Below are 57180 nucleotides of genomic sequence, written 5' to 3'. Positions count from 1 at the left end.
GAACCCGCGGTACCGCACGGCTCGCTGGGTTTCCGATTCGGCGAGGAAGGCCTCGGGAAGTGGAACCTCGACCTCGGTGCCCTGCAACCCGCGCTGACCGTTGCCGATGCGGGCGACGGGCAGTCCATGGTGGTGACGATGCCGCGCTTCGACACCGTCGACGGCCACGGCGAGACAGTCGATCGTGGTGTGCCGGTGCGGATGGTCGCGGGCCGCCCGGTCTGCACGGTCTTCGACCTCATGCTCGCTCAGTACGGCGTGGCACGGTCAGGGCTGCCGGGACAATGGCCGAGCGGTTACGACGATCCCGGTTCGCTCTACACCCCCGCCTGGCAGGAACCGATCACCGGCGTCTCGGGCAAGCAGGTGATCCGAATCGCGCACGAATTCGCCGACAACGCCGTCGATTCCGGCGGGCGCTCCATGATCATCATGGGCGCGGGTATCTGCCAGTGGTTCCACGGCGACGCCACCTACCGCGCGATTCTGGCGATGCTGCTGCTCACCGGTTCGATGGGCCGCAACGGCGGTGGCTGGGCACACTATGTCGGGCAGGAGAAGTGCAGGCCGGTGACCGGCTGGTCCACCGTCGCGATGGGCACCGACTGGTCGCGCCCGCCGCGTCTGATGGCGGGGACCTCCTACTGGTACGCGCACACCGACCAGTGGCGCTACGACGGTTACCGCGCCGATGTGCTCGCCGCGCCGACCGGTCGCGGGCTGTTCCGCGACAAACACACCATGGACGTGATGAGCTCGGCGGTGGCGATGGGATGGACGCCGTTCTACCCCCAGTTCGACCGTTCGTCGCTGGATCTGGCCGACGAGGCCGCGGCCGCGGGCATCGACCCAGTGGCCTACACCGTCGACCAATTGCACAGCGGCAAACTGCGATTCGCGGTCCAGGACCCGGACAGTCCGAGAAACTGGCCGCGGGTACTGAGCGTGTGGCGGTCGAATCTGCTCGGCTCGTCGTCCAAGGGCAACGAGTACTTCCTCAAACACCTGCTGGGCACCGGTTCCAATGTGCGCAACACCCTCGCGGGTCCCGGGCAGCGTCCGGTGGGCGTGGTTTCGCCCGATCCGGTGCCGGAGGGCAAGCTCGATCTGCTGATGTCGATCGACTTCCGGATGACCTCGACCACCCTGTTCTCCGATGTCGTGCTGCCCGCGGCCACCTGGTACGAGAAGGCCGACCTGTCCAGTACCGATATGCATCCCTTCATGAACGCCTTCACCCCGGCGATCGACCCACCGTGGGAAACGAGGTCCGATTTCGACGCGTTCGCCGCGATCGCCCGCGCGTTCTCGGCGATGGCGGCGGTGCACCTGGGCACCCGCACCGATGTCGTGCTCGGCACGTTGCAGCACGACACCCCCGGCGCGATGGCCTACCCCCATGGCACCCAGTCGAATTGGCAGGAGACCGGCGATGTTCCGGTGCCGGGTAAGACGATGGGGCCGCTGGTTGTCGTCGAGCGCGACTACGCCGCCATCGCGCAGAAGTGGGCGGCGCTCGGTCCACTGGTGGAGAAGGCCGGCATGACCACCAAGGGCATCACCGTGTTCCCCGATCAGGAAGTCGTGGAACTCGGCCGCCTACACGGCGTGATGAATTCCGGCGTGGCGGTGGGGCGTCCGGCGTTGGAGACCGCGGAGAAGATGGCTGAGACCATCCTCATGCTGTCGGGCACATCCAACGGCAGGCTCTCGGTGGCGGGGTTCGAGGAACTCGACCGGCGCACCGGCCGGCACATGGTGGAGCTGGCAGCGGGCAGCGAGGAACGCCGAATCACGTTCGCGGAGACACAATCCCGGCCGGTTCCGGTGATCACCAGCCCGGAGTGGTCGGGCAGTGAAACCGGTGGGCGCCGCTACGCGCCGTTCACGCAGAACATCGAATTCCTCAAGCCTTTCCACACGCTCACCGGGCGCATGCATTTCTACGTCGACCACGATTGGCTCGAGGAACTCGGCGAGGCGCTGCCGATCTACCGCCCGCCACTGGACATGGGGAAACTGTTCGGCGAACCCGGCATCGGGGAAACCCGCGACGGCGTCGGCCTGACTCTGCGCTATCTGACCCCGCATTCGAAGTGGTCGATCCACTCCGAATACCAGGACAACCTGCTGATGCTGTCGCTCTCGCGCGGCGGGCCGACCATGTGGATGAGCCCCGGCGACGCGCAGAAGATCGGGGTGCGCGACAACGAATGGGTCGAGGCGGTCAACCGCAACGGTGTGCTGGTGTGCCGGTCGATCGTGTCCCAGCGGATGCCCGAGGGTGTGGTGTACGTGTACCACGCACAGGAACGCACCATCGACGTTCCGCTCTCGGAAACCACCGGAACCCGTGGTGGTATTCACAATTCGATCACCCAGTTGCTGATCAAACCGACGCATCTGGCCGGCGGTTACGCCCAGACCTCGTTTGCGTTCAACTATCTCGGTCCGACCGGAAATCAGCGCGACGAAGTCACCGTGGTCCGTCGCCGCAGCCAGGAGGTGACGTACTGATGAAAGTCATGGCGCAGTTGGCGATGGTGATGAACCTGGACAAATGCATCGGCTGCCATACCTGTTCGGTGACCTGCAAACAGGCATGGACCAACCGCACCGGCACCGAATATGTGTGGTTCAACAATGTGGAAACCCGCCCGGGTCAAGGCTATCCGCGCAGGTATGAGGATCAGGAGAAGTGGCGCGGCGGCTGGACCATGAGGAAGGGCCGGTTGCGCTTGCTCGGCGGCGACCGTTTCAGCAAGCTCGCCAATATCTTCGCCAATCCGAAGATGCCCGCGATCGACGATTACTACGAGCCGTGGACCTACGACTACGAGAACTTGACCAATGCCCCACTGAGTGACCAGATTCCGGTGGCGGCGCCGCGCAGTCTGCTCACCGGTGAGCCGATGATGATCAAGGGCTCGGCCAACTGGGACGATGACCTGGCCGGGTCGCCCGAGATTCTCCCCGGTGATCCGGTGTTGGCGAAGGTGAGCGAGAAGGTCAAGACCGACCTCGAACAGACTTTCATGTTCTATCTGCCGCGCATCTGCGAGCACTGCCTCAACCCGGCGTGTGTCGCGTCCTGCCCCTCCGGCGCGATGTACAAGCGCACCGAGGACGGGATCGTGCTCGTGGACCAGGACAAGTGCCGCGGCTGGCGGATGTGTATCTCCGGATGTCCCTACAAGAAGGTGTATTTCAATCACAAGACCGGCAAGGCCGAGAAATGCACGTTCTGTTATCCACGGGTGGAGGTCGGCTTGCCGACAGTGTGCGCGGAGACCTGCGTCGGCCGGTTGCGCTACATCGGGCTGATCTTCTACGACGTGGACAAGGTGCTCGACGCGGCCTCGGTCGCCGACGAACGCGATCTGTACGAGGCGCAGGTGAATGTGTTGCTCGACCCCGCCGATCCGGAAGTTGTTGCCGGAGCACGGGCGTCCGGTATTCCGGACAGCTGGATCGAGGCCGCGCAACGGTCGCCGATTCACGCGCTGATCAAAGACTACCGGGTCGCGCTGCCGCTGCATCCGGAATATCGGACGATGCCGATGGTGTGGTACATCCCGCCGCTGTCGCCGGTCGTGGACGCGGTCAGCCGGGACGGGCACGACGGCGAAGATGTCGGCAATCTGTTCGGCGCGCTCGAGTCGTTGCGAATTCCCTTGGAGTACTTGGCCGGACTGTTCACCGCCGGGGACACCGAAGCGGTCGCGGTGGTGCTGCGCAAGCTTGCCGCGATGCGGTCGTACATGCGCGATATCAATCTCGGGCGAGAGCCGCGAGCCGATATTCCCGCGGCGGTCGGCATGACCGAGGAGAAGATGTACGAGATGTACCGGCTGTTGGCGCTGGCGAAAATCGAGGATCGTTATGTGATTCCCTCGGCCTATGCCGATCAGGGGCATCAACTCGAGGAATCGGTGGCGGACTGCGCCCTGGACTTCGACGGGGGACCCGGTATGTACGAACAGGTTTCGGGTCCGTTCGGCGAAACCAGCGGCAATCCGGTGCCGGTCGCGGTGGAAACTTTCCACGCGCTCAAACAGCGCCAGACCAGCGAATCCACCGGCGCGGGTACCGGCTCGCGGGTCAACCTGCTCAACTGGGACGGCAAGGGCGCGCCCGAAGGCATGTTCCCGGGTGGGCGCACATGATGCGCGGCCGCGCGGCCCGGCGCGCCGCCGAACACCGACTGGTCTGGCAGGCGGCGTCGCTGCTGCTGGCCTACCCCGACAGCGAACACCGCACGCGACTCGCTCTCGTCGAACAACTCTGCGCGCACCTACCGCGCGAGCAGGCCGCGCCGTTGCTCGACGTGGTCACCGAACTGGGCAACCTCTCCGAAGTGGCTGCGGCACAACAATTCACCGAGACTTTCGATCTACGTCGGCGCGCGACCCTGCTGCTGACCTACTGGACCGACGGCGATACCCGCAATCGCGGAATGGCCATGCTCGCCTTCACCGAGGCCTATCGCAGCGCGGGGGTGGAACCGCCGTCCGGTGAGGTCGCCGATCACCTGCCCGTCGTGTTGGAGTTCGCGGCGACCGTGCACCCCGTGGCCGGTGCCGCCCTGCTCACCGCGTATCGGCGTGCCATCCACGCGATCGGACTCGCGCTCTCGGACGAGGATTCGCCGTATGCCCCGGTGCTGGCCGCGGTCACCGCGACCCTGCCGCCCGCGACCGAACAGGATCTGGGCTGGGCCCGCAGGCTGGTCGACGCGGGACCGGCCACGGAATCGGTGGGACTGGCGCCGTTCACCCTCACCGTGCCGCCGCGCCGGGATGCGCGTGACCGGGAACCCGTTGTAGCGAAAGGACTTCGGTGATATGGCAGCCGACACTGTGTCAGCGGGCGAGCTCTACTGGGACATCGTGCCGTACGTGAGTCTGGCGATCCTGATCGTCGGCACCTGGTGGCGCTACCGATACGACAAATTCGGCTGGACCACCCGCTCCTCCCAGCTGTACGAGTCCAGACTGCTGCGGATCGGTAGTCCGCTGTTCCACTACGGGATGATGGTGGTGATCGTCGGCCACATCATCGGGCTGGTCATCCCGGAGTCCTGGACCGACGCCATCGGCATGAGCCAGCACATTTATCACGTCCAGGCCATCGCGCTCGGCAGCATCGCGGGCGTCGCCACCCTCACCGGGATCGTGCTGCTGATCTATCGTCGGCGCCGCAACGGTCCGGTCTTCACCGCGACGACGGTCAACGACAAGCTCATGTACCTGGTCCTGGTCTGCGCGCTGATCACCGGGCTGGCGACCACCCTGATCGGGTCCGGCGCCATCGGCCCGGAACACAACTACCGGGAAACGGTGTCGCCGTGGTTCCGGTCGATCTGGATTCTGCGGCCGCGCGGTGATCTGATGGCCGAAGCGCCGCTGTCGTTTCACATTCACGTGACGGTCGCCCTGATCCTGTTCGCGATCTGGCCGTTCACCCGGCTCGTACACGCGTTCAGCGCACCGTTCAGCTACTTCTACCGGCCCTACGTCGTCTACCGCTCCCGCGCGAGTGCCAAGCCCGATGAGCTGATCGGTTCGCGGCCCGAACGGCAGGGTTGGTAAGTCCGCTCTCGCTGGTCGCGGTCGATCGAACGCATCGGATTTGCGGCGAGCGCGATCCACCCCCATCCATGCCGGGGGCGTCAACGAATGGGTTGCAGGCGGGTCGGCACCGTTCAAACCGGTCCATTCACTCCCCTGAAGCCGGCCCGCCTCCCCCGAACATCACTTGCCGAAGTCAGTGATCCGAGCCCGGTCGATGTCGTGTCCGTCCGGCACCCACTGCGGTGCCACTACCACGGTGTTCATCGGGCGCTCCACCCTCCGTCCATCAGATAGGAGGAACCGGTGATCATGCCCGCGGTATCGGAGACGAGCCAACCGACCAGTGCCGCGACCTCTTCCGGCTCGATCAACCGTTTGATCGCACTCTCGGTGAGTAGCACCTTCTCGAGCACTTCCTGCTCCGGAATCCCGTGCGCGGCAGCCTGTTCGGCGATCTGCTTGTCCACCAGCGGTGTTCGCACATAGCCGGGGCTGACACAGTTGCTGGTAACCCCGTGCGGTCCACCTTCCAGCGCGGTGACTTTCGACAGCCCTTCCAGGCCGTGTTTGGCGGTCACGTACGCGACCTTGAACTGCGATGCGCGGATCCCATGCACCGACGAGATGTTCACGATCCGCCCGAAACCCTGCGCGTACATGTGCGGGAGGGCCGCGCGGGTCAGCAGGAACGGTGCCTCGACCATCAGCGTCTGCATCATCCGAAACCGGTGCGGCGCGAACTCCTCGATGGGACTGACGCTTTGCACGCCCGCGTTGTTGATCAGGATGTCGGTCTCGAGCCGCAGCTCGGCCAAGGTGTCGACCTCGAGCAGATCGATAATCCAGGCGTGCCCGTCGATCTCGTGCGCCACGGCCTTCGCCGCGACCCCGTCGAGATCGGCGACGGTGACCTCGGCGCCGCGGGCGGCGAGTTCGCGCGCACAGGCGGCGCCGATGCCGCTCGCTCCGCCGGTGACCAGCGCCTTACGTCCCATGAGATCACTCATGCGGCAACAGCTTTCGTGGCGGACGCGTCAGCCAGATCGACAGACTCCAGGTCGATCCCGCGCGTCTCCTTCGCGCACACCACCGCGATGACGGTGACGGCCGCCGCGAAGGCCAGGTACCAGGCGATCGGCACCGAGGAACCGAACTCGTCGAGCAGCTTGACCGCGATGATCGGCGCGAGCGAGCCAGCGACGATCGAGGTGACCTGATAGCCCATCGACACACCCGAGTAGCGCATCCGGGTCGGGAACATCTCGGCCATGATCGCCGGCTGCCCGGCATACATGAAGCCGTGGAACACGAGCCCGATGATGATGGCGGACAAGATGACCACGCTGTTGCCGCTGTCCATCATGGGGAACGCGAAGAAGCCCCAGGTCGCGGCGGCGACGGCACCGGCCAGGTAGACCGGGCGACGGCCGACACGGTCACCGAGCCTGCCCGCGACGGGAATCACCACCATGTGCACGGCGTGCGCGATGAGCAGCCACCACAGAATCGTCGTGGTGTCGGCGTGCACGTGGACCTTGAGGTAGGTGATCGAGAACGTGACGACCAGGTAGTACATGATGTTCTCGCCGAACCGCAGACCCATCGCGGTGAACACCCCACGCGGGTACTTGCGCAGCACCTCGAACGGACTGAACGACGCCGCCTTGGCCTGATCCATCGACTGCTGAGCGGCCACGAAGATCGGGGCGTCGGTGACCTTGGTTCGCACGTAGTAGCCGACCAGCACGACCACCGCCGACAGCCAGAACGCCACCCGCCAGCCCCAGCTCAGGAACGCCTCGTCCGACAGCGTGGAAGTGAGCACCAGCAGCACGACAGTGGCGAGCAGATTGCCCGCGGGCACACCGGCCTGTGGCCAGCTCGACCAGAACCCGCGACTCTTACTCGGGCTGTGCTCGGCGACCAGCAGCACCGCGCCGCCCCATTCCCCGCCGATCGCGAAGCCCTGGATGAAGCGCAGGGTCACCAGCATCGCCGGTGCCCAATAGCCGATCTGGGTGAAGGTCGGCAGACAGCCCATCAGGAACGTCGCCGCACCGACGAGCACCAGGCTCACCTGCAACAGCTGCTTGCGCCCGTAGCGGTCGCCGAAGTAGCCGAAGACGATGCCGCCGAGCGGGCGGGCCGCGAAACCGACGGCGTAGGTGACGAAGGCGGCCAGGATCGCGTCGAGGTCGCTGGTCTCCTTGGAGAAGAACACCTTGCTGAAGACCAGGGTCGCGGCGGTGCCGTAGAGGAAGAATTCGTACCATTCGACCACGGTGCCCGCCATCGAGGCGGCCACCACCCGCCGCAGTCCGGTGGGGGCTTCGTCCGGGTCGTCGCCGGTCGGTCGGGTCGCGCTGCGCACGCTCATCGCACTACTCCTTCGATGTTCCAGGTCACACCACGTGGTTTATGTGATGCAGCCCACAAGCTGTGAGGAGAGTATTCGTGCAGATCCATCTCGATGACAATGGCCAGTTTCGCAGCAGCAATCTGCGAAACTGCACACGTGAGTCATTCTCCGTCGACTTCGGGACGCAGGCCGAGCGCTGACGATTTGCTGGTGCTGCTCGCCGTCGGCCGGTCCGGGCGCTACATCACCGCCGCCGAGGAACTCGGCATCAATCACACAACGATCTCGCGGCGCATCGCCGCACTCGAACACGCCATGGGCGGGCGGGTGCTGACCCGAGTAACCGGCGGCTGGGAGCTCACCGACCTGGGCCGCGAGGCACTGACCGCCGCCGAGGCGGTGGAAGCGGCCGTCCGATCGCTGGGATCGACCGTGGGCGAACGCACCCTGGAGGGCGTGGTGCGTATTTCGGCCACCGACGGTTTCAGCGCCTACCTGGCCGCACCATCGGCCGCACGCGTGCAACGCAGACACCCCGGCGTCGCCGTCGACATCATCGCCGCGACCCGACGAGCATCCACCCAGCGAACCGGCCTCGATATCGAAGTGGTCGTCGGCAAACCGCAGGTCCACCGCGCCGAAGCGATCGAACTGGGCGACTACTGCCTGCGCCTCTACGCCTCCCGCGACTACCTCGCCGAACACGGCGCCCCCACCGCGATCTCCGATCTCGCCGGCTATCCCCTCGTCTATTTCATCGAATCCATCCTCCAGGTCGACGACCTCGACCTCGCCCTCGCGTTCGCCCCCGCGATGCACCGCTCGGTCTCCTCCACCAACGTCTTCGTCCACGTCGAAGCCACCCGCGCCGCCGCGGGCATCGGCCTACTCCCCTGCTTCATGGCCGACCGCCATCCTGATCTCATTCGGGTTCTCCCCGACGAGGTCCGCGTCCAACTCACCTACTGGCTCGTCATCCGTCGCGAGACCTTGCGCAGGCCCGAGGTGGCGGCGGTCGTCGAGGCGCTGCGCACCACCGTCCGCGACCGCCGCGAGGAACTGCTCGGCGACAACCCGATCCGCCCCGATACGGAGTAATCGCGCTACCGACGGCGTTGTAGCACTTGTCGTTGCAGCGATTGAAGGGGTGTGGGCGGCGGTCCATCCCATGAAGGAATGGGAGCCGATGAGCCTTCGCCAGTTCGAGTACGCCCTCGCCGTTGCCGAGGCAGGTTCTGTCACGGCGGCCGCGCAGATGTTGCATGTCGCGCAGCCGTCGATGTCCCAGCAGATCCGCAACCTCGAGCGCGAACTCGGCGTGACGCTGTTCGCCCGGACACCGACCGGGCTGGTGCCCACAGTGGTGGGTCGCGCGTTCCTACGGGAGGCGGCGGTCGCGGTGAGCGCGTCGCGGCGGGCGCGGGCGACGGCTCGCGCCGGTGCCGATGAGCTGGTGGGCGAGTTGGTGGTCGCCGCGCAGATGGGGTTCGGTACACGGCAGCTGCCAGTCGTGCTCGCCTCGTTGCGCCGTCGCTTTCCCCGGCTCGAGGTCACCGTCTTCGAGGAGCCGAGTTCGGCCGAACTCGAGCGACTGTGTCGTCAAGGCGTACTCGACCTCACCCTGATGGCGGCGTGCGAGCGCGGCCCCGCCGACGCCCACGATCTCGGCCACGAAGAGTTCGTCGTCATGCTGGGCGCCGGGCACCGGCTGCTCGCCGCGGACCGGGTCGCGTTGCACGAGCTGGAAGGGGAATCGTGGGTGCGGTTCGAACCGGGCAGTGCGCTCGACGGTGTGCTGACGGGCGTGCTGCGCGACAACGAGCTGACTCCGACGACGGCCGCTCGCGTGTCCCAGACCGTGACGGCCGCGCGCTGGGCCGCCAACGGACTTGGCGTGACCCTCGTCCCCGCCTCCGCGGTTCCCCACGGGTACGAGCATCTCGCCCGCCCCGTGGACCCGGTCGTGTCCCAGCCCGTCGTCGCCGTGCTCCGCCGGAACGCGGGCCCGGCGGAGACGGCCCTGCTGGAACTACTCCGTAACGAGAGTTGGCATCAGCCTTCTCCGAGCTGGGTGGCAGCTCCGTCCATGACGAATTCGACACCTGCCGTGTAAGTGGCGTCGATCGAATGTGCCGAACTCGGCCTTCAGCCGGTCTGCCGACGAATCCAGTTCGGACAATGCGGCCACAGCACCCGAAACACTCTTAGCCCCTGGGGAATTCGCCGCCATCGACCACGAGACTGCTCCCGGTCAGCCAACTCGCACGGTCGGACACCACGAACAGCACGGCGTTGGCGATGTCGTCAGGGTGACCATCACGTCCCAGTGGCGGACTGGTGTTGTCCTGGCCCGGCCCCTCGGTCAGGCGCGCCCACTGCTCCCGCGTCGCTTCGCCGCCGGGGGTGGCGGTTCGGCCGGGAGACACGGTGTTGACCCGAATCCCGAACGGTGCCAACTCCGCGGCCAGGCCCCGGCTGTAGTTCTCCAGTGCCGCCTTCGCCGTCGTGTAATGCAGAAACGGTGGCGCCACGGTGGGAACCGCGGCCGAGGAGATGTGCACGATCATCCCCGAGCCCCGTTCCCGCATCCCCGGCGCCAGCAGCGCGTCCAGCCGCACCGCGGCCAGGAAGTTCAGATCGAGCGCATCTTGCCACACCTCGTCCGGAATCGCCAGCGCGCCGAGGTACGGCGCCGCCCCGCCCGCATTGTGAACCAGGATGTCCACCCCACCGAGCACCTCCCGCGCGGCCGTCGAAAGCGCCTGTGCCCCAGCCTGTGTCCGTACGTCTGCCGCCACGAAGGTGGCGCCTTCCGGCGCCGTGCCGGTCGCCGATCGTGCGGTCGTGAGAACCTCGGCACCCGCATCCAGCAGCCCGCGCACCACAGCCGCGCCGATTCCGCGAGTACCACCCGTTACCAGCGCCCTTTTCCCGGCGAATTCTCCCGAATTGCTCTCGATCGCGCTCATGCCTGCCGTCCTCTCGATTGCGTGTTTGCCCGCTCGACGGAAACGAGATCTGTGAGCACCTCGTCGAGCTGTTTCACGGTATGTCCGCACGAGAACGACAGGCAAAGACGCATACTCAGCACCCGCCACAGGAAATTCCTATACCGCCTGGCAATACGAGAACAGGAGTCAGCCAACAGCTTTCGCGTGGTGCGCGGGAGTCGTTCCCCGCGCACCACGCCCGTTCGTCCGGCGATGCCGACCGCTACCCGCGAGCGGCGTTCGCAGCCGTGATGAACTCGATCTGCGCGGGTGACGGTCCGCAGAACTCGCTTTCGATGCGGTGGGACTCCTCGGCCTGCATTCGGTACATGCTGTCCCGCAGTCCTTCGTCGCCACCATGGAACCCTTCCAGCAGGGTCATCCATCGTGCCGCCATCTGCTGCGCCTCGGGTGCGGTCGGGTCCATTCCCGCCGCGATCGCGGCGTCGACCTCGGGGATCAGCACAGCCCAGTCCGCTTCGACCTGCCGAATGCGCTGTTCACCGAGCTTCTCCCGGCGCACCGCGAGCTGCGTCAACTGCTCCTCGGTGAAGTATTCCTTGATGGTGTCGTCGACCATGACGGTCCTCCTGATCAGTTCGAGGAAGTGATCCGTGGATGCGTCCGACCGGCTCTCCGCCGTGGCGGTGAGTGCCGCGACCAAGGCGTGCAGGTCCCGGGTCGCGGCGAGCTGCGCGGCCAGATAGTCGCGATGCGCAGCAAGTACCTGCGGCATCGCCACGGCACCTTCGAGCAGGTCCGCGATCTGGTCGAGGCCGAGGCCCAGCTGGCGCAGAGCCAGCACTTGGTAGAGCCGCTCGACATCGCGCTCGGTGTAGAGCCGGTGGCCGGTGCTGGTCCGCTCCGCGGGGTGCACCAACCCGATTCGGTCGTAATGATGCAGCGTCCGCACCGTGAGCCCGGCCTCGGCCGCGAGGTCACCGACCTTCCACACTCGCTCTGTTGCGCGCTGGTCCATCCGTTTCATCCCACTTCCACCGCCGCACTGTGCGCCGGTGTGATCGACGGTAGAACCTGACCTTACGTCAGGTGCAAGCCCGAAAATGCGCCCGCCTAGACGATGCTGCTGCTGCCCAGGAGTGACCTCGACGACCGCGTCGGATCCGGTGCGGCGCACCTACCGGCAAGGCCAGGTGATCATCGACCTCACCGAGGAGTGGGGCACTGGCCTCGATAGGTGCTCAAGCCCAGGCCGTTGGCCTTCTTGCTACGCCCGACCGGGCCGTTCTTCGCGGAGCGGACCCAGGTGCCGTTGGTGTCGAGGACGGGCATGCGTTCGCTGAAGGCGCGGCTGTAGTGGATGGTGCCGTCGACGGTGAGGATGCCGTCGCGGACGTCGATGTGGGCGACGGTCGCCCAGAAGGAACTCTTGCCGTTGCCGATGATGACCGTGATCTGGTCGGCGTCGTTGTCGGGGAGCCCGTCGGGGCCCGGGCGGCCGTAGCGGACGCGGACCCGGGGGTTGCCGAACTTGTCTATGGCGCCCGCGCCGTTGTCCACGGATTGGTAGACGTTGAGGAGGAGATCGCCGTTCTCGGTGGGGCGGACGGTGACCTGCTCGGTGGCGGGGAGATTGTTCGCGCCGGGGCCGCGGGTGTCGCCCTGGTGGTGGATGAACGGCCATTGCGCGATATCGCCCTGGTGGCCTTTTTCGCCGCTGAGCACGACATACTCGCCGGTGATCTCGTTGCGGCAGAAGAAGTACACGTCAAGGTCTCCGGTGCCGAACTCGGTGACGCGGCCGTTCGCGTCATACTTCGCGCCGCGACCATCCCATTCGAGGCCGACGGTCAGGACATAGCCGGGATCGCCCTTGCGCAGGTCGATGGTGGCGCGGCGGTCGGGCGAATCCTTGGTCAGGACCACGTCGACTTTGCGAAGGTCGACTGATGGCGTAACACGCTGTGGCGCAGGCACTTCGGCCGAACTCACCGGCGCCGCGGCCGGTTCTTCCTCCGCGTCGACAACGATGCCGTGATCGGTCGCGAACGCCGCCAGCCCGGCGCTGTACCCCTGGCCGATCGCATCGAGCCGCCATCCACTCCCCCGGCGATACAACGCGACGGCTTGCAGCACCGTCTCGGAGTCCAGACCCGGCGGCACAAAACTCACCGATTGACTCGCACCGACGGCAGTGACCCGCAATCCGGCGACCGCACCGAACCGAATCCCCTGCGCCTCGGTGCTTCCGGTGATCACGACACGATCGATCTCGGCAGGCAGTGCCGACAGATCCACCGCGACAACAGCATCCGACTCCAGGCGCACGCCCGCCACCGCCGGGTTGTTGAAGAACACGAAGTCGGCGTCGGAGCGGACCTTGCCGTCGGCGGTCAGCAACACGGCGGCGATATCCACCGCGCCCGCCGGGCCGTCGAGATCGAGCCGCACCGTGTACTGCCCGTCGACGAGATCGGTCTTGGAACCTTTGGACACCTCGACCATGGTTGCCGCACTCCCACTCATGAATCCGCCCCTCCGCCTGCCGACTGACCGCCCACGCTACCCGCATCGTCTGTGACCGGCCCCGCACTCGGCGACCCGGGGTGACCGTGTGGCACCCGCCGCGGCGAATACCGCGGTATCGCCCTGACACACGAAAACGCCGGCCCCCAGCGGGACCGGCGTTCACGCACTCACACCGCGACGAGACCGAGGTCGAGTTTCACCAACTGGTCGGCGCAGTCGAAGTACCGATCGTCGTGGGTGATCACGATGACCGTCTTCCCTCGCCGCTTCAGATCGGTGAGGATCTCGTGGTAGAACACGTCGCGGAAGCGCGGTTCCTGGTCGGCGGCCCATTCGTCGAAGACGTAGATCTGGCGGTCTTCGAGCAGGGCGGTGAGCAGGGCCAGGCGTTTGCGCTGGCCCTGTGACAGGTCCACGGTCGACAAGCGGCCGTCTTTGACTGTCACCTTGTGCGCGATCTGCAACTCGTCGAGGTAACGCTGGACTTCGGCGTCGATACCGGGGCGATCGAAGCCCAGGTAGTCCTCGAACAGGTGGAAATCGGTGAAAACCGCCGATGAATTCTGGCGGTACCACTCGATATTGTCGTGGTCGATCCTCTCCCCGTTGAGCGACAACGACCCCGAGCGTGGCACGTACAGACCGGTGATGAGCTTGGCCAGCGTGGACTTCCCGCTGCCGTTGCCACCGACGATGAAGGTGATCTGACCGGGTTCGAAAACCAGGTCGATCGGGCCGAGCCGGAAACCGGCGTCGTCGGATTCATCGAGTCCGGGCGGAGCCAGCGGACGCACATCGGTGCCACCGTGGTCCACCCACTTCTTGCCGTTGACGTCCACCGGCCCGCCACCCGGATGCGCACCGGGGTGCGCGGGATGGGGGTGTTTGCCGTTTCCCTCACGGGGCGGCATCCCGGGACGCGGCGGATGCCCACCGGGCCCGTGCGATCCCGGCGGTGGTGGCACCTGCGACGGCGCCTCCGAGCGATACACGTAGCTGACGTTCGTCAGTTCCAGCTTGGCCTCCCCTGCCGCTGGACGTTCCGTGTAAGGCAGTGACTCCTCATCGTGCAGCGTCGTCATCGACAGGTTCATCGTCCGGATCTTGGCCAGCGCCACATCACCACGCAGCAGATCGGGGATGCGGTGCATGAAGTTCTGCATCGGCATCGCGAGGAAGGTGGTGACCAGCACGTAGCTGACCATCGTCTCGCGCGGCAGATCCAGTGCGGCCGCGATGGCGAACAGGATCAGCGCCATCGTGCCCAATTGCAACGCCTGGCCGAAGCCCTGGGCGTAGGAGAACTTCGAGCCCGCGTCGGTGTTCTGATCGCGCAGCGTGCCCGCCGAACCGAGCAGGTGCCGGTCCATGAAGTCGCGGCGACGGCCGCGGTGCAGCTTCAGTTCCTTGATGCCGAGCGTGACGGCCTGGAACGATCGCAGCAGTGCGTCCTCGTTCTCCCGGGCTTCCCGGTAGATACCGCGGACCCGCTTGAGGACCATTTCGACACACGCGATACCGACCAGCGTGCCGCCGACCGTGACCGCGAAAATCGGTCCGGAGACCACGGCGAGGAACACGAAACACCCGACGATGGTCGCCACATCCACGCAGATCGACGGGATGGCGGTGACCGCCTGCGACAGCGAACGCACGTCCTCGGTGAGCGTCGCCATCAGTCGGTGCATGCCGAGCCGTTCGAGGTGTTCCAGTGGGGCAGAGACGATTCCGGAGCTCAGATCACTACGCAGCCGGTAGATGGCGTCCTGGGACAGCCGGATCAGCAGAACCTGCGACAGCACACCGCTGACGAGGATCACCAGGCCCGTCGCCCCGAAACGGAGCAGCAGGTTGTCCGGTTGCGGACGCGGTGAGACGACCGCGTTGATCAGCGTGACCAGGTAGGTGTTGGCGACACCGCAGATCAGGCCCGCGGCGACGACGGCCGCGATCCTGGCCGGCGACAGCGCGGCGAGAAAACGGAGCAGATGCATAACCTTCGGCTCTCAGCTTCGGATGACATCGAACACGATGCCCTCGAGGGTGACACCGGGTGCGAACGAGAACGCCACACCGGTAGAGATCGGCGCCGCCGTCTTCGCGTCGCGGATCATCCGCTCCAACACGAAGATCAGCGACACGCTCAGCATGTTGCCGTGCTCGGCGAGCACCTCCCAGCTGGGCGCCGCCAGCTCGGCCGGGATGCCGAGCGAGTGCGCCGACTCCTCGATGATGCGGGGGCCACCGGGGTGGATCGCCCACAACTCGATATCGGATTTGCCGAGTCCGTTGCGCGCCAGCACTTCCGAGACCACCGGGTCGACACCGCGGTAGATGTAGTCGGGCAGGCTGGTCGCCAGTTCGCAGGTGATGCCGGCGTCCTTCACACCGAGCACGATGCCGTCCTCGGCGTCGTCGAACAGGTGGCTGAAGCTGTCGCGGATCACGACGCTGCCCGCCGCGAGCGGCTTGTGCACCTGGTTGGCGCCGATCACCACCGCACCGCAGCCGTCACCGAAGAGGCTGTGGGTGATCACGTCGTTGACGTCATCGTCGAAAACGGCGTTGACCGAACTCAATTCGATGCACAGCACCATCGCCTTCTTGTCCGGATGGGCCCGGACGTAGTCGACGGCGGCGCGAATGCCGTTCATGGCCGCGGCGCAACCCATGAAGTTGATGACCATCCGGCCCACCTGTGGCGACAGACCCAGCTGCTTGACCACCGCGACGTCGACGCCGGGGGCGATGAAGCCGGTGCTGGTGACGAAGATCAGCTGGCCGATGTCGGAGGCCGGGTTCTCCATACCGGCGACGGCGCGCCGGGCCACGTCGACCGCCAGCGGCACGGCGTGTTCGAAGAACAGGTTCATCCGCTCCCGGATGGTGCCGGGCTTGCGGCTGAACTCGAGGAACTCGGGATCAAGGGGGTCGATGGCCAGGTGCCGGGTGTCGATCCTGGTCTTGGCGTAGATCCGCGGAATGCGCTGGCGCTGCGCGGGATCGGAGAACAGGTCGGCGACCCGACCCGCGTTCACGGCCTGATCGACGACCAGCGCGGGCGAACCGGTGGCGACCGCTTCGATCACGCCGACGGTCGTCGGCGGCGTGGGTGGTAGCAGGTCGTGCCCGCGCTCGACGTCGGGCGTGCGGAGCAGGTCAAAGGAAACAGACACGGGCACAAATCCTTTCGAGACAGATCAGAGGTGGCAACGGCCGGGTCAGACGGTTCCGATGCCGGAGAAGCCCTGCGCGGTGTAGACGACACAGGTCTTCAGTGCTGACGGTGCGCAGTGTTCGCGCACGAAACCCCACCGGTTCTCCTCGGCCTCACGAGAGGGCGCGAGCAGGTAGGTCCGGCACAGCTTGGGGAAACGATCTCCGAAGAAGCTCTTGGCGGGCAGCCACTCCACGCCGAACTTCGCGGCTTCCTCGCGCACCACGTTCTCCGACGCGATATTGGCAAAACCACTGCGCTGGAACGGAAGTACGTGATGAGCACGGTGCGAGCTCAGGCCGGCCGAGAGGAAGCAGTCGACGTACTTGTTGCCGACCACGGTCAGGTCGTAGGCCTGTTCGAGCTGGTTGACCGCCCAGTCCTCGGTCTCGGTGTGCAGCTCCTCGGTCGGGATCTCGAAGTCGTGGCTGGCCACCACCATGAAGGTGCTGATCCACAGCGTGATCACGAATTGCAAGCCCCAGGCGAGCAGGTCGCCCGCGATGGCGAAGGCCACGAATTCGGCCACCAGCAGGAACCGCATGCCGAACGAGCCGATGAAATGCGGCAGCGCACCACGCCAGGTCCCGTACATGTCCTTGATGCCCACCTTGCGGGTGAGCCGGCAGACGTCGAGGAGCCGAATGATCATGCCCGTCAACAGATGTCCGAACTTGTGCACCGTGTGCACCGGCACCCGATACAGGCGCGGGATCTGCATCATCATCGTGAAGACGTTCTTCTTGATGTCGACTTCACTCTGGGTGTGCGGGTGGTGCAGTAGCGCGTGACCGTCGGCGGTGACGAAAGACAGTGCGACATAGTTCATGTCGAACGCGTTGACCGCGTACTTGTTCAAGCCCTTCTGCGCGCGGTGGATCGCGTAGTGGCCGAAGCCTGCCAGCGAACTGCGCAGCAGCACCATCGCGATCACGAAGGCGGGCAACGGCATCCAGCTCGTGTCGTAGAGCCGCAGCGCCTGCACGGCGATGTAGGCGAAGATCAGCACACCGACGACGATGTTGAACGCTCGGTCCATCCGCTTCAGCCGCGCCGCCAGCTCGGGCTCCTTGAGCCGCGACTTCACCTGGTGCAGCAGGTCGGATTTGTTGTCGAACTTGTACTTCGGGGTGTCGTCCCAGCTGTTGAAGCCGTCCTTGAACAGGAAGTCGGGGGCGTTGTTCTTCGGATGGATGTCCTCGGGCGTGGCATCGCGACCGAGGCTGTAACGCTCGATCATCCGCGCGATTTTTTCCGGATCACGGTGGTAGGAACCGATGATCGACGTGATATCGCGATTTTTCGTGCGGCCGATGAAGAATTCACCGCCCGGATGCTTGGAGATCCAGTCACTCAGGTCGTAGGCTCTTCCGTTATAAACCCATACGTTGTTGACGGGAGGCCGACCCCCCGGACCGGGCGGTGGCGGGAGCTCGCGCTCCGCTTCATCAGGTCGATCATCGATCGTCATTAGTTCTTCCTTCGTGTCCGATCGGCGTCCGATGCGTGTTGCCTGCCGACCAGCGTCCCGACACGTATAGTCCTTGTGGCGCCTTGCATCTCGCTGAACATTCTCTTATTGGATGCGCATTCGTGCGTCCGTGATTCGCTTACCACTGGCGACACCCAGACGACACACCGGTCCGGGGCTGCGGAGGGGCACTGCGTGCCAGGCTCCACTGACCCCGGACCGGTGTGGGTTGGATCCGGTAGTACCGGTGAATATCAGCCGGCGGGCTTGACGATGTTGACCGGCTTGGCCCAGTTCGACAGGCCGACGGTGACCTCGCCCTGATCCTTCTTCACCACGGCGCGAACAAGATTCGGGCCGTCGCCGGTGGACGCGGCGTCCGAGGGCTTGGTGGAATCGGAGGCCGGCGGGGCGGTGTCCTGGATCCACACGGTGATCGGCATGGTGCCGGCGTTCTGACCGATACGCGGCACGATCGGGTCGATCACAGCGGCGTCGATGGTGCCCGAGACCTTGACGGTGTTGATGCCGTCGATCACCTCACGGCTCTCGGTCTTCGCGTTCTGGATATTGGCGATCACATTCGCGATGCCCTTGTCCTTGTCCAGGATGACGCCCGGATCGTAGACCTTCTCGGCCGGACCGGCGGGCACGTAGCGACCGCCTGCCTGGGTGTAGAGAACCTTGTCCACCACGAGGAATTTCGCCTCGGTGAAGGACGCTTCGGGGGTGAGCTTGACCTTCGCCTCACCCATCGCGGCGCCCGAGCCCTGGGTCTCGTTGGTGACGTCGGCGGAGACGGTTTCCACCGGCAGGTCGGGCAGATTCTTGACGTCGATGTTCAGGTGCACGTTGTGCAGGGTCTGCGTGGTCTTCGCCGACTCCTTCACGATCTGTGCGCCATCGGGCAGCGCGCCGGTGGGCGCCGGGCCCGCCGTGGTCGCCGAATCGTCCTTCGTGCAGCCGGATACGAGGGCCGCGCAGACCGCCGCAACCGCGACGACCGAAGTGATGCCGGAACGTCGGGTGAAGCGCCGACGCGAGGTGGGGTTCGGTGTCATGTCGATCAAGTTTCATCCCCTGGAGATGGTCGTATATCGGTATGAGGCAGCCGAAGACCATCGTTCATCTCGTGCTCCCCCATCGGCGATAGTACCTGAGGAATTCGATTTGCGAGTCCTCTGCTCGCACTGCCTTTTTCAGGTGACCGCGACCAGAGATTCGACCTCGTTTTCCCAGTTCAGCCGACCGGGTGGTAGCGCCGACGATGCTCGTCGACAGGCCGAAGCCGCACCTCGGCCTTCATCGCCAGCAGTTCGGCGAGCTTCGTCGCTTCGGTGTCGTCGACCGGGCTGAAGATCTGAATCCACTCGCCGTCGGTCGCGGGTAGCGACATCATCGTCAGGTGCATCGCGAGGTCCCCGACGGCGGGGTGCTGGACCACCTTGATCAGGTTCACCGGCACCGCCACATCGTTGCGAGCCCACATCCCGGCGAATTCGGTACTGGCCGCGCACAGCTCGGAGACCAGCGCCTGCCACGTCGGATCATCGAGGTGCCGGACGTAAGCGCCGCGCAGGTAAGCGACCATACGGCGCTTGTCGTCGACGTTGTGCTGGTATGGATTACAGCACTCCGGCGTCAGGAACACCGTGCGCAGGACATTGCTGTCGGCGTCGGCGAGGCCGGGAAACAACGCGCGATAGGCGTCGTTGTGCGCCAGGACGTAGTACTTGGAATCGAGCAGCACAGCGGGCAACGGCGACAGCTTGTCCAAGATCACCGGCAGACCCGGCGGCATCATCGCCTGCACCGGCGCGGCGGGCACCGACGGCACATCCGCGAGACGGTATAGGTGCACCTTCTCCGCGTGGTCGAGGCCGAGCGTGCGCGCCACGGCGTCGAGCACCTGCGCACTGGCATTGATCGGCCTGCCCTGTTCCAGCCACGTGTACCACGTGACACCGATACCCGACAGGTGCGCGACTTCTTCACGGCGCAGGCCGGGCGTGCGCCGCCGCGGGCCCGGCGGCAGGCCGACATCGATCGGCGCGATCTTGGCGCGACGCGATTTCAGGAACGCACCGAGTTGAGCCCGGCGTTCGACACGCACCGTTCGCCTGTCCCCCACGTCACTCATCCCACCATCGTCGTCCATGCCGATCCCGGTATCCAGGTGGTGCTGGTACCCGGATCGGCGCGACACGGGTGAACGCGGCGACTCGGTGATCAGCAGCTCCAGCACCTCGAGGAAGTAGTGCGGGCGGCTACGGCCCATGGATCCTGTGACCACGCCGTATAGGCGATTCCGAACGGTCCGACCGCAAGTTGCCGGTTGATCGGCCGGCGCAACTGGCGTGATATGTAGCACATGCCGATCGGTACATGGCGCAGCTTATACATTGTCGGGTTTCACATCACGGGTGCCGACATGTCAGCCAGGTAAGTAGCGCCGCCACCACGGCATAAATCATGTTGGGCACAGGGAAGCGCGAAATCCCACTTCCCACTGTGCGTATAGGCAATTCCGAACACTCCGAACGGGAGTTGCCCGTTGATCGCTAGCTATCGAAGATGTGGTATGAACCACACGCCGGTTCGATGGCGACCAGAATTCTCAGCCATCCGGCGCGTGGCAACTAGGAGTTACATCATGGCGAATTTCGACGTGCATACCCGCACGGCCGATCCTGAAGCCCCGAACAAGCGCCCCGCCGCATGGGGCATCGTCCTCTTTCTCTTCCTGTTCTTCACGTTGAACTTCGCTGACAAAGCCGCAGTAGGCTTGGCCAGCACCAGGATCCGCGCGGACCTGGACCTTTCAGCCACCCAGTACGGCCTGCTCAGCAGTGCGTTCTTCTGGCTGTTCGCGATCGGTGCCGTCGTTCTGTCCTCATTGCTACGCAAGATCTCCTATGTGTGGGGCGGCGCGCTGCTGATGTCGGCATGGGTACTGAGCATGTTGCCGCTCACCGTGCCCACCACGTTCGGCGTGCTCCTCGGTGCGCGGATGGTGCTCGGCTTCTTCGAAGGCCCTGCGCACGCCTATTGTCAATCGGTCATCGCCGACCGTTTTCCGCCACACCGGCGAGCGCTGGCAGGCGGTCTGGTCAACGCGGGCTCCTCGGTGGGTCCGCTGGTAGCAGCGCCGGTGCTGACGTGGATCATCCTGACGTGGACGTGGCACGCCGCGTTCATCGTCCTGGTAATCACGGGCATCGTGTGGACAGTGTGCTGGTTGGGATACACCGGCGCAGGCCCCTTCCGCACGTCCCGTAGCGCGGAAGCGACCGCCGTCGACGAGGATCCGAACGGCCGCATCGAAGTGCCGTTCCTTCGCCTGCTCACTCTGCGCAGCTTCTGGGGGCTGGTGCTGCTGTCGTTCGCCGGCTACCTCATCTCGTCGTTGAAGGTGTCCTGGCTGCCCGCCTACCTGACCGACGGGCTCGGCTATTCCGAACAACAGGTCGGCACGCTCGCGGCGATTCCCTACGTAGTTGCCGTTGTCGTGCTTTTGTCGGCGGGTTGGTTGTCCGGCTACCTGCTCCAGCGCGGTGCTCCCTCCCGTGTCGCGCGCGGAGTCGTCACCGGCGCCTATTTGCTGGTCGGCGGGTTGGCGATGATCCTGTTCACCAGGATGAGTCCTGGCACACCGCAATTGATTTTGGTGATCCTCGCTTTCGCAGTCAACAGCGTGCCGTTCTCGGTCGCATTCGCTGGAGCAGCCGATTTTCTCCCGGCCCGTTATCGAGTTGCCTTCTTCGGCTGCATTATCGCGGCATACAGCCTCGCCGGGATTACGGCGCCCTACGGACTGGGCCGAATCGTCGACCATTCCGCTACTGCGGCACAAGGATATTCGAGCGGATTCCTCGTCGTCGGAATCGCGGTCTGCGTCTTGGCCGTAATCGGCGCTTTCATGCTCGACCCGGCGAAGGCAAGAGCAGATCTCGAACGGATGAGTGCCGCCGCATCTACAAAGGAAGGCGATTGATCATGACGGGACCACTCGAAGGTATCCGAGTACTCGATTTCGGGCAGTACATCGCAGGCCCCAGTGCCGGTCAGACCCTGGCCGATCTCGGAGCCGAGGTGTTGAAGATCGAAAGCTTGCACGGTGACCAGGCCCGAAGTATCGGCACGTTCGGCCAGGCGATGGTGCAGGCCTACAACCGGGACAAGCGCAGTCTCGCCATCGACGCCACCGACCACGACGGTCTGGCGATCCTGCATCGGCTGTTGGCGCACACCGATGTCCTGATCCAGAACTTTCGCCCCGGCTCGGCGGAGCGGCTCGGTCTCGGCGCGGCCGAGCTGCGCGAGCGTTATCCCGAGCTGATCTACGCGAGCATCAGTGGGTTCAGCTCGCACGGGCCCTCCCGCGAACGTCCCGGTCTCGACATCGCCGCGCAGGCGGAGTTCGGGGTCATGCACGCGACCGGCGCGCTCGATGGCGAGCCCCAACGGGTCGGCTACGCCGCCGCCGACGTGGCCGCGGCGTCGGCGCTGACGGCCGGAATTCTGGCCGCGCTCTATCAACGTCGGTCCACAGGTCTCGGCGCGCAGGTCGAAACCTCATTGATGGAGGCAGTTCTGTCATTGCAGGCAGCGACCTGGGGCGAATACATGCTCAGCGGAACTCCGCCGCGGCGCAAGGGAAACGGGCAGGCGCACGCGGCTCCCGCCGCCGACATGATCGAGGTCGCCGACGGAACCATCGTGTTGTCGGCGTACACGACGGACAAGTGGGCCGCGCTGTGTGACCTACTCGATCGCCCGGACATGATCGACGATCCACTGTTCGCCGACAATCCAGCGCGGGTACGCCACCGGCCGCAGCTGCTGGCGGCGCTCGGTGCCGCGCTGTCGGATACTACTCGCGACCAGGCGGTCGGCCTGCTCACATCAGCCGGGATCGTCTGCGGCGCGGTCCGCGGGTTCGACGAGGTCGCGACGGACAAGGATGTGCTGGCCGCCGAGATACTCGTCGCGGTATCCGATGACGTGCAGCGCGAATTCACTGTTCCGGGAATACCTTTCACTATCAACGGGCAACGGCGCACCGCTTCGAACGCGGCGCCCGCCGTCGGTGCCGACACCGTCGCGGTCTTGCGTGATATCGGCGTGTCCGACGCCGAGATCGACACCCTGATCGAGCGACGTGTCGTCGCCGCACCGACTCACTGAACTTCGAGCAGATAGAGGATTGCCATGATCGACCCGCGTGTGTCGAGCCACGATTTCGACACCTACCTGAAGTTGATCGCCGACTTCACCACTGACGAACTGATCCCCGGCGAAAACGAGATGGTCGCCGCCGCGGCGGTTCCCGACCGGCTCGTGGCCTCGATGGCGGAGCTGGGATTGTTCGGCATCTCCATTCCCCGCCGCTACGGCGGACTGGAATGGTCTATGACACAACAAGTTCGGCTGACATTCGAGTTCACGCGAGCTTCTTGCGTATACCGGTCGCGGTTCTCCACGGTGATCGGATTGTGCTCGCAGGCCATCCTCGATCACGGCACCGACGAACAGCGCGACCGGATGCTGGCACCGATGGCCGCCGGTGAGCTGGTCACGGCATTCGCCCTCACCGAGGAGGCGGCCGGCTCAGATGCGGCGCACCTGATCACCCGGGCAACTCGCGACGGCGACGCTTACGTTATCGACGGCGACAAGCGCTACATCACCAACGCCGGCTGGGCCGACGCGTTTCTGGTCTTCGCCCGAACCAACGCGAACGAGCAGGGCGCCGCGGGTGTTTCGGCTTTCATCGTGGACGCACACGCACCCGGAGTGACGGCGACATCGGCGACGCGAATGAACGGGCACGCCGAAGCACCGGTCGGCGAGATCCGATTCGACAATGTGCGCACCTCCGAGCGAAATCTTCTCGGTGGCGTCGAGGGCCGTGGGCTGACGATGGCATTGCGCGGGATCAATCACGCTCGACTGCACGTCGCAGCGACCTGCGTGGGCCAGGCGACTCGCATGCTCGAGGAGACGACCGCCCACGTCACCGGCCGCAGCCAGTTCGGCGCCCCGCTGGCCGATCTCGGCGCTGTCCAGGCCGTACTCGGTGCGGGGTACGCCGAACTCGAGGCCGGGCGCGCACTGGTTCTCGACTGCGCGGCGGCCTTCGACGCTGGGTCGATACCACGGCATCGCATCGCGGCGGCGAAACTATACTGTTCGGAAATGGCAAGCAGGGTCGCCGACAATTGTCTGCAATTGCTCGGCGGAGCGGGCATCGTCGGCGACCACCCGGTCCCGCGTATGTGGCGAGACGTGCGGGCATTGCGGATCTATGAAGGCTCCTCGCCGGTGCATGAGCGCAATCTGGCGAAGGCGATGATCAAACAGGTCGCTACGGACGGGACGCTGCCCGACACATTCCGGGTGTGAGCCTGTGCGTAATGAATGCGAAGGAGCCGGGTGTGGAGATTCGCCAATTGGAGTATTTTCTCGCGGTCGTCGAACACGGGGGCGTGAACCGTGCCTCCCAGCATCTGCACCTTGCCCAGGCCTCGATCTCGCAGAGCATCCGGCAACTGGAACGGGAACTGAAGGTTTCGCTGTTCCATCGAACCGGCCGCAATCTCGTCCTGAGCGAGGCCGGTCACCTGCTGGTCGAACCCGCCCGCAAAGTACTCGAGGATGTGCTGGCCGCACAGGATGTCATGCGGTCGGCTCGCGAATTGAAGGTCGGGTCGATCACGATCGGCACCATGCCGGAGATGTCGAGCGAGGCCGTGGCCGCCTGGAGCGGTTCATTCACCCGACTGCATCCGGGAATCCGGATCGATTTACAGGAATACTCGAGTGCTGGGCAATTGTGTGATGAGGTGCTGGCCGGAAATTGCGAACTCGGCTTCACCACCTTCCCCGTGCCCAGTGACGCGGTCGAGACCATCGAGCTCGCAGTGCAGCGACTGCTGCTGGTGCTGCCACCGAACACGCCCGGTATCGATACCGACGCACCCTTCCGGCTCGGCCGACTCGGCGACATTCCACTGATAACCAGCAATTCAGCGGTGCGGGAACAAGATATCGTCGCTACTTTGCTGCGCCGGGAATCGGTGTTGCCGAGGATCGTCGCTCAGGTGCCGAATCGACACGCACAGATGACGTTGGTACTCAAGGGTGCCGGCGCCGCGTTTCTGCCGTTGCGGATGGCGATCTCCGCAGCGCGCGCCGGCGCGATCGTGCTGACGACGCAGCCAGAAGTGCTGACACCCTTCGGGGTGGTCCGCCGGGCGGGTCGTTTGGGACCGGCAGCCAGGAGTTTCGTCATCGAGAGCAAGGCGGCGCTGGATCGCTGGAACAATCGCATTGCGGCGCTGCGGGATTCGGGCCTGTCACTGCCGAACGCGGCCTTGCGCGCCGCCGAAGAATTGGATAACGATCAGAATGCCGAATGATGATTCCACGCAGACACTCGAAGTAGCCGAACAGACGATCGACCGGGAGCCCGACTATCGATTCACACTGGCCAATGAGCGAACCTTCCTGGCCTGGATCCGTACGGCCTTGGCACTGCTTGCCGGGGGCGTCGCCGCCGATCACCTCTTTCTCTCCGGAATCGATGCGACCGCACGCACAGCGCTCGGCCTGACCTGCGTCGTCCTCGCAACCGTCATTACGCTGGGTGCTTTCACGAGATGGCGGAGTGTGCAGGCGGCGATGCGCCGCGATGCGCCGCTACCGCGCTCATCCATGGTGATCGCGATCGTCCTCGGTGTCGCGGTCGCGGCGGGGGTCTGCGTGTACTCGATGGTGCGATGAGCCGCGACCCCGGCCTACAGCCGGAACGCACGATTTTGGCGTGGCAACGTACCGCGCTCAGCGCGACGGTACTCGCCGCCTGCCTTCTCCAGATGACCGTCGACACCGGTCCCCGGCCGATGGCCGTTGCGACTGTCGCCCTGTGCGGCGTGGTTCTCGTCCTGATGGTCGCAATGATGTTGCGGCACAACCGCTATCGGCGTGTGATAAGCCCATCGACAACCATGTCCAAGGCCTCGGCCTGCCTGATCACCGGTTCGATCGTACTCATCGCCTCAGCGCGCGGAATCGACATACTCACTCGGTAGTCGCCGCGCATCATCTCGGCACCGCGATGCGCCCCGCGAGTCACAGACATAGTTGCGTCTTCTGGACCTTGCCCATGGCGTTGCGGGGCAGGGCTTCGAGGAAGATGACGTTCCGGGGACGCTTGTGGCGAGACAGGGTCGCGGCAACGTGCTCGATCAGCGCCTTCTCGAAGTTCAGCGGCGAAGCCCCTTCTGCGACGATATAGGCGATGACGCGTTGACCGAGGTCAGGGTCGGGATGGCCGACGACCGCGGCTTCGCGCACGCCCGGATGGGCGAGCAACGCGGCTTCGACCTCACCCGCGCCGATCCGGTAGCCGCCGGACTTGATCAGGTCGACCGATTCACGGCCGACGATGCGGTGGCAGCCGTTCGCGCCACAGACCGCGATATCGCCGGTCCGGAACCACCCGTCGTCGGTCCACGATGCCGCAGTGGCGTCGGGGCGGTTGAGGTAAGCATCGAAGAGCATGGGACCGCGGACTTCCAGGCGGCCGATGCTGTCGCCATCGTGCGGAACCGTGTCGCCGGTATCGGCGCGCAGCCGAGTCCGCACACCGCGCAACGGATTACCGACCCAGCCCGGCCTGCGCTGGCCGTCGGCCCGGGTACTCAGCGTGATCATGGTTTCGCTCATGCCGTAACGCTCGATCGGAGCCTGTCCGGTGAGCGCGGCGAGCCCGTCGAACACCGGGACGGGCAGCGGTGCGCTGCCGGAGACCAATAGTCTTGCCCGGCTGAGAGTTCGGGCCGATGCGGGGTCGGCTGCGATACGCGACCACACGGTCGGGACGCCGAAGTACATCGACCCGGGGGTGGCTGCATATCGGTCAGGAAGCGACGTGACAGTGTGCGCGACTCGCGAGCCGATCCGCAGCGAGGCGAGCACTCCGAGGACGAGTCCATGCATGTGAAACAGCGGCAGGCCATGAACGACGGTGTCATCGGCGTTCCAGTTCCACGCCTCGGCGACCGCGTCGATACCGGCCGCAAGGGGCCCCGCGTCCGGCAGGGAGGCCGCGAATGCGGCTGCCGCGCGGGACAGATCTGCGCGTCCCATCATTTCCGTACCGATGGCGACCGTATCGGGCCGATCGGAGTTGTTCGCGTCGGCGGGGTCGAGGCTACTCAAAAGCATTGTGGGGCGATCCTTTCGATTCTGCTGGGCGGGTGCCACGCGGCATCGATGCACGGCCGTACGCGGCGGTGCGGGCGGTCATCTGTTCGGCGACGGCAACGGGCGCCGATCGACACTGGTCACAGCGCCATGCCGGGAGCAACCAGGACACCGACAAGCACGATCGGCCCCAGCACGACCATCGACATGCCCCAGCGCGTGAGCAGGCGCGTCATGCGGGGCCGCTGCCCTTCGTCGACGGTGGTGGCGACATAGGTCGCACCGACGGTCGAGAACGGTGAGACATCGACGATCGACGCACAGATACCGAGCGCGCAGATCAGCGCCCAGCCTGGTACATCGCCGGAGGCGACCAGCGGCAGTGCCAAAGGCACCAGGGCCGCAAGCATTCCGGTGGTGGAGGCGAAGGCGGAAACCAGGCCGCCGATCAGGCAGATGACCAGGGCGGCGAGCAGCGGGATCCCGACCTTTCCCGCGAAGTCACCGAGCAGGTCCACCGCGCCCATCTCGTCGAGGACCCCGGCGTAGGTGATGATGCCGCCGACCAGCAGCACAGTGGGCCAGTCGACTTTGGTGACGGCCTTGTTCCCGGAGACTGGATCGACGAGGGTCAGTACGGCGCCGAAGGCAAAGGCGAGCACGCCGATATCGGGGTCGCGGTCGGCCAGCGACAGCGCTATCACCGCGACGAGCAGGCCGACCATGCACCAGACCGTGATCAGTTGGACGCGGGAAAAGCGTTGCGCAGCTGAACCATCCGAGCCATCATCGCGGTCGGTCGCGGCGGCGGACGCACCCCGGGCGAACGCGCCTGCACCAGGCCCGCCGCCGACCGACACCAGGGTGTCGGACTCGGACATCGGCTCGACCACGGTGGACCGCTGCCGCGGCAACAACGCGAGCCCGCCGAAGATGCAGTACGCGCAGCCGAACAGCGCCACATTGACCAGACCCGCCACGGCGAACAGTAGGAGCGGACTCAGTTCGATACCCGCCGCGTGCGCGGTCCCATAGGTGACGATGCCGAAAAGACTGGTGGGCGCGAATGCGCCCGCACTCAACCCGGTGCCCATCGCCAATCCCATCAACATCGGATCGATGCCGCGCTTGTCGGCGACCGCCATTCCGATCGGCGCCATCACCAATCCGCCGAGCGGCGACCCCATCGCCGAGATACCCGCTGTCAACAGGAAGAATACGGGTGGCAGCAGCTCCGTCTTGCCGCCGACCGAGGCGAGCGCGGCTTCGATAATCCGGTCGATCGTCCCGTTGACCTGCGCGATGCCGAAGAAGTAGGTCACCCCGACCAGCAGCACCAGGATTTTCACCGGGAATTCGGCGATCACCTCGTCGAGCGGCAGGTGCGCCACCCCTATCCCGACTCCGCAGGCGGCGGCGAACATCAGCACACCGATATGCGCCTTTCGCAGTGTCGCGACTGCGAATATGCCGACGAACGCCGCAATCTGCCCTGTCATGATTCCTGCCCTTCCGCCGGGACGCGACACAGCTCTGCCGTTCCTCAACGAACTCCAGTTGCGGACAACCGAAACCGTTCACCTGTGCGCGCCCGATGGCGACGAACTGGTGCTGATCGAACGTCTCGACACCGCGCACCCCCTGCGGGCATTCCTGCCTCTGGGTCAGCGCATTCCCCTCCACGCCTCCGCGACCGGGCTTGCCTTCCTTGCCGCAAGCTCTGCTGAGTACGTCAACGACTACCTCGCGGGCGACCTCCAACCCCGAACGTCGCACACCATCACCGATCCCGATACCGTGCGCCGCACACTCGAGGCGATCCGCGCCCGCGGCTACTCGATCAACGACCAGGGCCTCAGCAGCGGCATCACCGCCATCGGCGCGGCCATTCTCGACGCACGAGAACAACCTGTCGGCTCGATATCGGTATCGGGACCCACCAGCCGGATCACCCCGGAAAAGTTTGAAACCTACGGCACAGCCGTCTACGAATCAGCGCGCAAGATCCACGCGACACTGTGAATCCATAGCCCGGCCCGAGGTCAGCACTGCTGATTCTCGGGTCGGCGCCGTTGCGCCACGCGGCAGAAGGGGGTGAACGTCGCCATCGCGTTCTGTCGCCGATGGGAGGACAATGGAGATCTGGTTGACAGGTTCGTACGCACCTCCAGGAGCAGGCGATGATGCACAGCCACCGAACGTTTTCGCACTTGCTGCACGAGATGGGTGAGCAGTCCTTCGACGACCACCGGGTGCGCCACGCGGCCTGGGTCGCGCGGTGGGTGGGCCGCGGCGCCGCCGCTCCCCTGCAGCCAGGGGACCTCGCGACCCTCGCCGATCGTCTCGAGCCCAGATCGCTGCCCGCCGGATCGGTGATGTTCTCGGCGGACCTACCGCCGGACGGGGTGTGGATCGTGCGGCGGGGCCAGGTCGAATTGTCCGTCGAGTCGGGCAAGCAGCGTGCGGTGGTCGGCATGCTCAGTCCCGGCGATGTCGACGGCGATATCGCACTCCTGCTGGTCATGCCCGTGGCCTACACCGCGCGCACACTCACCGACGTGGAGTGCCTGTACCTGTCGCAACGCGACTTCGACACGCTGCTCGCCACCCACCCCGAGCTGGCGCGACGCTGGCTCTCCAGTGTGGCGCAACGGGTTTCGACGGGTCAGGCCCGGCTGATCAATGTCCTCGGCCGTCCGCTCCCGGTTCAGGTGGCCCAATTGCTGCTCGACGAAGCCGTCGACGGGTCGGTGCGGCTGGACCAGCGCACGCTCGCCGCCATGCTCGGTGCGCGAAGCGCGTCGCTGCACAAGGTTGTCGAGGAATTCGAACGACACCGGCTGATCACTGTCGGCCCGGCGAGCGTCGACATCGACGATGCCGAGGGATTGCGGCAGCTCACAGCGAAGATTCTCAATCCCTGACCAGCCGACGATCAGCGATATCCGGTCATGCGGAAACCTTTCTTCGATTAACTATTAGGAGCAAATATCTAATAGCGGATAATGATATTTCCGCACCTTTGGAATAGCGATTTCAACCACGAAATGGTGAGAGCAAGCTATATTTTTTGAACATCACTTTGCGGTTCGACAACCCGTCACACCGCTGCTCTACATTTCCTGGAGATCGCCATGAGATCGACCTCGACCCTGTTTCGTGCCGGCTTTCTTACCCCGGTGGCCGTCGCTACCGTCTTTTGTCTGGCCGCACCGGTCAATGCCGCCCCCGTCAGCGTGAACTGGAGCTGCCGGGGCACAGTCCTCGGTATCGGCCAAACCTCCAACATGAACACCTCGGTCACCGGCACCGCGCCGAGCTCGGCAGCGTCGGGTTCCGCGGTGGCCATCACGATCACACCCGGAGCCTCGTCGGTTCCCAGTTCGGCGTCCGGTTTCACTGTGAACAACATCAGCAACCTCAAGATGACCATTCCGACCCCGGCGAATTCGACGCTGGTCTCGGCCACCGCCTCCGGGGGTACCGTGGCAGGAACCGTCGCCACGTCGGGTGGAAATGTCGTTCTGACCGTGCCTGGCCCGATCGCCGGCGGCACCAGCTTCACCCCGCCCGCGGTGACCGTCAACGTCACCGCGGGCGCCGCCGGAACGTCGATCACCAGCAAGTACGCGGGGACCAGCTACACCAGCCCCGGCATGACCATGACGACCAATGTCTCATTTGTCGGCAATGTCGCTACCTCGTGCTACCCGAACCTATCCCCGACCCTGACCACCACCACTGTCATCTGAGCCACTGACGGGTGCCACGGGGTGACCGGGTTCCGATCCGGCGGCCCGTGGTGAACGCACCCGGACCGGGTTGCCTCAGCAGCCCGGTCCGGTTCCACCCGAGCCGGGCCGGCAAACCGCCGTTTCCGATAGTGGTTGCGCTGCTTCATGTTTGGTGCCCTGAAACCACTTCGACCGAATAATCCGATGCGCACTTCACCGCGGCCGGTCTGTCGTACAGTGCATGTCCGGCACAGCCACGGCCGCTTCGACGGCCGGAGCGGCGCCGCTTTCGTGATGGTCGTCAGCCGCTTTCGGCTGCCGGTCGATCGATGGTGCAGGAGGTGACTTCTGCTGAGCGGTTTGATGTTTCAAGTGATCGATGGGAAAGCCCGTGTGCCCGACAACAAGCGAACCCGCCCGGATCTCGGTCGAGCTCAAAAGGGCACTGGAGTTCTATCACGGAACCGTCGAGGATCTGATCCGCGAATTGATCAGAGTGCTCGGCGTGAACGAGACCGATCGACGAGCACTGGAGATCGTCCTGCTCGAGGACGAGAAGTCCACGACGCCGGGAAGGCTGGCCGAACGGCTCGGCCTCACCGCGGCCGGCGTCACGATCATGCTCAACCGGCTGGAAAAGCAGGGCTACATCGCGCGCTCACTGCACCCGACCGATCGCCGCCGCGTAATTGTGATGGCCACCGAACTCGCGGCCCATCGCGTCCAGGAACTCGTCGTACCCATGATCGTCGAGAGCTACAAGATGCTGCTGAGCTATTACGACACCGCCGAACTCGAAATAATCGCCGATTTCCTCACCCGCGCGGGCGAACTGCAAAGAATTCATCGGCAACGGCTGCGCGACGTGGACCCCTACTCGAGACCATGAGAATCTCGATCACATAGCACCGCACTGCTCGCGATTCGATATTCGGCAGAACTGCTGGAATTCGACGCCCGAACCTCCGCCGCTGATTCCCCGCGGTCGGCACATCCCGAGGGAGAAAGCAGGAGTTTGATGCACACCGCCGGCAATAGCGACGACCCCATCGTGGGGCCGACCATCAATACTGGACCTGGGCCCCGGAATTCCAGGCGGCGCGGCGTGCAGGCCGCGGCGCCATCGCCCGATCGGCTTCGGCGGCGGATGTCGTGTGTGGGCGTGGCGGCTGCGTTGGTGACCACGGCGATCGGGATATCGATCATGGTGCGGACGGATTCGAGCCTGCCGGTGCGGGCGAACAATGCGGCGGCGTTCCCGGGCGAATCCACCACACAGCATTTCGGCAACAGCGCCGCCCGCGGCCGATCCAATGTGACGACTACCGGCACGACATATGACGCACCGAGCCAGATCCCCGCACCAGGTGACGTCTCGGCCGCCGACACGGCTACCAATACCGGGACGACCCGACCTTCCGCCGATTCCACCGACGACGCCCCGAACACGCCCACTCCGACGGAAACGACGACAGCCGTGCCGACGGATCCCTCGCCCACAACCCCGCCGGTCGCGTCGCTGAACGCGAGTTTCTCTGCCACGGCGAGTGTTTCGGTTCAGGACACGTCGAGTGCGCCGGACCCGGGTACGGTCACCCCCACTTCGATACCCATGGTGACCGTCACCATGACTCCGACGGACACATCGACGGTCACGGTGACAGCCGGTCCGCGCACGGTGACGGTATCGGCTGCTCCGTCGACCATCACCGTCACTGCCGACCCGACCACCACAGTGCCGATCACCACGACAACGGCACCGACCGAACCCACGACGACCACGATTCCGGCGAGTTCGACCACGGCATCGACGGTGTCCACGACGCCCTCGGCGCCGACAATCACATCGACGACCAAGCCCCCGCCGCCGACGAAGTCGGCGCGTCCGACTCCATCGATCGCGCACCCACCGGCTACATCTTCAAAGGTGGCGGCCGCGAAATAGGCACGCGTGCCGAAGAGGCACGGCATGGTTGCGCCGTAGGGCAGAGCCGGCCACCTACTCGGTAACGCTTGCGCCGGCCGGGGCCGTGGGGATGGCGTTGTCGACGAGGACGACGGCGATGGCGGCGGCCGTGGCGAAAGTGTCGGACTCGAGGACTTGGTTGCGTGCCGAGGCGCCGTCCAGGAGCAGTGCCAGTTGCTCGCTGAGCTGTTCGGGGTCGGTGCGCCGCCCTCGCGAGCAGTTTCGGTGAGCCGCGCGGCAAACGCCTTCTTGTAATCACGGGCGTGGACGCGAGCTTGCGGAACCACAGTGATCTGAGTGCGCCGGCCGGTGCCGTCATCTGCGGCCCGATCCGCAGCGGCACCCGGCCGCCGTCGAGGTCCGGCTTTCGGCGGGCTTCGCACGCGGAGTGCATCGACGTCGAGTATGCGAGGGTGGAGGGCATGACGGTAGAACGGTTCGAGGTCCAGCGGCATGTCACCGCGTCACCCGCAGAAATCTTCACGCTGCTGTGCTCGCCGGAAGGGCATGTGGCCATTGACAGTTCGGGCATGCTGCAATCGGCGGAAGGGAAACCCGTCACCGGTGTCGGCGACGAGTTCGTCGTGCACATGGACCGGGAGTCGCTCAACGACCTCCCGATGGGCAGATACGACGTGACCGTGATCATCACCGAATTCGAGCAGGACAAGCAGCTCGAGTGGACAATCTCGGGCACCATCAAGCCGCCGATCGAGCACCTGTACGGCTATCGCTTGGAGCCCACCGACACCGGGACACTGGTCACCTCGTACTACGACTGGAGCAAGATCGCGCCCCGCTACCGTGAAGCGGCCATCTTCCCGATCATCCCCGAGTCGGCACTGCGGGCCACCCTCGGCATCCTCGCCCGCACCATCCAGAAATAGTTCCGCATGGTCAGGCTGTGTCGAGCGGCTCGGGCGCCCGGTCAGCTCGCACAGCCGACCAGGCGTCCGAGCTCGGCGACGGTAACTCAGTACCCTCGGTGCCGGAAAAGGCCGACGAGCCATGGGTGCCCCCGCCTGGCCTGTCAGCGGGCGATGGCCAGGTACTGCATCTCCTGGTACTCCGCCAATCCGGTGCTACCACCCTCTCGTCCGAGCCCGGACGACTTCATCCCGCCGAAGGGTGCGGCGGGGTCGGAGATCACGCCGGTGTTCACCCCGACCATGCCGGTCCGCAAGTTCTCGGCGAATTCCAGGGTGTCACCGAGGTTCTCGCCGAACACATAGCCTGCCAGGCCCGCGTCGGTGTCGTTGGCCAGGTGCAGTGCCTGTGCCGGGTCGGTGAACGTGCGGATCGCAGCCACAGGGCCGAAGACCTCCGAACTCCAGAGGCGGCTTCGGGTGTCGACGTCGGTCAGCACCGCGGGCCGCACGAAATGACCTGGTCTGTCGATGTCGGGACCCACCGTGTGCAGGTGTGCGCCACCGTCGACCGCTTCGTCGATCAGGGCGGTGATCCGACGCACTGCCGCCCCGTCGATCACAGGTCCGAGGCGAGTGGATCGGTCGAGGCCATCGCCCAGCGGCAGCGCGGAAACGGCGGCGAGGAACCGTTCGGTGAACTCCGCCGCCAGCGCTTCGTGGACCAGGAAGCGGTCGGCGGCGACGCAGGCCTGCCCGGCGTTGCGCAATTTGGCGAGCACCGCGCCGCCGACGGCCTTGTCCAGGTCGGCGGACTCCAGGACGACGAAGGGTGCGTTGCCGCCGAGTTCCATCGAGACCCGCAGGACTCCTTGCGCCGCTTGGGTAAGCAGGGTGCGTCCGACCGCGGTCGAGCCGGTGAAGGTGAGCTTGCGCAGCCGCCGGTCGGCGATGATCGGCGCCGATACCAGTGGCGCGCGCGAGGTCGTCACACAGTTGACGACGCCTGGCGGCACGCCGGCTTCCACCAGGATCCGCATGAATTCCAGTGCGGTGAGCGGGGTTTGGGGTGCGGGCTTGAGCACGACGGTGCAGCCGGCGGCGAGTGCGGGGGCCACTTTGCGAGTGACCATGGCGAGGGGGAAATTCCACGGGGTGATCGCGAAAACCGGGCCGACCGGCTGTTTCCGGACCGCGATGCGGCCGCCGCCGCTCGGCGCGCGGAAGTAGGCGCCGCTGCCGCGGGTGGCTTCCTCGGCGAACCAGCGCAGGAATTCGGCGCCGTAGCCGACTTCGCCGCGCGCCTCGGCGAGCGGTTTGCCCATTTCCAGGGTGATCGTGCGGGCGATCCGGTCGGTTTCGGCATGCAGCAGGCCGAACGCGCGCAGGAGTATGTCGCTGCGGTGGCGCGGATCGGTGCCCGCCCAGTCCGCCTGCGCCGCGGCCGCGGCGTCCAGCGCGGCGATGGCTGTCGCCTCGTCGCCGTCGGCGACGGTCGCGATCTGGGCGCCGGTGGCGGGGTTGTGCACGGGCATCGTCGTGGCGCTGTCCACCCAGTCGCCACCGAGGAACTGGGCGACCGGCAGGTCGGTATGGGTGGATGTCATCGTGTCTCCATGTCCGGTGCGAAGACGATGACCTGACGCACGGCCGCACCGTCGGCGAGCTGATCCATGGCCTGGTTGAGGTCGTCCAGTCCGATGCGGGCGGAGATCAGTTTCTCGACCGGCAGCCTGCCTGCCCGCCACATCTGCTCGTAGCGGGGGATATCGCGTGCCGGTACAGCCGAGCCGAGGTAGCTACCGACCACGGTGCGGGCCTCGGCGGTGAACATCAGCGGTGACAGTGTCACGGTGGCCGACGGGGCGGGCAGGCCGACGGTGACGGTGGTGCCACCGGGGGCGGTGGCAAGGAAGGCGGTTTCGAACGCGGCCGGGTGGCCTGCGCACTCGATCACATAGCGCGACCGGATTCCTTGCGCGGCAACCTGTTCGGGTGTGTATGTTTCGGTGGCACCGAGGTCGCGAGCGGCCTCGAGCTTGGCGGGCAGGCGATCGACCGCCACGATGCGCCGCACCCCGATCGCGGTCGCGGTGAGCAGTGCGGCCATGCCGACACCACCCAGCCCGACCACCATCAGGTCGTCCTCGGGCCCCGGGTCGGCGACGTTGAGCACGGCACCGCCGCCGGTCAGAACCGCGCATCCCAGCAAGGCCGCCACCTCGGGCGGCACATCACGGCCGACCACGACGACCGACGCTTGGTCGATCACCGCGTGCGTGGCGAAGCCGGAGACGCCGAGATGGTGGCGCACGGGCTGTCCGGCCCTGGTCAGTCTGCCCGGATGGTGCAGCAGTTCGCCCGCCGTGTTGGCCCGTGTTCCTTCGGTGCAGGGCAGCGCTCCGCCGCGGGCGCACGCCGCACACCGCTCGCAGCGCGGCAGGAACGACATGACCACCCGGTCACCGACGGCCACATCGTCGACCTGTTCGCCGAGCGCCAGCACGATGCCCGCGGCTTCGTGCCCGAGCAGCATGGGCAGCGGCCGCGCCCGATTGCCGTCGACCACACTGAGATCGGAATGGCACACCCCGGCCGCTTCGATCCTGACCAGCACCTCGGTCGGGCCGGGTTCGTCGAGTTCGAGGTCGTATACCCCGATGGGGCGCGACGACGCGAAGGGCCTCGGCCGGTCGGGCTGGTCGAGGACCGCGCCACGGATGTGCATCAGATCTCCGCCTTCTCGTACTCACCCAGGAGTCCGGACAGGTAGCGCAGGTGATCGCCGGTGTCGCCGAGGGTGTGCTCGATGGTGGTGAGCCGGGCGGTGTAATGGCCGACCGGGTATTCGGCGGTCATCCCGATGCCGCCGTGCAGCTGGATCGCCTCTTGGCCGATGTGCTTGCCGGACAAGTCGATTCGCCGTTTCGCGCGGGAGGCTACCGTCGGATCGACGATTCCGTCGGCCAACGACATCGCCGCGTACAGGCTCATGCTGCGGGCCAGTTCCAGCGAGACATACATATCCGCCGCCCGATGGGTGAGCGTCTGGAAGGTGCGCAGGGCGACGCCGAACTGCTTGCGGGTCTTGAGATATTCGGTGGTCAGGCGCAACGCCTCGGCCATCGCACCGACCGCTTCGGCACCAAGCGCGGCTTGGGTGGTGATCACGGCTTCGTCGATGATCGCACCGGCGTCGAGGCTGCTGCCGAGCAGTTCGGCGGGCGCACCACGGAATTCGATGTCGGCGCCACGGCGGCCGTCGTAGGTGCGGTAGGCGGTGCGCACGACCGCCGCGTCGCGGGCATCGACGAGGAACAGGGCGGTCTCGCCGGTGGGTACCACGGCCGAGACGATCAGCCGGCCGGCCCGATCACCGGAGGACACAGGGCTTTTGCGACCGGTCAGGGTCCACCGGTCACCGCTGTCGACGGCCAGGGTCGCGCACCGCGCCTCCGGCCAACGGACGCCGGGTTCGGCGTGCGCGAAGGCGAACAGCTGCTCGCCGTCGACGATGCCGGGAAGCAGGGCCGCGCGCTGGTCCGGCGTGCCGGCCCCGCCGATCACGAGCGCGGGCAGCAGAGCGCAGTCGAAGACCGGTTCCGGCGCCAGCGTGCGGCCGAGTTCCTCCATGGCGAGCATGGTTTCGATCGGGCCGCCGCCGATGCCGCCGTCCTCGGCCGGCACGGTCAGCCCGAGCAGGCCGATCTCGGCGAAGGCCGCCCACACCTTCGAATCCCAACCGGGATCATCGGCGATCACTTCGGCGCGGCGTTCGTGGGTGTAGTGGCGGGTCAGCACGCTACGGACGGTGTCGCGCAGCAGGGTCTGCTCAGGGGTGAAGGTGAAATCCATGGTGGTTGCTCACAGTCCGAGAATCGTCGAGGCGATGATGGTGCGCTGGACTTCGCTCGATCCGCCGTAGATCGAAGTCTTGCGGTAGTTCAGGTATCCGGCGATGGTGCGGCGCGCCCAGTCGTCGGTCTCCCCCACCCTGGCGACGGCGGCAGGGCCTGCGATGTCGACGAGCAGTTCGGTGACGGCCTGCTGCAGTTCGGTGCCGCGCAGTTTGAGAATCGAGGAGACGGGGTTGGGGGCGCCGTCGCTCGAGCTCGCCGCGACCCGCAGCTGCACCAGCTCCAGTGCCAGCAACTCGTTGTCGAGGTCGGCGATCCGCGCCGCGAAGGCCGCGTCGTCGAGGAGGGTGCCGTTGCCGAGCCTGGTCCCCGCGGCGTATTCCTTCGCCAGTTCCAGCCGGACCTTGGTCTGTCCGACCGCGGCGATGCCGGTGCGTTCGTTGCCGAGCAGGAACTTGGCGTAGGTCCAGCCGTGGTTCTCCTGGCCGACCAGCTGATCGGCCGGGACGCGCACGTTCTCCAGGAACACTTCATTGACCTCGAAGCCGCCGTCGATCAGTTCGATCGGGCGCACTGTCACGCCGGGGCTGTCCATGGGGAACAGCAGCATCGAGATGCCCGCCTGCTTCTTCGGCGCGGCGGGGTCGGTGCGGACCAGGCAGAACATCCAGTCCGCGCTCTGGGCGGCGGTGGTCCAGATCTTCTGGCCGTTGACCACGTATTCGTCGCCGTCACGCACCGCGACGGTGCGCAGCGAGGCCAGGTCGGATCCGGCGTCGGGCTCGGAAAAGCCCTGGCACCACCAGATGTCGAGATTCGCCGTCGCGGGCAGGAACCTCGCCTTGAGCTCCGGCGAGCCGAACTCGGCCAGGACCGGGCCGATCATGTTGGTGTTGAAGGTGAGCGGCTCCGGCACCGAGGCGAGCTGCATTTCGTGATGCCAGATGTGGTGCTGCACCGCCGACCAGCCCCGGCCACCCCACTCGACGGGCCAGTGGGGTACTGCCAGCCCGGCGCCGTTGAGGATGCGCTGGTTGGCGACGTAGTCGTCCTTGCTCAGCTCGTGCATGTGCCGGTGCTGCTCGCGGATGTGTGCGGGGATCTCACGGCGGAAGAAGGCACGCAGCTCGTCGCGGAAGGCGAGCTCGTCCTCGGTGAAGGCCAGTTGCATGGTCCCGTATGTTACATAGAGTTCCTCGTGTATCAAATTAGAGGCAGGGATCCGGCACATGAGTACTTCCTTCGCGACGTCCCGATTCCGCACCGGCCACCGCGGCCAGCGCGGTCGGCTCCTCATGGCCGCACGGAAAGCCTTCACCGTGCACGGCTATCACGGCACCACCATGGACACGGTGACCGCCGTTCTCGATGTCACCAAACCCGTGCTCTACCGGCACTTCTCGACCAAGAGTGAGCTCTACCTCGCGGTGATTCTGGACTACCTCGACGAGCTCACGGACAGGTTGCGCATCATCGACGGCGCGGCGGGCTCGGACTTCGACCGGGTGCGCCGCACGGTGGGGGTCCTGTTCGATCTCGTCGGATCCGGACCACACTCCACCCTGGAGCTGGTTTTCGGAGCCGGTGCGGTCGGCGACACCGCGGTAGAGGCCCGGATCGCCACTGCCACTACCGAATTCGTCGCGAACCTGGCCGATCATCTGCACCCCGGCGACAGCGGTCAGCATCGAACCCGCCTGCTCGCCTACGGCCTCATCGGGGCGACCGTGGCGGCGGCCGGCGAATGGCACCGCATGCGGCGACCGATTCCGCGACAGTCGGCGCTGGACGCCATTGCCGGGTGGTACTGCGCGGGCGTGCGGGAGACGATGAGCGGCAACGCCGCGTAACAGGCGCGAACGCGTCGGCGTTCGTCAGAGACGCGCCGCCGCGGGTACGCCTACGCCCGCAACAGGGCGGCTTGGACGCGGCTCAGCCGTTCCACGTCACCTTGGAAACCAGCCACCGCGTCGTTGTACAGGAACGCTTCCCACAGCCGGACCAGGGCGTACGCGAGAGTGGCACGGTCGATGGGCGGCCGATACCCCTGGTCCTCGGCACGTTCGAGCAGACCTTCGACGATCGAGACCGCCGCCGGGTGCACCACCCCGTCGCTGCGGGTGATCACGCGCAATGCCGCCGTGGATTCCTGGTCGAAATAGGCGCGCAGCGAACCGTCCTCGACCAGCCAGTGAATGGCCTGGTCGAGGATCTCGGCAAGCCGTTCCCCGCCGGTCGCGGTGCTACGCCGTTCGGCGTAGGCGACCATCCGTTCCAGCTGGCGCGCCAAGGCCGCGCCGAGCAGCCCGTCCCGGGAGCCGAACCACCGGTAGATACTGGTGCGGCCCAGACCGAGTTGGGCGGCAATGGCATTCGCATCGACCCGTTTGCCTGCCAGGAATGCCGCGACCGCCGCGTCCAGCACGTCGTCACGGCTGGCCGCGGCCGGGCGCCCAGGCGCTCGAGTTCCTTCGGTGCGTGCCACGCCGACAGCATAGGGCGCGGTACGTGTGTGACCGCGCACGCGCCGCGGCTCGGCTAGCGTTTGCGGCCGACGCCGCCGACGATGCAGTTGCGGACGTCGTTGAGCGGAGTGAGGTGCGGGCCGTCGGACCACCAGTCGTCGCAGCGGACCAGGCCGGGCTCGACCATCTCGAGATTGCCGAACATGGCCTGGATTTCATCGCGGGTGCGGAAGCGGCCGCTGCCCATCGGGCTGTGAATGAACTTCTCTTCCATCTTCCTGGCGAGTTCGCTGTGTCCGGGGGTCTCCGGGTCGTGGAAGTGGGCGATCGCGACGAACGAACCCGAAGGCAGGGCGTCGATGTAGGTCTGCATCAGGGCGGGGCCGTCGTCACCCAGGTAGTGGTGCAGGGTGCCGATGTGGAACAGGGCAATGGGGCGGGTGAAGTCGAGTTCGCGGCGGACCGTCTCGTTGCCGAGGACTTCCAGCGGGCGGAAGATGTCGGCTTCGGCGATGCGGGTGCGGCTGTTGCTGGCCAACAGCGCCTGCGCGTGCACGAGGACCGAGGGGTCGTTGTCGACGTAGACGACCTTGGACTGGGGGTTCACCCGCTGGACCACCTGGTGGGTGTTCTCCGCGGTGGGCAGGCCCGATCCGAGGTCGAGGAACTGGTCGATGCCCGCCCTGGCCAGGAATCGGCAGGCGCGGATCAGGAAATCACGGTTGGCCCAGGCCAGATCGTTGACCTGCGGCGCGACCGTGCGCACCTGGTCGAGCACCTCGCGGTCCACGTCGAAGTTGTCTTTGCCGTTGAGTGCGGCGTCGTAGACCCGCGCGATACTCGCGCGGGTGGTGTCGACCCCGACCGGCACAGCGCTGGGGTAGGCAGCAGAAGAATGCGACATCGGTGACGCCTTTCGGGCAGGGAGCCGACTGGACGATTTCAGCCTAGAGCATCGGTTACGTTGGTAGACAACCTATTCCGACACCGTTCTCGCGCGGTTGCCGAACCGGGTAGCTGGAGTACCCGTATCGGTGGGCTCCTATTCACGCCGACCTTCCGGTCCCACGATCAGCGCATGATCCAGATGCTCAAACCTTCGGTGCCCGATGCGGGGACGGGCCGGCGTTCGATCGCCGTGCTCGTCGTGATCCTCACCGCCCAGTTCATGACGGTGCTCGACGGTTCCATCGTCAACGTGGCCATCCCGTCCATCCGCTCGAACCTCGATACCGGCGGGGCCGCACTGCAATTGATCGTCGCCGGGTACGTCATCGCGTACGCGGTTCTGCTGATCGGCGGCGCGCGGCTCGGTGATCGCCGCACGCAGCGACGCACGTTCATCGCGGGCCTGGCGGTGTTCACGCTGACCTCACTCGCCTGCGGGCTGGCGTGGAACGAGATGTCGCTCATCGTGTTCCGGTTCGGCCAGGGTGTCGGCGCGGCCGCGCTGGCGCCGCAGGTGATGACGCTGATCCAGCGCACCTTCGCCGGAGCGGCCCGGGCCAGGGCGCTTGGCGTCTACGCGGCGATCGTCTCCGGTGGCTTGCTGGCGGGCCAGATTCTCGGTGGGTTGATCGTCGACGCCGATCTGGGCGGAACCGGTTGGCGTGGGGTGTTCCTGGTGAATGTGCCGATCGGGCTCGCGCTGCTGGTGCTGGCGCCGCGCGTACTCCCGGTGGCCGTGGCGCGCACCGACCGGACGGTCGACGGGCTGGGCTTGATGACACTCACGACCACCGTGCTGTTGCTGGTCGTGCCGCTGGTACTCGGCCGTGAGCTCGGTTTTCCGCTGTGGTCGTGGTTGTGTCTCGGCGCGGGGGTGCTCGGACTCGTCGTGTTCGTCCAGGTCGAGCGCGCGGTCGCCGCACGCGGCCGTGATCCACTGTTCGCGCCGCAGGTCCTCGCGGCGCCCGGGCTGCTCGCCACTGCCGCGACGCTGTTCCTGGTGATGGGAACGTTCGGTGGGTGGCTGTTCGTGAGCGCGATCCACCTGCAGAGCGACCTCGGGTACGGCGCGCTGCGGGCGGGCCTGCAGTTCTTGCCGATGGGCGCCACATTCGCGGCGGCGGGACTGTCCTGGCAGCGAGTCCCGGCCCACCTGCACTCGAGGATGATCCCGCTCGGGCTGGTGGTGAGCGCGGTCTCGCTGGGTTGGCTCGCCTGGCTACTGGGCGAGGGCGCGGACATCGGACCTGCCGCGTCGGTCGCGTTCGCGCTGTTCGGTCTCGGCAACGGGTTGGCGTTCAGCCCGTTGATGACGCGGGCCCTCGCCGCGGTGCCCGTGACGGTCGCCGCCGATGCCAGCGGGATTCTCGCCACCAGTGTGCAGCTGGGAACGGTGGTCGGGATCGCCGGCATCGGGTCGGTGTTCTTCGAACTCGAGGCGACGAACGCCGTGGTGGTCGCCCACCTGCTCGGCATGGCGACGGCGCTGGTGGCCGCCGGGGCGGCCGCGGTTGCCGTGCACCGGATCCGCCGCTGAGCGCGGGCGATCGCGAGGTCATCGGTCCTGAGCTAGCGTGACACCATGCACGAGCTCAGGGCCGGTGACATCTTCGCCGGTTATCGAATCGAGCGGGTGCTCGGGGCGGGCGGGATGGGCAGTGTGTACGCGGCCCGGCACCCGCGCTTGCCGCGACTGGTCGCGGTGAAAGTGCTGCACTCCTCGTTTTCGGCTGATCCGGTGTTCCGTGGGCGGTTCGAGCGGGAAGCCGATCTCGCGGGGCGCCTCGACCACCCGAATATCGTGGCGATCCACGATCGCGGCAGCGAGGACGGGCGGCTGTGGATCGCGATGCAGTATGTCGCGGGCAGCGATGCGGAATCAGCCCTGCGGACAGGACCTTTGGCGCCGGATCTGGCACTGCACATCGCCCGATGCACGGCGGACGCGCTCGATTGCGCGCATGCGGCCGGGTTGCTGCACCGCGACGTCAAGCCGGCCAACATTCTGCTGAGCGAGCGCGCGAACGTCAGCGATCAGCGGGTGCTGCTCACCGATTTCGGGATCGCGAAGGCGATCGACGAGAGCACCGCGCTGACCGAGACCGGCACGTTGGTGGCAACGCTGCGGTACGCGGCGCCCGAGCAGCTCGACGGGCGCACCGCGGGCCCTCGGTCGGACCAGTATTCGCTGGCCTGCACACTGTTCCACCTGCTCGCCGGGCAACCGCCGTATACCGCGACCAACGCCGGCGCGCTGATCGGCGCCCATGTGATGCAGCCGGTGCCGCGGATCAGTGCGGTGATGCCGGGTCTGCCCAGCGCGGTGGACGCGGTCTTCGCGCGGGCGCTGGCCAAAGATCCGGGCCATCGATTCACCAGCTGCGCGGAAATGGTCGCGGCGACGACGACAGCGCTGGCAACCGGAGTCGCTCCGTTCGCCGACGCCCGTGCCGGGTCGTTCACCCGCCCCGCTCCCGACCCCACCGATCGAGCGTTCCCCTCTCCCGGCCCGTATCTCGATCACGGCGATGCGGCGGGCGAACAACCCTGGGCCACCGCGGGAGTCGCACACCCGGCGGGGCCCGAGAATCGTCAGCACTTCGACGGCACCGCGCGAGCTCATCGAGGTACAGCACGATGGTTGGCGGCGGGAGTGGCCGGGTCGGCCGCGATTGCCGCGGTGGCTACCGCGCTGGTCGTGAGCCGGGACTCGGGCGGCGCGGACGGTATCGCGACGACCATCACCAGTGCGACGACCACCAGGGTCGATCCGTGGGCGGCAGCGAGGCCGACGATGGCGTTGTTCCCTGGTCTACTCCCCGAGAATCCCGAGAGCGTCGGGTACCGGGCGATGCGGTGCAGTTTCGCGACGAAGAGCCCGGATGCGGTGTGGGACACGGGGTTCGACTGCACCGATCGCGAGGGAGCGCAGATGCAGATGCTGGCGCACCCCGACGCCGACACCGTCGGGCGGTTCGTCGCCACCCTGCCCACCGGGCCGACCCAGCAGCTGCGGTCGCGGTACGGCAGGCCGCTCACCGTGCACAGTTTCAACGGCTCCACCGGACCGTGGCTGCTCGTCCGATTCGATGCCGCGCCGTATTCGACTGTGCTGCTCCAGGTGTACTGGAAGGGCCACACCCATCAGGAGATGATCGACCAATGGCTGAGCACCGCACCCCTGTGACCGCGCGACTGGCGCTGGGCGCGCTCGCGGTTCTGCTCGTCGGCTGCGGCACCGTCGACGGTGCCGCGACGCCCGGCGAGATCGACGTGCGATCCCTCGACGTGGGCAGCTACACGACGGCGCCCGCCGACATCGAGGCGGGTCGAAAGTCCACCGACGGACCGATTCTGGAAGGTCTGAGGATGGCCGGTGCTGTGGTGTTTCCGCACGACGTCGATCCAGCGCTGATCCACAACTGGGGCACCGATGTCCTTGACACCCCACGGCGCGCCGCCGACACCTCGGCGATCTCCAGCGTCAATCTTGCTGTACTGGAACGGCATCGGATGATGGTGGCGTTCGACATCGCCGAAGGCTCCCTGGCCTTCGACAAGGCCAAGCCGGCGATCGAGACCGACGCGCGGATCACCAGGGTTGTGCTGTTGCGGTTTCCCGGCGCTCAGGTCGCCAAGGAGGCTGCGCGGGACCTCGAGGCGACCGACTTCGGCGTCAGTCCGGACAATCAGCCGGTACCGATCCCCGGCTACCCTGCCGCGCACGCACATTGGCGACCGGGCGTCAAGACGATCGGCGCGACCTTCGCCCACGGCGAGATCGTGGTGAGCCTGTTCCTGCAGCATCCGTCCCCGGATATCGATGCGCTCGCGACACGGGTTTCGGCTGTCCTCGACGCCCAGATCCCGCTGCTCGACGCGTTCACGCCGACGGCACCCGACAAGATCGCCCAACTCCCCCGCGATCCCGATGAGCTGTTGCGCCGCACGCTGATTCCCGGTCCGGCCAATCAGCAGATCGCCATCTCCTCACGCGAGTTCGCCGCGTGGCCGGGGCGCGCGAGCGCGCACTACCGCCCCACCGAACCCGCGGAGCTCGGTGCGGCGTGGGATCGCGGCGGCGTGGACAGCGTGTCGAATTCCTACAGCACCACGCTGTTCCGGTTCCGTGACGATGCCGCGGCGGTTGCTTTCGGCACCACCTGGCAGGACACCCTCAGCGCGGCCGCGCATCCCGTCTCCGCGCCCGCGGACGTGCCGCAGGCGCGCTGCGCGGAGCGCCGGGCGGGCAGCGCACCCGCGCTCACCCGCTGCTATGTGAACTACCGCCGCTACGGCGCGTTCGTCAGCGGCGCCGAACCGGCCGGCGTTCGCCAGCAGGCGGCGGCACAGTACGCGCTGCTGGCGAACGCCCAATAGCTCAGAGCTGGGCTTCGATCGCCTGCACGACCTCGGCGGCGTCGGGGGTGGTGCGCGGGCGGAACCGGCCCGCGACCGTGCCGTCGCGACCGACGAGGAACTTCTCGAAGTTCCACTGCACGTCGCCCGCCGCACCCTCGGCATCGGCGGTCTCGACCAGCGCGGCGTAGAGCGGGTGCCGGTCGTCGCCGTTCACATCGGCCTTGGCGAGCAGCGGGAAGTCGACACCGTAGGTGACCGAGCAGAATTCCTGGATCTCCTCGGCGCTGCCCGGCTCCTGACCCATGAACTGGTTGCTCGGGAAGCCGATCACGGTGAAACCGCGCTCGCCGTAGGCCTTCTGCAGCTCCACCAGGGCGCCGTACTGCGGGGTCAGGCCACACTTGGAGGCCACGTTGACGAGCAGCACGGCCCGCTCACCCGCCAGCTCACCCAGTGTGGTGTCCTCGCCTGCCAGGGTCTGCACCGCAATGTCTCGAATGTTCGCGCTCATCACATCACCACCAGATCTCGTCTATGTCGGTTCGATCGCCACCGTACCGGAGGCCGATCGGCACGCAACTGTCCCGCTGGACGGGAAATTCTGTAACACGTTCTTGTTTTGTCGCGCGGTTGGCGGCACCATTCCTGTGATGGGTAGTCATGCCCGCACCCCGAGCACCGGAGGAAGACCGTGAGCGAACAGCCACATCGGATCGACACCGTCCGCCCGCTGCGCGCGAGCGAGGTGACACAGTGGGATTTCGAGGCCGATGTGGTGGTGGCCGGTTACGGCATCGCCGGCGTGTGCGCGTCGATCGAAGCCGCGCGGGCCGGTGCGAAGGTGCTCATCCTGGAGCGGACCGGCGGCTGGGGCGGCGCCGCGGCGCTGGCGGGCGGATTCGTCTACCTCGGTGGCGGCACACCGCTGCAGAAAGCGCTCGGATTCGACGACACCCCGGAGAACATGGCGGCGTTCCTCACCGCGGCGCTCGGGCCCGGCGTCGACGCGGCGAAGATCAACGACTACTGCGCGGGCAGCGTCGAGCACTACAACTGGCTCGTCGATTGCGGTGTGCCGTTCAAGGAGTCGTTCTGGGGCGAGCCCGGCTGGGAGCCCCCGCACGACGAGGGCCTGATGTACTCCGGTGGCGAGAACGCCGCGCCGTTCCTCGACATCGCCGAACCCGCTCCGCGCGGCCATGTTCCGGAGCTGGCGGGCAAGAAGATCGGTGAGCGCAGCGGCGGCTACATGCTGATGAAGCCGCTGGCCGACACCGTCGCCGGACTCGACATCGACGTCGAGTACGACACCCGCATCCGTCGGCTCGTCGTCGACGAGCAGGACCGAGTGGTCGGCGTGCTGGCCACCACCTACGGCAAGCCCGTCCTCGTGCGCGCCGCGCGCGGTGTCGTGCTGGCGACCGGCAGTTTCGCCTATGACACCGAGATGATCGACCGCTACACCCCGCGTCTGAGCGGCAGGCCCGGCGCGGCCATCGAGGAACACGACGGCATCGGCATCCGGCTGGCTCAGGCGCTCGGCGCCGAGCTGGCGCACATGGACGCCAGCGAGGTGGCCATTTTCGGCGATCCGCAGATGATGGCGCGCGGCATCCTCGTCAACGGCCGCGGTCAGCGCTACGTCACCGAGGACACCTACCCCGGCCGGATCGGTCAGGCGACGCTGTTGCAGAACGACAACCAGGCGTTCCTGATCATCGACGAGGCCTCGCTGGAGGAGGCGCTCGCCACCGAGAGCGCCACCCCGTTCTTCCGCTTCCAGCCCAAGTGGGTCGCCGAGACGGTCGCCGAACTCGAGGCCGAAATGGGCCTGCCCGCACAGACATTGCAGACCACCGTCGCCACCTACAACCAGCACGCCGAGCACGGCACCGACCCGGTGCTCGGCAAGAAGCCCGAATGGGTGCGCCCGATCAAGGGCTCGCTCGCCTGCTTCGACCTGCGCGGATTCACCGCCGGATTCACCCTCGGCGGGCTGCGCACCGACCTGGATTCGCGGGTGCTGCACGTCAGCGGTGAGCCCATCGCGGGCCTGTTCGCGGCCGGGCGCTGCACCTCGGGACTGTGCGCGTACGGCTACGTCAGCGGGGCCTCGCTCGGCGACGGCAGCTTCTACGGCCGGCGCGCGGGCAAAGCCGCGGCGGCCGGCTGAGCCGCGCACGACCCACCACGCGCTCGCGGTCAGTACTCTGCTTGCAGCGCCACGCCCGGCGACGAGTCCGGCTGCGCTCGCGGTCTTTTCACGTCCGCGAGCAGGCGCGCCGAACATCAGACGCAGTGCAGATCGGAGTTGGACAGTGCAAGCAGGTGGGACGTCCGCGGATTACGTGATCGTCGGCTCCGGATCCGCGGGGGCGGTGCTCGCGAATCGGCTCAGTGCCGACCCGAGCACCACGGTCGTGCTGTTGGAGGCGGGCCCGGCCGACGACGACAAGCTCGCCCATATTCCGGCCGCGTTCTCGAAACTGTTCCGCAGCGAGCGTGATTGGGACTATCTGACCGAACCGCAGGCCGAGCTCGGCGACCGGCGGATCTACTGGCCGCGCGGCAAGACCTTCGGCGGCTCGTCGTCGATGAACGCGATGATGTGGGTGCGTGGCTTCCGCGCCGACTACGAGGAATGGGGGCTGCTGGCGGGCGAGAAGTGGAATTTCGCCGCCGCGGTGGAGCAGTTCCGCAAGATCGAGAACGTCCAGGACGCGCAGTTCCCCGACGAAGGTTCCAAGGGGCCCCAGCACGTGCAGCGCCAGCGCAGCCCGCGCGCGTCGACGCATGCGTTCCTCGAGGCCGCGAGCCAGGCGGGCCACGCCCTGGAATCAGCGAATCGTCCTGCGCCCGAGGGCTTTACTCAGACCATGGTGACTCAGCGCGACGGCAGGCGCTGGAGCACCGCCGACGGGTATCTGCGGCCCGCGATGAAGCGGTCGAACCTGACTGTGCTGGCCTCCTCGCTCGCTACCCGCGTGCTGTTCGAGGGCACCACGGCTACCGGCGTCGAGTACCGCAGCGGCGAGCAGACCTACACGGTGACCGCGAATCGTGAAGTCATCCTGTGTGGTGGCGCGGTGAACAGTCCGCAGCTGCTGCAACTCTCGGGCATCGGTGATCAGGACGAGCTGACGGCACACGGCATCGAGCCGGTCGCCCACTCCCCCGAGGTCGGCGCGAACCTGCAGGACCACTTGATCGCGGCGCTCGGCTACAGCGTGGACTCGGATTCGCTGTTCACCGCGGAGAAGCCACTCGAACTGATCAACTACCTGGTCCGCCACCGGGGCATGCTCACCTCCAATGTCGGTGAGGCATACGGTTTCGTGCGCAGCCGGCCCGACCTCGAGCATCCCGACCTCGAGCTGATCTACGCACCGGCGCCGTTCTACCACGAGGGTCTGGTCGAGGCCACCGACCATGGTGTCGTGCTCGGCGCGATCCTGCTCCGTCCGCGCAGCCGCGGCAAGATCAGCCTGGCGTCGGCCGATCCGACGGCCAAACCGGTGATCGATCCGCGCTATCTGTCCGACGCCGACGGCGCCGACCGGGCCGCGCTGACCGCCGGGCTGCGGGTGTGCGCCGGACTCGCCGGGCAGCCCGCGCTCAAGAGTGCGCTGGGCGCGGTGATCTATCCGCCCGAGGCACCCGACGATCTCGAGGCGGCTATCGCGCTGACCATCGAACAGTTCTCGCACACCCTGTACCACCCGGTCGGCACCTGCCGGATGGGCACCGACGCCGCCAGCGTCGTCACCCCCGATCTGAAGGTCCGCGGCGTTACGGGTCTGCGCGTCGCCGACGCTTCGGTGATGCCGCTGATCATCCGCGGACACACCAACGCCCCCGCCATTTTCATCGGTGAGCAGGCCGCGGACTTCATCCTGGCGCAGGCCTGACCTGGGCGAAGGTGGCGCGCGGGGGCGCGCCACCTTGTCCTCATGCTGCCGCGAGGCCCAGCGACGCGGCCGCGAGCAGCAGATACGGCAGCGGATAACCCAGATCCGCGTACTGGCGCGCCCGCAGCACAGTGAGTTCGGCGGTCAGGAAATACAGTACGAGCCCGCCGGCGGCGGCCACCGCCAGCGGCCGGTAGGCCAGGCCGACGAGCAGCCCGAGGCCACCCGCCGCCTTGATCAGTGCCAGGGGTGTGAGCGCCCACGGCGCGATGCCGTAGTTGCGCATGTTCTCGCGCACCCAGTCGGCACGAACGACGTCGGCCAGCGCGGCGGCCAGCGCGGCTATCGCGGCAAGTACGGTGACGACGAGATAGGTGGTGTGCATCGGGATCAGATCCTCCGTCTACAGGTGATCGGCGCCTCTGACATCGTGGAGACAGCCGTGATCGGACGGCGAAGTGCCGTCCGATCGATAGACGACCCGCGTGAGCGAAAGGTGACCGATGCGCGCAGAGCAGCCGCAAGCGTCGGCCCGCGCGTTCGAACAACGCCGCGATCGCCTACGTGGCATCGCCTATCGGATGGTGGGTTCCGCGGCCGAAGCCGAGGATGCAGTCCAGGAGGCCTGGTTACGGCTGGCAGGCACCGCGACCGACATCGCCGATCTCGACGGCTGGCTCACCACGGTGGTGTCGCGGATCTGCCTCGATATGCTGCGCGCCCGCACCCGTCGCGCCGAGGTCGCGACACCGGATACGCCGGCGCGGGCGGCGACCGGCGCCGGTGTGGATCCCGAAGCCGAAGCGTTGCGAGCAGATTCCGTCGGACGGGCGTTGCTCATCGTCCTCGGCACGCTCGGCCCCGAGGAACGGGTGGCCTTCGTGCTGCACGATCTGTTCGCCGTGCCGTTCGCCGAGATCGCGCCGATGCTGCGGCGCACGCCCGCCACCACCAAGAAGCTCGCCAGTCGCGCCCGGCTGCGCGTGCACGCGCCCGCGCGGATCGAGTCGACGGAACTGCTCGCGCACCGGGCCGCGGTGACGGCCTTCGCGCAGGCCGCCGGCGAGGGCGATCTGGGCGGACTGCTCGCGGTGCTCGCTCCGGACGTGGTGCGCACCGCGGATCCGGCGGCGCTGTCGCCCGGGATGGCGGTGGCCGTGCGGGGCGCGCGCGCCGTGGCCGAGGGCGCGCTCGCGCTGCGCCGGCGCTCGCGGGACGCGGTGCTGGTACTCGTCGACGGCAGGCCGGGTCTGGTGGTGGCGGGTGCCGGCGGCGTGGACTTCGTGGTGACGTTCCGCGTGCGCGGCGAGCAGATCGCGGCTTACGACGTCGCGGCCGCACCGGAACGCGTGGCCGCGCTCACGCTGTCATTGCTGCCGGAACAGCCTTGATCGGGCCGCGAAATGACCCGATGCCGAGATTCTGGCAGTCGATGCACCTTCGCACCTGATGCCTGCTCACGAAGGGCGAACCAGCGGTCGAGCCTGGTCAGAGGGCTGGGACGCGCGCAAACCCCAACGGCGGCGTAGGTACGCGGCCGGAACGCAGGTCGTGCCGGAAATCGGGGAGCAACGGCAGCATCTCGACATTGCGCGCGGCATAACAGCGCACCATCGGCAATGCGCGCGAGACCTCCGCGCGTTCGACCGGCTCGGCGTCGAGAAACGCGAGTGCGTCCAAGCCGAGGCCGAGAGTCCCCGCGATGCGGACGATCGAGGCCGATTTGCGGCCCCAACCGACCTCGACCGCCGAGAACATCTCGTACAGACCGTGGCGGTACAACGTGCGCATGGTTCTTGCTCGATCACCGCGCGCGGCCACGGCGTGCAGCACACCGCGCTCGCTCAGTTTCGTCAGCGTGCGCAGTGCCGGTGGGCGCAGCATGGTGCCGGTCTCGTCGTGGACGACACCCTCCCAGAGGGTCTCGTCCAGTTCCCAGACCAGACAACGGACGGCAGGTCGCATGGCGCTGAACTCTACAACCACTGATAGCGAAGAACCAGACTTGTGACCTGTCACTACCCGGGCTTTCCAGCGTGGGCCCCGCACCCAGAACCTGACAATCCATTCCGGTTTCGTTTGCAGTTCGTTAGGGTGGGGTTCGCTGGACAGCGGGGGGTACAGCCGAAACTGGCGAAGGGAACACAGATGTCCGTCCACAATCCACCCCGGCCGTCGCTGACCGTCTCGGGCAAGCCGATGTCGTTGCCACTCAAGGACGTTCGCGCACTGTCGCGGCAGATGGTCGGCCATTTCGTCGCCAACGTCGCCCCCTGCGGCACGCTACCCGGTGACGCCATCTCCGGCGATGTCACCACGATCACCCGGATCTGTCTGGAATTCGCGGTCGGCATGCTCGATGGGCGTGATATCCCCAGCCAATTGATGCGCCTGCAGGACGCGGCCAGCGCGTGGGCTCGTGAGGGCGTGCCGATCGACACGATCCACCACTCGATCGCCGAGGGCTTCAAGATCGGCCTCGACCTGGTCGTCTCGAGCGCGTCGGGCAATGACTTCGACAGCCTCGTCGGTGGCGTCAAGGTCGTGATGGAACTGCTCGACACGATCACCGCCCAGATCTCCCTCGCGTATGTGCGCGAGCTCCGCGGCGTGGTCAGCGAACACCACACGGCCGTCCACACCCTCACCTCCGCCCTGCTCGGCGGCCACAGCACCTCGACGATGGCCCGCGAATGCGGCATCACCATCGCCGAGACCTACACGGTCTTCGCCCTGGCGATCCCGCAGCACCGCGAGGAAGCCAATCCGGCGTTGGATTCGAAGGTCGTCGCCCGCCGCAAGCTGCGCCGGGTGCAGGCCGAACTGGCCAAGCGTTGCGGTGACTCGGCGCTGTCGCTGCTCAGTGTCGACGGCGGGACCGTACTCATTCCGGCCGACGCCTTCGACCGCGAGGGGCTGGCCGCGCTGGTCGCCCAGCTGTCCCAGGCCGCGCAGGTCGGGATCACCGCGGCGATGGTGGAAACGAGCACCACCGGGGTGCCCGACGCCGCCGATCAGGCCCACGAACTCCTCGACATGGTGCAGCGGCTCGACGTGACCTCGGGCCTGTACCGCTTCGACGAGCTCGCCCTGGAATACCAGCTGACCCGCCCCGGCCCCGGCCGCGAATTCCTCGGCTCGCTGCTCGATCCGCTGGATCAGTACCCCGAGCTGCTCGAAACCCTGCAGCGCCATATCGCCAACAATCTCAACCGCCAGCGCACCGCGCGGGTGCTGCACGTGCACACCAATACCGTCGACTACCGGCTCAAACGGATCGGCCAGCTCACCGGTTTCGATCCCACTCAGCCTTCGGGGCTGTGGTACCTGCGTTCCGCGCTGGTCGCGCGCAGCTACCGCTCGGTCCCAGCCTGATCCCGCACACGACGAAGGCGCTGCCCACGCGACGTGGCAGCGCCTTTGTCGTGCCGCGAACATGAGCGAAGGCGCTGCCCACCGTGGTGAGCAGCGCCTTCGTGTCGTTCTCAGCGGGAGCGGGTCACAAGGATCCGCCGCCACCGACAAGCCACGGGTTGAACGCGCAGGTCAACTGCGGGTTCTGCACCGGGTCGAGCGCCCGCAGCGCGATCGACAGCGCACGCGGTGAGTACATCATCGTCAGATGATCCGAGATGTCCTGCTCGCAGCCGTCCTGCAGGGTGATGTTGTTGACGGTCGCGCCCGGACCCGCCTTCAGGAACGTCAGCTCGTAGGGGTTGGTGACCTCGTCATAACGGGTACCGACGACGGTGTAATCGACACCGGCGACAGTGTCACCCCCCGCGTTGAGGTTGTTGACGAAATCCGAGCCGATCGTCTGCTGGATACCGGCGTGCCCGACGAAGATCTCGATCGGACCCAGGATGTCGATACCCAGGTTGTTGATCATGCGCCCCAGCGCACCGATGCCGTCGAGACTGGTGCCGTGGTGGGTGGCGCCGAAGGTGATCAGCTTGTTCACCTTGGCGGCGCCGCCCTCGAACTTGGTGTAGTGATTCGCCATCGACCCACCTTGCGAGTGCGCGATGATGTCGACCTCGTCCGAGCCGGTGGCCGCGAGAACCCGGTCGACGAACGCCGCGGTCTGCTTGGCCGAATCCTGGATGTAGCCGGTGCCCATGACACCGGGCAGGAACGAACCGAGCCCGCCACCTTCCATCATGTTCGAGCGGCCGTAGTTGAACGTGAACGTGCAGTAGCCGGCGTCCTTGATCGGCTGTCCCATGTAGGCGTAGCCGTTGTAGGCGTTCATCCAGGTGCCGTGCAGCAGCACGACCGGACGAGGATGCTCGGCGGTCGGCTTGCAGTTCCAGTCGTTCGTCCCTGGTGCGGCGGCATCGGGGTTGCCGAGACCGTAGGCGAACGCGGCGAGGAACGCCGTCGACTCCGGTCCGTAAGCACCGGGATCCGACGAATAGCCGCCCGAGGAGCCCGAACTGGACCCCGAACCGCCGTAGCAATCACCGGAGCCGTTACCCGACCCGGCACCGCTGCCGGAGGTGCACGCCGACCCCGACCCGGCGACCTGGCGGCCTTCGGAGACGATGCCGGCGAGATCCTGCTCGGTCGGCGCCGCAGCGGGAGCCGCGCTCGCCCCCGGCCCGGTGAGCACCATGGAGAGGGCACCGACACCGGCGAAGACCGCCGTGTGCAGCGTGCGTCTGCGACTGGGAGATTTCATGTGTTGACTTGTCTTCCTGTGCGATTCGAATATTCGTCGCCCCTTTTCAGCCGGGAGAACGAATGGCTTGTCGAAACCGCCCAAAACATAAGCCGCAGAAATCATTACACGACGATTGTCACGCGCTGTCTGGGTAGGTCACCACGTCCCGTCGAAAACCGCCATGACAGGGCACAGGAAAATATTCAGCATTCGCTGCGCGCGGGAACCCCGAGAAGTCGCTCGTCGAGCCACAGCATCGCCTCCGGATATCCGGTCGCCGCGCCGATGATGTGTTCACCGAGCACGCCGCGATACACCGCGCTGGCGCCGAGTTCGCACTGCTCGGCATAGAGATTGCGCGCACCCTCGGCGGGGATCCACCACTCTTGGTCACCGTTGTAGATATAGAGCGGAGCCGACGAGCGCATTCCTCGCATCCGGGTGATCTCGTAGATGTCGGTGGCCAGTTCCGAACGCAGCGGGTCGGCGATGTTGGCGCCGACATCGATCGGCAGGTGCAGGATTCCCGGCACCGCGAACACGCTGGCACACGTATCTTTCATGATCGACGTCGTGACCCAGCGCCCGAGATTGTTCATCGCGGCGAGAATTTCGGGGCGTTCCCGGCCGATCGCGAAGGTCGCGGCCATAAATATTCCGGAGGCGAGATTGGCATTCATACTGCGCGAAAGGATTTCGAAGTCGGCGGGCACGCCGCCCAATGCCGCGCCGACGATCGAATCGGCCAGTTCCGGTGCGTAGGAATCGATCAGCTTCGCCGCGCCGTGGGTGGCGATCGCGCCGCCGGAATAGCCGGTCATCGCGAAGCGGCTCTCGCCATAAGCCACCGGATCGATGCCGCGCACCGCCCGGATCGAGTCGAGCACAGCGTGCCCAGCGACGTACGGTTCGGCGTAGGCCATCCACGGACCCTGGTGGTCGGGCACCAGCACCGCGTACCCGCGCAACACCGCCAGTTGGGTGGTCGGCGGGATGAACTCGGTCGCACTGGATTGCGTGGTCAGACCGTGCGCCAGTGAGTAGCCCGGAGTGCACTTGCGCCCCAGCGCGTCGATCGGCAGGTTGTTCACCAGCACGGGGCGGTCGCCGGGACCGGTCCACTCGGTGGCGGGCACGATGAGGGTCGCCGTCGCGTAGGACGGTCTGCCGTGCGCGTCGTCGGTGCGGAATTTCAGCAGCGTCGCCGACCGGATGGGTACCAGGGTCAACCAGGCGGCGGTGCCGGTGACGTCGCGGGATTCGATCAGCTCGCCGGGCGACAACTCCGCGAGACCGACCGGCCACTGATCGAAGATCGGATCCCCGACCGCCGACGGGAGCACCGCCGCGTGCAGCGCCGCGAGCTCGGCGGCCGGATCGGCGGCGTTCGGCGGGATCGGTGAGGGAAGCACCTGGTCGATCCAGCGCTGCAGATCGGGCAGGAAACCCGGTGTCCCCACCTGTGGCACCGGGAATTCCTGGGTCGGCGGCGGATCGGCGGCGGCCGTGCCCGCCGTGAACGCGAACGCCAGCATCATCGAACAGACAAGTACTCGAACAGATCTCATGGCACACACGCCTTCGGGTGGCAACGGATTCGTCGATGACGTGCCACTATGCGGTGCTTCGACCCCGCCGAAACTCCCCCACCGCGCCGTCGTCAGAGCATTCACGCTACGGGCAGCGGCGAACTGACTTCGGCGTTGTGCCCGAGTCGTGTGCGCAATGCCGCTGTATCGCAACAAGAATCGCCCGGCACGGCACGAATCGACCCGGATCCGCGTCGGGGCGAACGGATCCGGGCCGAAACGAAACCGGACTCAGCAGGTGCTGGGCGCCGGTTCCCCCTGCAGCCGGGCATCGAGCCAACTCAGCGCGGAAGGCAGTCCGAGCACAGCTGCGGTCAGGTGGTCGGGTGTCGGTGTCTGCTGGCTGACAACCTTGGCGCCCGCAGCACACCAGCGCTGCGTGGTGGCGGTGATCGCGTCGACCGGGATGAGCCCGTCGATCGGCGAATGCCATTCGAAGACAGGCATAGTCGGCGCGCCGGGATACAGCTCGAGGCTGTTCTCCTCCACCACGGCGCGCGCTTCGGGGTCCTCCACCAGCGAAGTCGTCGCCGCGAAGTCGAGAATCCCGCGCCCTGCGCCCGCACCGAGGATGTCGTTGGTGCAGGCATCGCGAATCGACGCACGGGCGGCCAGACCGCTGGCGTTCATCTGATCGCTGATCGGAAACCGTTGGGGGTATTCCCGTTCCAGGCCGATCCCGGCGGCCAGCGCGAGCCCGAAGACCGGGTGCGACCCGAAGCCGAGACCCTCGAGCATCGACACCAGATTCATCGGCACCCCGCCCATCGCCGCCCCCGCGATCTGCAACTCGGGCGCGTACTCGGGCTGCAGCGCCGCCGCCCAAGCCGTCGCCATGCCGCCACCGGAATACCCGGCCATCGCGACCCGGCTGCCACTGATCCGCAACTGCTCGACCTGGCGCACCGCGCGGATGCCGTCGAGGGTCACCTGACCACCCAATTTCGCTGCGCCATACGCGAAATTGGGTCCGAGGTGGTCGGGCACGGCCATCGTCCACCCGCGCTTCAGTGCGTAGTTCCAGGCCACCGCCTCGCGCACCATCAGGTCCGGATCGTCGGTATAGAGGACTTTGGAGACCGAGCAGCGCGTGCCGAGCCCGTTGATGATGTGCTGGTAGGACAGCACGGGGGCATCGGTGCGGTGATTGTTCGGCTGGAGCACGGTTGTCGTCGCGGCGATCGGGTCGCCCGCGGAATTGGTGGAACGGAACTGGATCAGGGTGATCGTGGTGTCGGGGAACATCGCCAGCGGCGGCATCGGCCGCACACCGAGAACGTCACCGGGCTCGCTGTCGGCGATATCGGCCGGCTGGCTGTAGAAGGGATCGGGGTCGGCACTCGGGTACAGCGGTGCGGTGTGGCCCGCCGCGGCCGGCACCACGGTGAGCACCGCCGCCACCACACAGGCCAACAGTGTCCGGCCCGGCCGAGTGTGTCGTGCCGCGGTAACCCAGATCATGCGGCTGTCCCTCCCGTGTCGCTGCTGTCGAGAGCGATCTTCGCCGGTACC

50 protein-coding genes and 1 pseudogene (1 of these 51 running past the window's edge) are annotated in these 57180 nt (G+C 66.6%); 26 read left to right on the top strand and 25 right to left on the bottom strand.

Annotation, left to right across the window (positions count from 1 at the left end; translation table 11 throughout):
• The 4 genes in view from ACQHI0_RS10525 to narI are tightly spaced (at most 16 nt apart) and all read left to right on the top strand, a layout consistent with a single transcriptional unit that may run on beyond the window.
• Nucleotides 1–2517, top strand: the 3' portion of a protein-coding gene (locus ACQHI0_RS10525; protein WP_427907750.1) for a nitrate reductase subunit alpha. It extends 1170 nt beyond the left edge of the window; only the last 2517 of its 3687 coding nucleotides appear in the window; its start codon lies off the left edge, out of view; its stop codon occupies nucleotides 2515–2517.
• Nucleotides 2517–4166 (top strand): nitrate reductase subunit beta, encoded by a 1650-nt coding sequence (narH, locus tag ACQHI0_RS10520; RefSeq protein WP_427907749.1) that lies wholly within the window; start codon nucleotides 2517–2519, stop codon nucleotides 4164–4166. Before ACQHI0_RS10525 ends, narH begins: the two co-directional genes overlap by 1 nt.
• A complete protein-coding gene (narJ, locus tag ACQHI0_RS10515; protein ID WP_427907748.1) occupies nucleotides 4163–4843 on the top strand; it encodes a nitrate reductase molybdenum cofactor assembly chaperone in 681 nt (226 codons plus the stop codon). Before narH ends, narJ begins: the two co-directional genes overlap by 4 nt.
• Before the next feature lie 16 nt (nucleotides 4844–4859).
• Nucleotides 4860–5591, top strand: a complete 732-nt coding sequence (gene narI / locus ACQHI0_RS10510) for a respiratory nitrate reductase subunit gamma (protein WP_427909129.1) — start codon at nucleotides 4860–4862, stop codon at nucleotides 5589–5591.
• Nucleotides 5592–5833: 242 nt separating this feature from the next.
• Here narI and ACQHI0_RS10505 read toward each other — a convergent pair whose 3' ends face one another.
• Both ACQHI0_RS10505 and ACQHI0_RS10500 read right to left on the bottom strand, forming a co-directional pair.
• Entirely contained in the window at nucleotides 5834–6580 is a 747-nt protein-coding gene (locus ACQHI0_RS10505; RefSeq protein WP_427907747.1) for a 3-hydroxybutyrate dehydrogenase, read from the bottom strand.
• Nucleotides 6577–7950 (bottom strand): MFS transporter, encoded by a 1374-nt coding sequence (locus ACQHI0_RS10500; RefSeq protein ID WP_427907746.1) that lies wholly within the window; start codon nucleotides 7948–7950, stop codon nucleotides 6577–6579. The genes ACQHI0_RS10505 and ACQHI0_RS10500 overlap by 4 nt, the downstream gene beginning before the upstream one ends.
• 99 nt (nucleotides 7951–8049) lie before the next feature.
• Between ACQHI0_RS10500 and ACQHI0_RS10495 the strand changes: the two genes are divergently transcribed.
• On the top strand, nucleotides 8050–9030 hold the full coding sequence (locus tag ACQHI0_RS10495; protein WP_427907745.1) for a LysR family transcriptional regulator: 981 nt from the start codon (nucleotides 8050–8052) through the stop codon (nucleotides 9028–9030).
• Between the two features lie 88 nt (nucleotides 9031–9118).
• Entirely contained in the window at nucleotides 9119–10045 is a 927-nt protein-coding gene (locus ACQHI0_RS10490) for a LysR family transcriptional regulator (protein ID WP_427907744.1), read from the top strand.
• Between the two features lie 91 nt (nucleotides 10046–10136).
• Here the strand turns inward: ACQHI0_RS10490 and ACQHI0_RS10485 are convergent, their stop codons facing one another.
• The 8 genes from ACQHI0_RS10485 to ACQHI0_RS10450 all read right to left on the bottom strand — a co-directional run bounded on the left by ACQHI0_RS10485 (nucleotide 10137) and on the right by ACQHI0_RS10450 (nucleotide 20393).
• A complete protein-coding gene (locus ACQHI0_RS10485) occupies nucleotides 10137–10901 on the bottom strand; it encodes an SDR family oxidoreductase (RefSeq protein ID WP_427907743.1) in 765 nt (254 codons plus the stop codon).
• Nucleotides 10902–11145: 244 nt separating this feature from the next.
• A complete protein-coding gene (locus ACQHI0_RS10480) occupies nucleotides 11146–11910 on the bottom strand; it encodes a MerR family transcriptional regulator (protein WP_427907742.1) in 765 nt (254 codons plus the stop codon).
• Between the two features lie 179 nt (nucleotides 11911–12089).
• Nucleotides 12090–13409, bottom strand: coding sequence for a TerD family protein (locus ACQHI0_RS10475; RefSeq protein WP_427907741.1), 1320 nt, complete (start codon nucleotides 13407–13409; stop codon nucleotides 12090–12092).
• 170 nt (nucleotides 13410–13579) lie between these two features.
• A complete protein-coding gene (locus ACQHI0_RS10470; protein WP_427907740.1) occupies nucleotides 13580–15406 on the bottom strand; it encodes an ATP-binding cassette domain-containing protein in 1827 nt (608 codons plus the stop codon).
• A gap of 12 nt (nucleotides 15407–15418) precedes the next feature.
• The gene (locus ACQHI0_RS10465; RefSeq protein ID WP_427907739.1) at nucleotides 15419–16588 is read right to left on the bottom strand and encodes a type III polyketide synthase; all 1170 of its coding nucleotides are present in this window, start codon (nucleotides 16586–16588) and stop codon (nucleotides 15419–15421) included.
• A 45-nt stretch (nucleotides 16589–16633) separates the two neighbouring features.
• The gene (locus ACQHI0_RS10460; RefSeq protein WP_427907738.1) at nucleotides 16634–18100 is read right to left on the bottom strand and encodes a fatty acid desaturase; all 1467 of its coding nucleotides are present in this window, start codon (nucleotides 18098–18100) and stop codon (nucleotides 16634–16636) included.
• 254 nt (nucleotides 18101–18354) lie between these two features.
• Complete coding sequence (locus tag ACQHI0_RS10455) at nucleotides 18355–19161, bottom strand: LppX_LprAFG lipoprotein (RefSeq protein ID WP_427907737.1); 807 nt, start codon at nucleotides 19159–19161, stop codon at nucleotides 18355–18357.
• Nucleotides 19162–19340: 179 nt separating this feature from the next.
• Entirely contained in the window at nucleotides 19341–20393 is a 1053-nt protein-coding gene (locus ACQHI0_RS10450) for a helix-turn-helix transcriptional regulator (protein ID WP_427907736.1), read from the bottom strand.
• Between the two features lie 360 nt (nucleotides 20394–20753).
• Between ACQHI0_RS10450 and ACQHI0_RS10445 the strand changes: the two genes are divergently transcribed.
• The 7 genes and pseudogenes from ACQHI0_RS10445 to ACQHI0_RS10415 all read left to right on the top strand — a co-directional run bounded on the left by ACQHI0_RS10445 (nucleotide 20754) and on the right by ACQHI0_RS10415 (nucleotide 26193).
• On the top strand, nucleotides 20754–22094 hold the full coding sequence (locus tag ACQHI0_RS10445; protein WP_427907735.1) for an MFS transporter: 1341 nt from the start codon (nucleotides 20754–20756) through the stop codon (nucleotides 22092–22094).
• Nucleotides 22095–22096: 2 nt separating this feature from the next.
• On the top strand, nucleotides 22097–23287 hold the full coding sequence (locus ACQHI0_RS10440) for a CaiB/BaiF CoA transferase family protein (RefSeq protein ID WP_427907734.1): 1191 nt from the start codon (nucleotides 22097–22099) through the stop codon (nucleotides 23285–23287).
• A 24-nt stretch (nucleotides 23288–23311) separates the two neighbouring features.
• Nucleotides 23312–24505, top strand: coding sequence for an acyl-CoA dehydrogenase family protein (locus ACQHI0_RS10435; RefSeq protein WP_427907733.1), 1194 nt, complete (start codon nucleotides 23312–23314; stop codon nucleotides 24503–24505).
• Between the two features lie 11 nt (nucleotides 24506–24516).
• Nucleotides 24517–24711, top strand: a pseudogene (locus tag ACQHI0_RS10430) (LysR family transcriptional regulator); the annotation flags it as partial.
• 48 nt (nucleotides 24712–24759) lie between these two features.
• Complete coding sequence (locus ACQHI0_RS10425; RefSeq protein WP_427909128.1) at nucleotides 24760–25521, top strand: LysR family transcriptional regulator substrate-binding protein; 762 nt, start codon at nucleotides 24760–24762, stop codon at nucleotides 25519–25521.
• Entirely contained in the window at nucleotides 25511–25885 is a 375-nt protein-coding gene (locus tag ACQHI0_RS10420; RefSeq protein ID WP_427907732.1) for a YidH family protein, read from the top strand. The genes ACQHI0_RS10425 and ACQHI0_RS10420 overlap by 11 nt, the downstream gene beginning before the upstream one ends.
• Nucleotides 25882–26193 carry a DUF202 domain-containing protein gene (locus tag ACQHI0_RS10415; RefSeq protein WP_427907731.1) on the top strand — a complete coding sequence of 104 codons (312 nt, stop codon included), beginning with the start codon at nucleotides 25882–25884 and terminating at the stop codon, nucleotides 26191–26193. Before ACQHI0_RS10420 ends, ACQHI0_RS10415 begins: the two co-directional genes overlap by 4 nt.
• A gap of 40 nt (nucleotides 26194–26233) precedes the next feature.
• Here the strand turns inward: ACQHI0_RS10415 and ACQHI0_RS10410 are convergent, their stop codons facing one another.
• The gene (locus tag ACQHI0_RS10410) at nucleotides 26234–27331 is read right to left on the bottom strand and encodes an AMP-binding protein (protein WP_427907730.1); all 1098 of its coding nucleotides are present in this window, start codon (nucleotides 27329–27331) and stop codon (nucleotides 26234–26236) included.
• A gap of 119 nt (nucleotides 27332–27450) precedes the next feature.
• On the bottom strand, nucleotides 27451–28809 hold the full coding sequence (locus ACQHI0_RS10405) for an SLC13 family permease (RefSeq protein WP_427907729.1): 1359 nt from the start codon (nucleotides 28807–28809) through the stop codon (nucleotides 27451–27453).
• On the opposite strand from ACQHI0_RS10405, the gene ACQHI0_RS10400 reads away from it, so the two are divergent.
• The 4 genes from ACQHI0_RS10400 to ACQHI0_RS10385 all read left to right on the top strand — a co-directional run bounded on the left by ACQHI0_RS10400 (nucleotide 28808) and on the right by ACQHI0_RS10385 (nucleotide 31933).
• The gene (locus ACQHI0_RS10400) at nucleotides 28808–29332 is read left to right on the top strand and encodes an IclR family transcriptional regulator (RefSeq protein ID WP_427907728.1); all 525 of its coding nucleotides are present in this window, start codon (nucleotides 28808–28810) and stop codon (nucleotides 29330–29332) included. The two genes, ACQHI0_RS10405 and ACQHI0_RS10400, sit on opposite strands and share 2 nt — an antisense overlap.
• Before the next feature lie 161 nt (nucleotides 29333–29493).
• On the top strand, nucleotides 29494–30234 hold the full coding sequence (locus tag ACQHI0_RS10395) for a Crp/Fnr family transcriptional regulator (protein ID WP_427909127.1): 741 nt from the start codon (nucleotides 29494–29496) through the stop codon (nucleotides 30232–30234).
• A 210-nt stretch (nucleotides 30235–30444) separates the two neighbouring features.
• Nucleotides 30445–31062, top strand: a complete 618-nt coding sequence (locus ACQHI0_RS10390) for a hypothetical protein (protein WP_427907727.1) — start codon at nucleotides 30445–30447, stop codon at nucleotides 31060–31062.
• A gap of 361 nt (nucleotides 31063–31423) precedes the next feature.
• Nucleotides 31424–31933 (top strand): MarR family winged helix-turn-helix transcriptional regulator, encoded by a 510-nt coding sequence (locus ACQHI0_RS10385; protein ID WP_427907726.1) that lies wholly within the window; start codon nucleotides 31424–31426, stop codon nucleotides 31931–31933.
• Between the two features lie 668 nt (nucleotides 31934–32601).
• On the opposite strand, the gene ACQHI0_RS10380 is transcribed toward ACQHI0_RS10385, so the two are convergent.
• Nucleotides 32602–33015: a hypothetical protein gene (locus ACQHI0_RS10380; protein WP_427907725.1), complete on the bottom strand. Its 414-nt coding sequence runs from the start codon at nucleotides 33013–33015 to the stop codon at nucleotides 32602–32604.
• 417 nt (nucleotides 33016–33432) lie between these two features.
• Here ACQHI0_RS10380 and ACQHI0_RS10375 point away from each other — a divergent pair, with 417 nt between their 5' ends.
• The gene (locus ACQHI0_RS10375; protein WP_427907724.1) at nucleotides 33433–33897 is read left to right on the top strand and encodes a polyketide cyclase; all 465 of its coding nucleotides are present in this window, start codon (nucleotides 33433–33435) and stop codon (nucleotides 33895–33897) included.
• A 143-nt stretch (nucleotides 33898–34040) separates the two neighbouring features.
• On the opposite strand, the gene ACQHI0_RS10370 is transcribed toward ACQHI0_RS10375, so the two are convergent.
• The 4 genes from ACQHI0_RS10370 to ACQHI0_RS10355 are packed head-to-tail and all read right to left on the bottom strand — an operon-like array spanning nucleotide 34041 to nucleotide 38904.
• Nucleotides 34041–35483 carry an NAD-dependent succinate-semialdehyde dehydrogenase gene (locus ACQHI0_RS10370; protein WP_427907723.1) on the bottom strand — a complete coding sequence of 481 codons (1443 nt, stop codon included), beginning with the start codon at nucleotides 35481–35483 and terminating at the stop codon, nucleotides 34041–34043.
• Nucleotides 35480–36604: an alcohol dehydrogenase catalytic domain-containing protein gene (locus ACQHI0_RS10365; RefSeq protein WP_427907722.1), complete on the bottom strand. Its 1125-nt coding sequence runs from the start codon at nucleotides 36602–36604 to the stop codon at nucleotides 35480–35482. Before ACQHI0_RS10365 ends, ACQHI0_RS10370 begins: the two co-directional genes overlap by 4 nt.
• Complete coding sequence (locus ACQHI0_RS10360; protein WP_427907721.1) at nucleotides 36604–37731, bottom strand: acyl-CoA dehydrogenase family protein; 1128 nt, start codon at nucleotides 37729–37731, stop codon at nucleotides 36604–36606. Before ACQHI0_RS10360 ends, ACQHI0_RS10365 begins: the two co-directional genes overlap by 1 nt.
• A gap of 9 nt (nucleotides 37732–37740) precedes the next feature.
• On the bottom strand, nucleotides 37741–38904 hold the full coding sequence (locus tag ACQHI0_RS10355; RefSeq protein WP_427907720.1) for an acyl-CoA dehydrogenase family protein: 1164 nt from the start codon (nucleotides 38902–38904) through the stop codon (nucleotides 37741–37743).
• A 58-nt stretch (nucleotides 38905–38962) separates the two neighbouring features.
• Here ACQHI0_RS10355 and ACQHI0_RS10350 point away from each other — a divergent pair, with 58 nt between their 5' ends.
• A complete protein-coding gene (locus ACQHI0_RS10350; RefSeq protein ID WP_427907719.1) occupies nucleotides 38963–39583 on the top strand; it encodes a TetR/AcrR family transcriptional regulator in 621 nt (206 codons plus the stop codon).
• A 50-nt stretch (nucleotides 39584–39633) separates the two neighbouring features.
• Here ACQHI0_RS10350 and ACQHI0_RS10345 read toward each other — a convergent pair whose 3' ends face one another.
• Entirely contained in the window at nucleotides 39634–40218 is a 585-nt protein-coding gene (locus ACQHI0_RS10345; protein WP_427907718.1) for a QsdR family transcriptional regulator, read from the bottom strand.
• A gap of 53 nt (nucleotides 40219–40271) precedes the next feature.
• Nucleotides 40272–41102 (bottom strand): SAM-dependent methyltransferase, encoded by an 831-nt coding sequence (locus tag ACQHI0_RS10340; RefSeq protein WP_427907717.1) that lies wholly within the window; start codon nucleotides 41100–41102, stop codon nucleotides 40272–40274.
• Between the two features lie 174 nt (nucleotides 41103–41276).
• Between ACQHI0_RS10340 and ACQHI0_RS10335 the strand changes: the two genes are divergently transcribed.
• From ACQHI0_RS10335 to ACQHI0_RS10325, 3 genes are read left to right on the top strand one after another with little or no spacing between them, the layout of a single operon-like run.
• On the top strand, nucleotides 41277–42683 hold the full coding sequence (locus ACQHI0_RS10335; protein ID WP_427907716.1) for an MFS transporter: 1407 nt from the start codon (nucleotides 41277–41279) through the stop codon (nucleotides 42681–42683).
• A gap of 45 nt (nucleotides 42684–42728) precedes the next feature.
• Nucleotides 42729–44333 carry a serine/threonine-protein kinase gene (locus ACQHI0_RS10330; RefSeq protein WP_427907715.1) on the top strand — a complete coding sequence of 535 codons (1605 nt, stop codon included), beginning with the start codon at nucleotides 42729–42731 and terminating at the stop codon, nucleotides 44331–44333.
• Nucleotides 44309–45526: a DUF7373 family lipoprotein gene (locus tag ACQHI0_RS10325; RefSeq protein WP_427907714.1), complete on the top strand. Its 1218-nt coding sequence runs from the start codon at nucleotides 44309–44311 to the stop codon at nucleotides 45524–45526. The genes ACQHI0_RS10330 and ACQHI0_RS10325 overlap by 25 nt, the downstream gene beginning before the upstream one ends.
• A 1-nt stretch (nucleotide 45527) precedes the next feature.
• Here the strand turns inward: ACQHI0_RS10325 and ACQHI0_RS10320 are convergent, their stop codons facing one another.
• Complete coding sequence (locus tag ACQHI0_RS10320; RefSeq protein ID WP_427907713.1) at nucleotides 45528–46019, bottom strand: glutathione peroxidase; 492 nt, start codon at nucleotides 46017–46019, stop codon at nucleotides 45528–45530.
• 180 nt (nucleotides 46020–46199) lie between these two features.
• On the opposite strand from ACQHI0_RS10320, the gene ACQHI0_RS10315 reads away from it, so the two are divergent.
• Nucleotides 46200–47681, top strand: coding sequence for an FAD-dependent oxidoreductase (locus tag ACQHI0_RS10315; RefSeq protein ID WP_427907712.1), 1482 nt, complete (start codon nucleotides 46200–46202; stop codon nucleotides 47679–47681).
• A gap of 145 nt (nucleotides 47682–47826) precedes the next feature.
• Nucleotides 47827–49416: a GMC family oxidoreductase gene (locus ACQHI0_RS10310; RefSeq protein ID WP_427907711.1), complete on the top strand. Its 1590-nt coding sequence runs from the start codon at nucleotides 47827–47829 to the stop codon at nucleotides 49414–49416.
• Nucleotides 49417–49456: 40 nt separating this feature from the next.
• On the opposite strand, the gene ACQHI0_RS10305 is transcribed toward ACQHI0_RS10310, so the two are convergent.
• Nucleotides 49457–49801: a DoxX family protein gene (locus tag ACQHI0_RS10305; RefSeq protein ID WP_427907710.1), complete on the bottom strand. Its 345-nt coding sequence runs from the start codon at nucleotides 49799–49801 to the stop codon at nucleotides 49457–49459.
• A gap of 118 nt (nucleotides 49802–49919) precedes the next feature.
• Between ACQHI0_RS10305 and ACQHI0_RS10300 the strand changes: the two genes are divergently transcribed.
• Nucleotides 49920–50807 (top strand): sigma-70 family RNA polymerase sigma factor, encoded by an 888-nt coding sequence (locus ACQHI0_RS10300; protein WP_427907709.1) that lies wholly within the window; start codon nucleotides 49920–49922, stop codon nucleotides 50805–50807.
• A gap of 97 nt (nucleotides 50808–50904) precedes the next feature.
• On the opposite strand, the gene ACQHI0_RS10295 is transcribed toward ACQHI0_RS10300, so the two are convergent.
• Entirely contained in the window at nucleotides 50905–51381 is a 477-nt protein-coding gene (locus tag ACQHI0_RS10295) for an HAD-IIIC family phosphatase (RefSeq protein ID WP_427907708.1), read from the bottom strand.
• Between the two features lie 183 nt (nucleotides 51382–51564).
• On the opposite strand from ACQHI0_RS10295, the gene ACQHI0_RS10290 reads away from it, so the two are divergent.
• Complete coding sequence (locus ACQHI0_RS10290; RefSeq protein WP_427907707.1) at nucleotides 51565–52791, top strand: PucR family transcriptional regulator; 1227 nt, start codon at nucleotides 51565–51567, stop codon at nucleotides 52789–52791.
• Between the two features lie 124 nt (nucleotides 52792–52915).
• Here ACQHI0_RS10290 and ACQHI0_RS10285 read toward each other — a convergent pair whose 3' ends face one another.
• From ACQHI0_RS10285 to ACQHI0_RS10275, 3 genes are all read right to left on the bottom strand, one after another.
• The gene (locus ACQHI0_RS10285) at nucleotides 52916–54097 is read right to left on the bottom strand and encodes an esterase/lipase family protein (RefSeq protein ID WP_427907706.1); all 1182 of its coding nucleotides are present in this window, start codon (nucleotides 54095–54097) and stop codon (nucleotides 52916–52918) included.
• A gap of 185 nt (nucleotides 54098–54282) precedes the next feature.
• A complete protein-coding gene (locus ACQHI0_RS10280; protein WP_427907705.1) occupies nucleotides 54283–55647 on the bottom strand; it encodes a lipase family protein in 1365 nt (454 codons plus the stop codon).
• 252 nt (nucleotides 55648–55899) lie between these two features.
• The gene (locus ACQHI0_RS10275) at nucleotides 55900–57129 is read right to left on the bottom strand and encodes a lipase family protein (protein ID WP_427907704.1); all 1230 of its coding nucleotides are present in this window, start codon (nucleotides 57127–57129) and stop codon (nucleotides 55900–55902) included.
• Between the last annotated feature and the right edge of the window lie 51 nt (nucleotides 57130–57180).

Origin of the sequence: Nocardia sp. FBN12, assembly GCF_050320175.1 — a bacterium.
In the GTDB taxonomy this organism is placed as follows: domain Bacteria; phylum Actinomycetota; class Actinomycetes; order Mycobacteriales; family Mycobacteriaceae; genus Nocardia.
The sequence above is the reverse complement of the archived record's forward strand: the minus strand, read 5'-3'. Positions and strand labels throughout refer to the sequence as shown.

Bases quoted from the DNA above. Each gene is read 5' to 3' on its own strand.
- ACQHI0_RS10395 (WP_427909127.1), top strand. From the start codon at position 29,494: ATGCACAGCCACCGAACGTTTTCGCACTTGCTGCACGAGATGGGTGAG.
- ACQHI0_RS10300 (WP_427907709.1), top strand. From the start codon at position 49,920: ATGCGCGCAGAGCAGCCGCAAGCGTCGGCCCGCGCGTTCGAACAACGC.
- ACQHI0_RS10325 (WP_427907714.1), top strand. From the start codon at position 44,309: ATGGCTGAGCACCGCACCCCTGTGACCGCGCGACTGGCGCTGGGCGCG.
- ACQHI0_RS10475 (WP_427907741.1), bottom strand. From the start codon at position 13,409: ATGAGTGGGAGTGCGGCAACCATGGTCGAGGTGTCCAAAGGTTCCAAG.
- ACQHI0_RS10275 (WP_427907704.1), bottom strand. From the start codon at position 57,129: ATGATCTGGGTTACCGCGGCACGACACACTCGGCCGGGCCGGACACTG.
- ACQHI0_RS10405 (WP_427907729.1), bottom strand. From the start codon at position 28,809: ATGACAGGGCAGATTGCGGCGTTCGTCGGCATATTCGCAGTCGCGACA.
- ACQHI0_RS10420 (WP_427907732.1), top strand. From the start codon at position 25,511: ATGCCGAATGATGATTCCACGCAGACACTCGAAGTAGCCGAACAGACG.
- ACQHI0_RS10495 (WP_427907745.1), top strand. From the start codon at position 8,050: ATGGCCAGTTTCGCAGCAGCAATCTGCGAAACTGCACACGTGAGTCAT.
- ACQHI0_RS10375 (WP_427907724.1), top strand. From the start codon at position 33,433: ATGACGGTAGAACGGTTCGAGGTCCAGCGGCATGTCACCGCGTCACCC.
- ACQHI0_RS10415 (WP_427907731.1), top strand. From the start codon at position 25,882: ATGAGCCGCGACCCCGGCCTACAGCCGGAACGCACGATTTTGGCGTGG.
- ACQHI0_RS10320 (WP_427907713.1), bottom strand. From the start codon at position 46,019: ATGAGCGCGAACATTCGAGACATTGCGGTGCAGACCCTGGCAGGCGAG.
- ACQHI0_RS10410 (WP_427907730.1), bottom strand. From the start codon at position 27,331: ATGCTTTTGAGTAGCCTCGACCCCGCCGACGCGAACAACTCCGATCGG.
- ACQHI0_RS10385 (WP_427907726.1), top strand. From the start codon at position 31,424: ATGGGAAAGCCCGTGTGCCCGACAACAAGCGAACCCGCCCGGATCTCG.
- ACQHI0_RS10500 (WP_427907746.1), bottom strand. From the start codon at position 7,950: ATGAGCGTGCGCAGCGCGACCCGACCGACCGGCGACGACCCGGACGAA.
- ACQHI0_RS10365 (WP_427907722.1), bottom strand. From the start codon at position 36,604: ATGCACATCCGTGGCGCGGTCCTCGACCAGCCCGACCGGCCGAGGCCC.
- ACQHI0_RS10445 (WP_427907735.1), top strand. From the start codon at position 20,754: ATGGCGAATTTCGACGTGCATACCCGCACGGCCGATCCTGAAGCCCCG.
- ACQHI0_RS10440 (WP_427907734.1), top strand. From the start codon at position 22,097: ATGACGGGACCACTCGAAGGTATCCGAGTACTCGATTTCGGGCAGTAC.
- ACQHI0_RS10355 (WP_427907720.1), bottom strand. From the start codon at position 38,904: ATGCAACTGGCCTTCACCGAGGACGAGCTCGCCTTCCGCGACGAGCTG.
- ACQHI0_RS10280 (WP_427907705.1), bottom strand. From the start codon at position 55,647: ATGAGATCTGTTCGAGTACTTGTCTGTTCGATGATGCTGGCGTTCGCG.
- ACQHI0_RS10460 (WP_427907738.1), bottom strand. From the start codon at position 18,100: ATGACGATCGATGATCGACCTGATGAAGCGGAGCGCGAGCTCCCGCCA.
- narJ (WP_427907748.1), top strand. From the start codon at position 4,163: ATGATGCGCGGCCGCGCGGCCCGGCGCGCCGCCGAACACCGACTGGTC.
- ACQHI0_RS10290 (WP_427907707.1), top strand. From the start codon at position 51,565: ATGTCCGTCCACAATCCACCCCGGCCGTCGCTGACCGTCTCGGGCAAG.
- ACQHI0_RS10480 (WP_427907742.1), bottom strand. From the start codon at position 11,910: ATGAAACGGATGGACCAGCGCGCAACAGAGCGAGTGTGGAAGGTCGGT.
- ACQHI0_RS10370 (WP_427907723.1), bottom strand. From the start codon at position 35,483: ATGACATCCACCCATACCGACCTGCCGGTCGCCCAGTTCCTCGGTGGC.
- ACQHI0_RS10490 (WP_427907744.1), top strand. From the start codon at position 9,119: ATGAGCCTTCGCCAGTTCGAGTACGCCCTCGCCGTTGCCGAGGCAGGT.
- ACQHI0_RS10485 (WP_427907743.1), bottom strand. From the start codon at position 10,901: ATGAGCGCGATCGAGAGCAATTCGGGAGAATTCGCCGGGAAAAGGGCG.
- ACQHI0_RS10335 (WP_427907716.1), top strand. From the start codon at position 41,277: ATGATCCAGATGCTCAAACCTTCGGTGCCCGATGCGGGGACGGGCCGG.
- ACQHI0_RS10360 (WP_427907721.1), bottom strand. From the start codon at position 37,731: ATGGATTTCACCTTCACCCCTGAGCAGACCCTGCTGCGCGACACCGTC.
- ACQHI0_RS10330 (WP_427907715.1), top strand. From the start codon at position 42,729: ATGCACGAGCTCAGGGCCGGTGACATCTTCGCCGGTTATCGAATCGAG.
- ACQHI0_RS10455 (WP_427907737.1), bottom strand. From the start codon at position 19,161: ATGACACCGAACCCCACCTCGCGTCGGCGCTTCACCCGACGTTCCGGC.
- ACQHI0_RS10295 (WP_427907708.1), bottom strand. From the start codon at position 51,381: ATGCGACCTGCCGTCCGTTGTCTGGTCTGGGAACTGGACGAGACCCTC.
- ACQHI0_RS10350 (WP_427907719.1), top strand. From the start codon at position 38,963: ATGAGTACTTCCTTCGCGACGTCCCGATTCCGCACCGGCCACCGCGGC.
- ACQHI0_RS10285 (WP_427907706.1), bottom strand. From the start codon at position 54,097: ATGAAATCTCCCAGTCGCAGACGCACGCTGCACACGGCGGTCTTCGCC.
- ACQHI0_RS10400 (WP_427907728.1), top strand. From the start codon at position 28,808: ATGATTCCTGCCCTTCCGCCGGGACGCGACACAGCTCTGCCGTTCCTC.
- ACQHI0_RS10390 (WP_427907727.1), top strand. From the start codon at position 30,445: ATGAGATCGACCTCGACCCTGTTTCGTGCCGGCTTTCTTACCCCGGTG.
- ACQHI0_RS10305 (WP_427907710.1), bottom strand. From the start codon at position 49,801: ATGCACACCACCTATCTCGTCGTCACCGTACTTGCCGCGATAGCCGCG.
- ACQHI0_RS10505 (WP_427907747.1), bottom strand. From the start codon at position 6,580: ATGAGTGATCTCATGGGACGTAAGGCGCTGGTCACCGGCGGAGCGAGC.
- ACQHI0_RS10435 (WP_427907733.1), top strand. From the start codon at position 23,312: ATGATCGACCCGCGTGTGTCGAGCCACGATTTCGACACCTACCTGAAG.
- narH (WP_427907749.1), top strand. From the start codon at position 2,517: ATGAAAGTCATGGCGCAGTTGGCGATGGTGATGAACCTGGACAAATGC.
- ACQHI0_RS10380 (WP_427907725.1), bottom strand. From the start codon at position 33,015: ATGCCGTGCCTCTTCGGCACGCGTGCCTATTTCGCGGCCGCCACCTTT.
- ACQHI0_RS10340 (WP_427907717.1), bottom strand. From the start codon at position 41,102: ATGTCGCATTCTTCTGCTGCCTACCCCAGCGCTGTGCCGGTCGGGGTC.
- ACQHI0_RS10470 (WP_427907740.1), bottom strand. From the start codon at position 15,406: ATGCATCTGCTCCGTTTTCTCGCCGCGCTGTCGCCGGCCAGGATCGCG.